The organism is Burkholderia sp. BCC1640 (genome assembly GCF_902833125.1).
GTDB lineage: Bacteria > Pseudomonadota > Gammaproteobacteria > Burkholderiales > Burkholderiaceae > Burkholderia > Burkholderia diffusa.
On the sequence record NZ_CADFEF010000040.1, the window covers coordinates 1 to 45,200 of the forward strand.

Genomic DNA, 45,200 nt, shown 5'->3' on the forward strand with positions numbered 1-45,200 from the left:
CCTGATGACCATAGCGAGTCGGTCCCACCCCTTCCCATCCCGAACAGGACCGTGAAACGACTCTACGCCGATGATAGTGCGGATTCCCGTGTGAAAGTAGGTAATCGTCAGGCTCCCTCAAGCCAGAAACCCCCGCCCGACAAGGCGGGGGTTTTTGCATTGGCGCGGCGGAAATGCGCGAGATGACAGAGAACCGTCCCTATCTTGCAAACTGCATGCTCTCCCGAGGACTCCTTTTCAGCGATCTCGAGAGTGCCTTCGCATCGGCCGCACGCGCTGCACGAACGCTAACGCCGTGGCGCATCCATCGGCAACGGTTGCCGAGCACTGTCGGTGCGCGACAGCGGTAGCATCGGCTCACCTTTCGATCCAGCAGTTCCCGATTTGCCGGCATGTCGTAAGTTCAACCAATCTGCGATGCATGTCCGGCGACGACACGCCATTCGCTACCCGATCGGCGCCACAGGCGCGTATAGGCGAACATGCCATCGAATGCGTTGCCGTCGAAACGACCGGCAAGCTTCGCCTTCGTCGTGGTGAGGATCATCCCGCCGACCGTCTTTGCCTGAGTCTCCTGGATATCGAGTGTGTCGAGGCGCAGCAGTTTCGCGCGATGCGCGGACAGATCGTCATCTTTCGAAATGACCAGCCCGCTCGGGATGGTGAAGACGAGGTCGTCATCCAGCAACGTGTCGAGTGTGTCGACGTCGTTGGCGAGCATCGCCGCTCGCAGTGCGGCTTCATACGGTTCGATGACTGCACGAACGGCATCCATATCGGGGCCTCGCAACGGTTCGATGGGTCCGCATTTCATACGCGACCGGCAATCGGGTTGCGGCGGCTCTCGCATTCCGGCACCAAGGCTATTCGACAGAGGCTCCTCCGATTTCGACAGCGCCTGACGTCGCACCATCATCACCAAGCAGATGCCGATCGACGCGACGATATTGACCGCAGGATAGAACGCGACCGTGACATTCCACGCGCTTAGCGCCAGCAGCGCCAATGCGTACTTGAGCACGCACAGCGCGAAATACGTGAGGCTCTCGCTCCACGGATCGCGAAGCGTCTTGCGTACGGTCGGTCCCAGGCCGGCAAGCTTGATCAGCGTGACCAGACAGATCGACATCGTAGGGTCCTCGGTCAGCATCCAGAGCGGAATAGCCGATAGCGCTGCGCACAGGAAGAGCCAATCGAGGCGGGTCCAGCCGGCCTCACCTCGAAACAGGCTCGCGACGAAAGTCAGAAAGCAGGTCAGTGCGATCGCCGCCGTGCACCATGCAGACGGTCCGGCACCCGCAACGAACTGGCCGCTGGCCGCGATCACCGTGACGACCGACCAGATGAGCCATGTGAACAGGTGCGGCCGAACGGTGCGCCGGTAGATCGCGAGCGCGTATGGAATGGCTGCCAACAGGGACACGGCAGATCCCACGACACCCAGCACTGAAGCGGCACCCTGATCGACAGTCACCATCAACGCGGTCTTGTTCGCATGGGCGGTCAGTATGTGGTCAGGCAGCGCAACGCGCAACTTCGCGCCGGCGTGCGTCGCCGTCGATTCTGCGCCGTGTCGTTGCCGAAGCGGGAAGCGATTGAATGCCAACAAATTGCAGCGCGATTGCGTGCTCGCAGCCGAATCGACTGCGTGGCCGTCGAATGCGTGGGGATCGCCTCTTGAAGCAAAAGAGAACGGTTCTTCCAGAACTTCCTTTGACGGCCAACAGCTCGAGCAACCGCACGACTGCTGAATTTCACTGCGATCATGCCCGTCGGACTTGCCCTTTAGCGCGCTCGCACCGAGCGTGACGCACACCCGCGCCGCAATTCAATGCTCCGCCTGCGCCGCATTGACATCCCGCCGAAATGCGCCCGGGCTCGTCCCGGTCCATTTCCGGAACGCGCGATGAAACGCGCTGGGCTCGGTAAAACCGAGTTCCGCCGCGATTTCCGCGACGCTGAGCGTGTGCCCGCGCAGCAGCGACTGGGCCAGCGCACCGCGCAGCTCGTCCTTGATCGACGCGAAGCTCTGCCCCTCGCTGCGCAACCGTCGCCGCAGCGTCGCGGGCGTCGTGCCGAGGCGCACGGCCAGCGTGTCGAAGTCCGGCCACTCGGCGGCCGGTTGCGCCTTCAGGTGCGCACGTGTCTTTGCCACCCAGCCGGTGTCGTGCCGATAGCGCACGAGCAGGTTGCCGGGCGCGCCGCGCAGGAAGGTTTTCAGCGCCTGCGCGGAGCGGATCGTCGGCAGCGCGAGGTACGCGGCGTTGAACGCGAGCCGGCTGTCCGGGCGGTCGAAATGCACGGGCACGCCAAAGAACTGGTGGTAGTCGCTGCGCTGGTCGGGGCTCGGGCACGCGAAATCGATGCGCTGCAGCGGAATGCGTCGGCCGATCAGCCAGCAGGCGACGCCGAGCAGGATCAGCCAGAACGTCCGGTACGCGAACGCAGAATACGGTGCGCCCGCCTGCGTGAGGACAATCTGCGCCTGACCGTCGGCGACCACGAGCTCGCCGCGCGGTTCGTCGAGCACCACGCGCAGGAACTGCAGCGCTCGCCGCAGCGCCTTCTCGAGCGTACCCGCGTGCAGCACGGCGTGGCACAGCAGCGTGAAGCTGCCGCGCCGCATCGGGCGGGCCGCGAGTCCGAAGAATTCGTCGTCGATTGCGTTGGCGATCGCCAGCCACAGGCGACCGTACTGCTGTGGCGTGACGGGCTCGCGCACAGTGGCCGGCAGGCCGGCCAAGCGCAGCACGGGCTCGGTCGGAATCCGCAGCCGGCGCAGGCTCTCGAGCGCATCCTCGACGAAATCCGGCGAGATCATCTGCGGCCCCATTTTTCATGCCCTCCAGACATGGCAAAAGCGATCACGATTCTAGATTCTGTTTGTCATTGATTGCAATGTGACGGCTGTCTACTATCGTCGATATACCCCCCGGCTCGCCGGCGGGCATAACGAACAGGAGACACGCATGCGTGATGGAGCAACCGCCCGGGTGGTGCCGGCCTACGCCGACGCCGTGGCCGGCTTCCGTATCGAGACCGCCGCCGCACATCTGCACGGCGACCTGGAGCAGGGCCTGAACGCCTGCGTCGAATGCTGCGACCGGCATGCGGCGGCGGACGCGAATGCGATCGCACTCGACTGGATCGACGCCGGCGGCCAGCATCGCAGTTTCACGTTCGCACAGATGCAGGCATTGTCGGCGCGGGTCGCGAACCTGCTGGTCGAGCAGGGCGTGAAGCCGGGCGACGTGGTGGCCGGCCTGTTGCCGCGTACGCCCGAACTCGTCGCGACGATCCTCGGCACGTGGCGCGCGGGCGCCGTCTATCAGCCGCTCTTCACCGCGTTCGGGCCGAAGGCGATCGAGCACCGGCTGCGCATGAGCGATGCACGGCTGGTCGTCACCAACATCGCGAATCGCGCGAAGCTCGACGAGATCGTCGATTGCCCGCGGGTCGCGACGGTGCGCGAGTCGGGCGACGCGCTGCCGGCGCACGACATCGATTTCCGCGCGGCGCTCGACGCGCAGTCCGACGTATTCGAACCGGTGCCGCGAAAGGGCGCCGACCTGTTCATGATGATGTCGACGTCGGGCACGACGGGTTTGCCGAAGGGCGTGCCGGTGCCGTTGCGCGCGCTGCTCGCGTTCGGCGCGTACATGCGCGACGCGGTGGATCTTCGCGCCGGCGACCGCTTCTGGAACATCGCCGATCCGGGCTGGGCATATGGCCTCTATTACGCGATCACGGGCCCGCTGCTGCTCGGCCATGCAACGACGCTGTACGAGGGCGGTTTCACGGTCGACAGTACCTACGACGTGATCGAAAGGCTCGGCATCACGAGCCTCGCTGGTTCGCCGACGGCGTTCCGGATGCTGATGGCGGCCGGCACAGAAGCGGCCGCGCGCCTGAAAGGGCAACTGCGCGTCGTCAGCAGCGCGGGCGAACCGCTGAATCCGGAAGTCGTGCGCTGGTTCCACGCAGCGCTCGGCGCGCCGATCTACGACCACTACGGCCAGACCGAACTCGGGATGGTCGTGAACAATCATCACGGGCTCGCGCACGTCGTCCATGCCGGCTCGGCGGGTTTTGCGATGCCCGGCTATCGCGTCGCGGTGCTCGACGAAGCCGGCCGCGAACTTGGCCCCGGCGAGCCCGGCATTCTCGCGATCGACATCGCGCACTCGCCGCTGCTGTGGTTCTACGGTTACTGGCAGCAGGACACGCCGGCGATCGCGGGCGGCTATTACCGGACCGGCGACAACGTCGAGCTCGAGCCGGACGGTACCGTGAGCTTCATCGGCCGCGCGGACGATGTGATCACATCGTCCGGTTACCGGATCGGTCCGTTCGACGTGGAAAGCGCGCTGATCGAGCATCCGGCTGTCAGCGAGGCCGCGGTGATCGGCGTGCCGGACCCGGAGCGCACCGAGATCGTCAAGGCGTTCGTCGTGCTGTCGAAAGGCTTCGACGGTACACCGGCGCTGGCCGAAGAACTGAGCCAGCACGTGAAGCGGCGGCTGTCGGCACACGCCTATCCTCGCGCGATCGACTTCGTCGACGCACTGCCGAAAACCCCGAGCGGCAAGATCCAGCGCTTCGTGCTGCGCAAGCTGGAAGCCGAGAAGACTGCTCACTCCTGAATACTGACTACGGACTGCGAATGAATATCAAGGATCGCGTTTTTCTGATTACGGGCGCCGGTTCGGGCCTCGGCGCGGCGGTGGCGCGCATGGTGGTCGCCGAAGGCGGCAAGGCCGTGCTGCTGGACGTCAATGAAGACGCCGGCACGAGCCTCGCGCACGAACTCGGCGCGGCCGCACGCTTCGTGAAGACCGACGTGACGAGCGAAGCCGACGGGCAGGCCGCCGTTGCCGCTGCGCGCGACGCGTTCGGCCGCATCGATGCGCTCGTGAACTGCGCGGGCGTCGCGCCGGGCGAGAAGGTCGTCGGCCGCGAAGGCCCGCATTCGCTCGACCGTTTCGCACGTGCGGTGTCGATCAATCTGGTCGGCACGTTCAACATGATTCGGCTGGCCGCCGACGTAATGTCGAAGCAGGACGCCGACACGGAAGGCGAGCGCGGCGTGATCGTCAACACCGCGTCGGTCGCGGCGTTCGACGGACAGATCGGGCAGGCTGCGTATGCGGCATCGAAGAGCGGCGTGGTGGGCATGACGTTGCCGATCGCGCGCGAACTCGCGCGGTTCGGCATTCGCGTGGTGACGATCGCGCCGGGCATCTTCGCGACGCCGATGATGGCCGGCATGCCGCAGGACGTGCAGGACGCGCTCGGCAAGAGCGTACCGTTCCCGCCGCGGCTCGGCCGCCCCGACGAATTCGCGGCGCTGGTGCGCCACATCGCCGAGAATACGATGCTGAACGGCGAAGTCATCCGTCTCGATGGCGCGCTGCGCATGGCACCGCGCTGATACTGGAGGAATGCAATCATGACGACACAGGATCCGATCGTAATCGTCGGCGCGGCGCGCACGCCGATGGGTGGTTTTCAGGGCGCCCTGGCCGCGGCCAGCGCGAGCGAGCTCGGCGCGGTGGCGATTCGCGCGGCGCTCGAACGCGCGAACGTGCCCGCCGAGCGCATCGATGAAATCGTGTTTGGCTGCGTGCTGCCGGCCGGCCAGGGGCAGGCGCCGGCGCGGCAGGCCGCGCTGAAGGCGGGCTTGCCGCTGGCGGTGGGCGCGACCACGGTCAACAAGATGTGCGGCTCAGGGATGAAGGCCGCGATGTTCGTGCACGACCTGCTGCTGGCGGGATCGGCGGACGTGGCGGTCGCGGGCGGGATGGAGAGCATGACGAATGCGCCGTACCTGCTGCCGAAGGCGCGCGCGGGGATGCGCATGGGGCATGGCCAGGTACTCGACCACATGTTCCTCGACGGGCTCGAGGACGCGTACGACAAGGGCCGGCTGATGGGCACGTTCGCGGAGGATTGCGCGCAGGCCTACCAGTTCACGCGCGAGGAGCAGGATGCATTCGCGATCGCATCGCTGACGCGCGCGCAGCGCGCGATTGCGGAAGGACGCTTCGTGTCGGAGATTGCGCCGGTGACCGTGAAGGCCGGCAAGACGGAAGCCGTCGTGTCGATCGACGAGCAACCGGGCAACGCGAAGCTCGACAAGATTCCGACGCTCAAGCCGGCGTTCCGCGAAGGCGGCACGGTGACGGCGGCCAATTCGTCGTCGATTTCGGACGGCGCGGCCGCGCTCGTGATGATGCGTCGCTCGGAAGCGGACCGGCTCGGCCTCGCGCCGAAGGCGGTGATCGTCGGGCATTCGACCTACGCGAACAAGCCGGGCCTGTTCGCGACGGCACCGATCGGCGCGATCCGCAAGCTGTCGGAGAAAACCGGCTGGAACCTGCGCGACGTCGACCTGTTCGAGATCAACGAAGCCTTCGCTGTGGTGGCGATGGCCGCGATGCGCGATCTCGACCTGCCGCACGACAAGGTCAACGTGCACGGCGGCGCGTGTGCGCTCGGCCATCCGATCGGCGCATCGGGCGCACGCGTGATGGTGACGCTGCTGGCCGCGCTCGAAGCGTATGGGCTGAAGCGCGGCGTCGCGTCGCTGTGCATCGGCGGCGGCGAGGCGACGGCGATCGCGATCGAGCGGGTCGCGTAACGCGAACGCATCGACGCATTACGCGCGAGACGGCACGCCTGCCGTCTCGCGACGCGGGCGGCGGGCATCGTGCCCGTCGCCCGTTTTGCTTTCAGGGGCGCGCGCGATCGCGTTACGCGTTCGCCTCCGGCGACACCGCACCGCACGCGCGGATCACGAGCTGTACGACCTGCTCGGTCCTCTCGGCGAACGCCTTCTGCGTGAACGCACGCTTGCCGCTCAGCGCGCGGATCTGCGCATCGAAATCCGCATAGTGCTGCGTGGTCGCCCAGATCAGGTACATCAACGCATGTGCATCGATCGGCGCGAGCAGCCCGCGCGCGATCCAGCCTTCGATCACTTTCACGCGCGTGTCGAACCAGGGCTTCACGCGTTCCGACAGGATGTCCTGCATGTGCGCGGCACCGTGGATGATCTCGTTGGCCCAGACCTTCGAGCCGAGCGGGCGCCGTCGCGACAGATCCATCTTCGCGCGCACGTAGCCGCCGATCGCCTCGACCGGATCGTCGCCGGCCTCGAACGACCCGGCCGCGCGGTGCCAGTCTTCGAACAGGTCGTCGAGCACGCGACGGTATAGCGCAAGCTTCGTCGGGAAGTAGTAATGCAGGTTCGCCTTCGGCAAGCCCGCACGTTCGGCGATCATCGCCGTGCTCGCTCCGTCGAGCCCGCGCTCCGCGAATACGGCTTCCGCACAGGCCAGCAGATGCGCTTCGTTGGACTCGCGGATGTGCGCCTTGCGTCGCCGCAAAGGCGTGTTCGTTTCGTCGTCGCCGGTGGCTTCGGCGGCCGCTTCGTCATGTCTCATCGTTACCCTCGCGCGGCTTGCATGCCGCGTTGCGCTTCATTCTAGCCGCTGGTTCGCATCGAACGCACGTGCCCGTGCGCATTGGCGCGCGCGATGTTGCAATGCGGTGGCACGTTTCTCGCTCGCTCGATTCACGCAAGAAAGACATTGCGCTGGGCATTTTGATCGTCTAAAACCTGTCCAATCGGACAGGATTTGATGATCGACGGAATGCAGTGCCGACCATCCGCCGATCGATCGGACGAATCACGCGAACGATGCACATCTGCACCTCGCCGGTGCGGGTTTGCCCCGACGGCAGCAATGACCGACCCCACAGGAGCGATACGAATGAACGCGGTATCGGAAACAGTGAAGCGGGCAGCATTCGACACGTCGATCAAGGTCGACGGCAGGCGGTTGTGGGACAGCCTGATGGAGGTGGCGAAGATCGGCGCGACGCCGAAGGGCGGCGTCTGCCGCCTCGCGCTGACCGATCTCGACAAGGCCGGACGCGACTTGATCGTCAGCTGGGCGAAAGCCGCCGGCTGCACGGTGACGGTCGATACGATGGGCAATGTGTTCATGCGCCGCGCGGGCCGCGTGGCCGACGCGGCGCCGGTCGTCACCGGCTCGCACGCGGATTCGCAGCCGACGGGCGGCCGCTTCGACGGCATCTACGGCGTGCTCGGGGGCCTCGAGGTGATTCGCAGTCTGAACGATCACGGCATCGAGACGGAACATCCGGTCGAGGTCGTGATCTGGACCAACGAGGAAGGCTCGCGCTTCGCGCCGGCGATGGTCGCGTCGGGCGTGTTCGCGGGCGTGTTCCCGCTCGAGTACGGGCTGTCGCGCAAGGACGTCGACGGCAAGACGATCGGCGAGGAACTCGCGCGCATCGGCTACGCGGGCGACGTACCCTGCGGCGGCCGCAAGCTGCATGCGGCGTTCGAGCTGCATATCGAGCAGGGGCCGATTCTCGAGGCGGAGTGCAAGACGATCGGCGTCGTGACGGACGCGCAGGGGCAGCGCTGGTACGAGATCACGTTCACCGGCCAGGAAGCGCACGCGGGGCCGACGCCGATGCCGCGCCGCCGCGACGCGCTGCTCGGTGCATCGCGCGTGGTCGATCTCGTGAACCGGATCGGCCTCGATCACGCGCCGTTCGGCTGCGCGACGGTCGGGATGATGCAGGTTCACCCGAACTCGCGCAATGTGATTCCGGGCCGCGTGTTCTTCACCGTCGATTTCCGTCATCCGGACGACGCCGTGCTCACGGAGATGGACGCTGCGCTGCGCGACGGCGTCGCGCGCATCGCGGGCGAGATCGGGCTCGACACCGCGCTTGAGCAGATTTTCTACTACAAGCCCGTCGCGTTCGATCCGGCCTGCGTGGCGGCCGTGCGCGACGCGGCCGATCGCTTCGGCTACTCGCATCGCGACATCGTGTCGGGCGCGGGGCACGACGCTTGCTATCTGGCGCAGGTCGCGCCGACGTCGATGGTGTTCGTACCCTGCGTCGACGGCATCAGTCACAACGAGATCGAGGACGCGACGCCTGCGTGGATCGAGGCCGGCGCGAACGTGCTGCTGCACGCGATGTTGTCGCGCGCATGCGAGCCGGCTTCATGACGGATCGGATCTAGCGCAGCCGGCAGGCTGATCGTCGCCTGACCGTGGCATTCCCAAGCAGGACCGCCCCGACTGTGCATTCGCAGCCGGCGGGGACGGCTTTGTCTCCACCAGTCGAAGGAACGCGTATGACCTCCAAGCCAACCGGCGATATCGCCGCGCATCGCCTGTCGTCCACGCAACTCTCGTGCGAATTCGCCGATATCGCGCCGCTGCTCGATCCGACTGCCGCCGCGGCCGCCGCCAGCCGCTGCCACTACTGCTACGACGCGCCGTGCGTGCAGGCCTGCCCGACGCAGATCGACATCCCGAGCTTCATCCGCAAGATCGGCAACGGCAACCTGAAGGGCGCCGCGACCGACATCCTGTCCGCGAATCCGCTCGGCGGGATGTGCGCACGCGTGTGCCCGACCGAGATCCTGTGCGAAGGCGCGTGCGTGCGCAATCACCAGGATGCGCAGCCGGTCGCGATCGGCGCGCTGCAGCGGCACGCGACCGACTGGGCGATGGCGAGCGGCGCGGTGCGCTTCACACGTGCGCCCGATACGGGGCGGCATGTCGCGGTGGTCGGCGCGGGGCCGGCCGGGCTCGCCTGTGCGCACCGGCTCGCGCTCGCCGGGCATCGCGTCACGCTGTTCGATGCGCGGCCGAAGGCGGGCGGCTTGAACGAATACGGGATCGCCGCGTACAAGACCGTCGACGATTTCGCGCAACGCGAAGTTGAATGGCTGTTGTCGGTCGGCGGCATTGCGGTGGAAACGGGTGTCGCGCTCGGCCGCGACGTGACGCTCGACGCGTTGCGCGAGCGGCATGACGCGGTGTTTCTCGCGATGGGCCTGGGCGGCGTGCGCACGCTCGCGATCGACGGCGAGCAATTGACCGGCGTGATGAACGCGGTCGACTTCATCGAGCAGGTGCGGCAGGCCGACGCGCTGGAGAACGTGCCGGTCGGGCGGCGCGTGGTCGTGATCGGCGGCGGCAACACGGCGATCGACGCGTCCGTGCAGAGCCGCAAGCTCGGTGCGGAGCGCGTGACGATGGTGTACCGGCGCGGCGTGGACGCGATGAGCGCGACCTGGGCCGAACGCGAGTTCGCGCAAAAGAGCGGCGTCACGCTCGTCACGCACGCGAAGCCGGTGCGCATCTCGGGCGCGGACGGGCACGTGACGGCTGTCGAATTCGAGGCCGCGTCGGGCGAGCGTTTCACCGTCGACGCGGACATGGTGCTGAAGGCGATCGGTCAGACGCTGGCGCCGGACGGTGTCGCGGCCGCGCTGCTGACGACGGACGGCACGCGCATCGCGGTCGACGCGGACGGACGCACGGCGTTGCCCGACGTGTGGGCCGGCGGCGATTGCGCGGCGACGGACGGCATCGACCTCACGGTGCAGGCCGTGCAGGACGGCAAGCGCGCGGCGGCGGCGATCGACGCGGCGCTCGCGCAGCGCGCCGCCAAGGCCGCGTGAGCACGGCATACGCAACGGCATCGCGCGTATTCCGTGCATGGCGCGCGCCACGCGAACCACGATAAACGCCCCATTTTCACGGAGCCGAACATGGCCGACCTTCGCTGCACCATCGCAGGCATCACTTCGCCGAATCCGTTCTGGCTGGCCTCCGCGCCGCCGACCGACAAGGCGTACAACGTCAATCGCGCGTTCGAGGCGGGCTGGGGCGGCGTCGTCTGGAAGACGCTCGGGCTCGATCCACACGTCGTCAACGTCAGCTCGCGCTACGGCGCGGTGCAGTGGAACGGCCAACGCATCGCCGGCCTGAACAACATCGAGCTGATCACTGACCGGCCGCTCGACGTGAACCTGAAAGAGATCGCGCAGGTGAAGCGCGACTGGCCCGACCGCGCGCTGATCGTGTCGCTGATGGTGCCGTGCAACGAGCGCGACTGGAAATGGATCCTGCCGCTCGTCGAGGATACGGGCGCCGATGCGGTCGAGCTGAACTTCGGCTGCCCGCACGGGATGAGCGAGCGCGGGATGGGCGCGGCCGTCGGGCAGGTGCCGGAATACGTCGAGATGGTCACGCGCTGGGTCAAGGAAGGCACGAAGCTGCCGTGCCTCGTGAAGCTCACGCCGAACATCAGCGACATCCGGATGGGCTCGCGCGCCGCCTACAAGGGCGGCGCGGACGGCGTGTCGCTGATCAACACGATCAACTCGATCGTCGCGGTGGATCTCGACCAGATGGCGCCGATGCCGACCGTCGACGGCAAGGGCACGCACGGCGGCTACTGCGGCCCGGCGGTCAAACCGATCGCGCTGAACATGGTCGCGGAGATCGCGCGCGACCCGGAAACGCCGAACCTGCCGATCTCCGGCATCGGCGGGATTTCGTCGTGGCGCGACGCGGCCGAGTTCATGGTGCTCGGCGCCGGCAGCGTGCAGGTGTGCACCGCCGCGATGCATTACGGATTCCGTATCGTGTCGGATCTTGCCGACGGGCTGTCGAACTGGATGGACGAGAAGGGCTACGCGACGCTCGACGACGTGCGCGGCCGCGCGGTGCCGAACGTGACCGACTGGAAATACCTGAACCTGAAGTACGACATCAAGGCACGCATCAACCAGGACCGCTGCATCCAGTGCGGGCTGTGCCATATCGCGTGCGAGGACACGTCGCACCAGGCGATCACGGCCGAGAAGGACGGCGTGCGTCACTTCGAAGTGGTGGATGCGGAGTGCGTCGGGTGCAATCTTTGCATGCATGTGTGTCCGGTCGAGCAGTGCATCACGATGGAGCGGGTCGACGCGGGCGACTATGCGAACTGGACCACGCATCCGAACAACCCGGCGCGTGCCGACGCGGGTGCGAGCCCGGCGGAGCCCGCGAAGCACGCGAAGGCGGCCTGACTGGCGGCCGGCGGTGCGGTATCGTCCGCGCTGCTGCTTGTGTCCTGTTCTGCCGGCATCGTGCGATGCCGGCGCTGACGTTTACGTGGAGCGCGTCCGATGAAACCAGCAGCGATTCCCGCCGATCCCGACAGCGCCGCGGCGCCGGCCGGCAGCCTGTACAACGACGATCTCGCGCCGACGACGGCGTCGCAGCGCACGTGGCGCTGGTATCACTTCGCGGCGCTGTGGGTCGGGATGGTGATGAACATCGCGTCGTACATGCTCGCGGCCGGGCTGATCCAGGAAGGCATGTCGCCGTGGCAGGCCGTGCTGACCGTTCTGTTCGGCAACCTGATCGTGCTCGTGCCGATGCTGCTGATCGGCCATGCGGGCGCGAAACATGGGATTCCGTATGCGGTGCTCGTGCGCGCGTCGTTCGGCACGCAGGGCGCGAAGCTGCCCGCACTGCTGCGCGCGATCGTCGCGTGCGGCTGGTACGGCATCCAGACCTGGCTCGGCGGCAGCGCGATCTACACGCTGCTGAACATCCTGACCGGCAACGCATTGCACGGCGCCGCGTTGCCGCTCGTCGGCATTTCGTTCGGGCAGCTCGAGTGTTTTCTCGTGTTCTGGGCGCTGCAGCTGTACTTCATCTGGCACGGCACCGATTCGATCCGCTGGCTCGAGAGCTGGTCCGCGCCGATCAAGGTCGTGATGTGCATCGCGCTCGTGTGGTGGGCGACGTCGCAGGCGGGCGGCTTCGGCACGATGCTGTCGGCGCCGTCGCAGTTCGTCGCGGGCGGCAAGAAGGCGGGACTCTTCTGGGCGACGTTCTGGCCGGGCCTGACCGCGATGGTCGGCTTCTGGGCGACGCTCGCGCTGAACATTCCCGACTTCACGCGCTTTGCGCATTCGCAGCGCGACCAGGTGATCGGACAGTCGATCGGGCTGCCGTTGCCGATGGCGCTGCTGTCGGTGGTGTCGGTCGTGGTGACGTCGGCCACCGTCGTGATCTACGGCAACGCGATCTGGGATCCGATCGACCTGACGAGCCGGATGACCGGCATCGGCGTCGGCATCGCGCTCGTGATCCTCACGCTCGACACGATGTGCTGCAACCTCGCGGCGAACCTGGTCGGTCCTGCTTACGATTTCTCGAGCCTGTGGCCGAAGGCGATCTCGTACCGCACGGGCGGGATGATCACCGCGACGCTCGCGATCGTGATGATGCCGTGGAAGATCCTCGCGACGACGGACGGCTACATCTTCACCTGGCTCGTCGGCTACTCGGCGTTGCTTGGGCCGGTCGCGGGCATCCTGATGGTCGACTACTTCCTGATTCGCGGCACGCGGCTCGATACGCGCGCGCTGTTCGACGAGCGCGGCGACTTCAGCTACGCACGCGGCTGGAACCCGGCCGCGCTGGCGGCGCTCGCGATCGGCGTGCTGCCGAACCTCCCCGGCTTCCTGCATACCGCGTTCCCGGCGTCGTTCCCGAACGTGCCGGCGTTCTTCAACACGCTTTACACGTATGCGTGGTTCGTCGGCCTCGTGCTGGCGTCGGGCGTGTACGGCACGTGGATGAAGTGGCGCGCCGGACAGCGCGCGCAGATCGCGAGCGCGTGATGCGCGAACGCATGCGGCACCCGACAGTCAACGAGGAGGCAACCAAATGGCAATCCTGATTCGCGGCGGCACCGTGGTCGATGCGGACCGCACCTATCGCGCGGACGTACTGTGTGCCGACCCGCAGGACGGCGGCACGATCCTGCAGATCGCGGAGACGATCGACGCGCCGGCCGGCGCGACGGTGGTCGATGCGCACGACCAGTACGTGATGCCGGGCGGCATCGATCCGCATACGCACATGGAACTGCCGTTCATGGGCACGACGGCGAGCGACGATTTCTATTCGGGTACGGCGGCCGGGCTGTCGGGCGGCACGACCAGCATCATCGACTTCGTGATCCCGAGCCCGAAGCAGCCGCTGATGGACGCGTTCCACGAGTGGCGCGGCTGGGCCGAGAAGGCCGCGGCCGACTATGGCTTTCACGTGGCCGTCACGTGGTGGGACGAATCGGTGCACCGCGACATGGGCACGCTCGTGCGCGAGCATGGCGTGTCGAGCTTCAAGCACTTCATGGCGTACAAGAACGCGATCATGGCCGACGACGAGGTCCTCGTGAACAGCTTCTCGCGTTCGCTCGAACTCGGCGCGCTGCCGACCGTGCACGCGGAGAACGGCGAGCTCGTGTTCCAGTTGCAGAAGGCGCTGCTCGCACGCGGGATGACCGGGCCGGAGGCGCATCCGCTGTCGCGTCCGCCCGAGGTCGAGGGCGAGGCCGCGAACCGCGCGATTCGCATCGCGCAAGTGCTCGGCGTGCCCGTGTATATCGTGCACGTGTCGGCGAAGGACGCGGTCGATGCGATCACGCGCGCGCGCAGCGAAGGGCTGCGCGTGTTCGGCGAGGTGTTGCCGGGCCACCTGGTGATCGACGAGTCGGTGTATCGCGATCCGGACTGGACGCGTGCGGCCGCGCACGTGATGAGCCCGCCGTTCCGGTCGGCCGAGCATCGCGAGGCGCTGTGGCGCGGGCTGCAAGCGGGGCAGCTGCATACGACGGCGACCGATCATTGCGTGTTCTGCGCGTCGCAGAAGGCGATGGGCCGCGAGGACTTCACGAAGATCCCGAACGGCTGCGGCGGCGTCGAGGATCGCATGTCGGTGCTGTGGCATCACGGCGTCAATCATGGCCGCATCACGCCGAACGAATTCGTGCGGATCACATCGACGAACGCCGCGCAGATCTTCAACCTGTATCCGCGCAAGGGGGCCGTGCAGGTCGGCGCCGACGCCGATCTGGTCGTATGGGATCCCGCCGCGACGAAGACGATCTCGGTGAAGACCCATCACCAGCAGGTCGACTTCAACGTGTTCGAAGGGATGACCGTGCAGGGCGTCGCGACCCATACGCTCACGCGCGGCGCGCTCGCATGGGCCGACGGCGAGCTGCGAGCGGTGCGTGGCGCGGGCCGCTATCTGAAACGGCCGCCCGCGGCTGGCTACTACGAGGCTGCGCGCATCGCGAACCGGCTGCGCGAGCCGCATCCGGTCGAACGCGCGGGCTGAGCGACATACGTCGTCCATTGCGCGGGGCGTGTCCGTTCGAACGGCACGCCCCGCGCGCGTTCATGCGGCTGGTCACGTGCATCGCCGGCCCTGTCTCTTCTCGACCTCTCGTCAATTCTTTCAATATATGGGATCGACCGAACATCGTCGTATCCATCCGATTTCAAGGTGCATAGAAGAACTGAGCAAATTGACGACGCGAACGAAACAGCACGGAGCATGCCATTTTGTTTGCGTTGTCGTCATGCATGACGGCGAGTAATATCCACCGACGGCGTTACACGGGCGTGCCGGGCCGGGCCGCCTGCCGAGCATTCCAATAAACATAGAGAGAAAGGAGTACGAGGTGGATATTCTGCGCAGTCTCCTGGGCATGCTGTTCCTGTTGCTGGTCGCTTATCTGCTGTCGAACAACCGGCGCGCGGTGAGCGGCCGGACCTTGATCGCCGCGCTGCTCACGCAGTTCGCGATCGGCGCGCTGGTGTTGTTCGTGCCGTCGGGCCGCGCGGCGCTGGCGGCGGCCGCGAACGGCGTCAATCGCGTGCTCGACATGGGCAATCACGGCATCGCTTTCGTGTTCGGCGGGCTGGTCGACGCCCGGATGTTCCAGCTTTTCGGCGACGGCGGGTTCGTGTTCGGCCTGCGCGTGCTGCCGATGATCATCTTCGTCACCGCGCTGATCGCGGTGCTCTACTACGTCGGCGTGATGAAGTGGATCGTCGCGATCCTCGGCGCGGGGCTCGCGAAAGTGCTCGGCGTGAGCCGCATCGAGGCGTGCTCGGCCGTCGCGACGATCTTTCTCGGGCAGAGCGAGATGCCCGCGCTCGTGAAGCCGTTCGTGCGGCACATGACGGGTGCCGAGATCTTCACGGTGATGGCGAGCGGCATGGCGTCGGTCGCGGGCTCGGTGCTGGTCGGCTACGCCGGCCTCGGCGTGAAGATGGAGTACCTGCTCGCCGCATCGTTCATGGCGGTGCCGGGCGGGCTGCTGTTCGGCAAGCTGCTGTTTCCGACCGTCGAGCCGAGTCGCGTCGTGGTCGACGGGCTCGATTTCGACGACAAGCGGGCCGCCAACGTGATCGAGGCGGCGGCATCCGGCGCATCGGTGGGCCTGCGGATCGCGATCAACGTCGGCGCGATGCTGATCGCGTTCGTGGGGCTCATCGCGCTGATGAACCTCATCGTCGGCGGCGTGGCCGCGTTCGCGGGCTTTCCGCAGGTGACGCTGCTGGGCATCATCGGCCACTTGTTTGCGCCGCTGGCGTGGATCATCGGCGTGCCGTGGCACGATGCGGCGCTGGCCGGCAACTTCATCGGCGAGAAACTGATCTTCAACGAGTTCGTCGCGTACGGCGACTTGTCGCCGTATCTGAAGGGCGGCGAGCACGTCGCGGCGGCCGGCCTGCAGGTGCTCGACCCGAAGACGCTCGCGATCGTGTCGTTCGCGCTGTGCGGCTTCGCGAACTTCTCGTCGATCGCCATTCTCGCGGGCGGCTTCAGCGCGGTCGCGCCCGAGCGCCGCTCGGAAGTCGCGCGGCACGGCTTGCGTGCGCTGACGGCCGCGACGCTGTCGAACCTGATGAGCGCGGCGATCGCCGGCCTGTTCTTTTCGCTGCACTGAGCAATCGAGGAGACGCAACGATGTTTCTGCCGCAGGAGTTCATTCGCCGCAAGCGCGACCGGCAGCCGCTCGATCGCGACGAGATTGCCGCGTTCGTGCGCGGCGTGACCGATGGCAGCGTGACCGAGGGCCAGGTGGCGGCGTTCGCGATGGCCGTGTACTTCAACGACCTGAGCGTCGATGAGCGCGTCGCGCTGACGATCGCGCAGCGCGACTCGGGCGACGTGCTCGACTGGCGCGCGCTCGATCTCGGCGGGCCGGTGATCGACAAGCATTCGACGGGCGGCGTCGGCGATGTCGTGTCGCTGATGCTCGGGCCGATGGTGGCCGCATGCGGCGGCTACGTGCCGATGATCTCGGGGCGCGGGCTCGGCCACACGGGCGGCACGCTCGACAAGCTCAGTGCGATCCCCGGCTACGACGTGACACCGGACACGGACACGTTTCGCCGCACGGTGCGCGACGTCGGCGTCGCGATCATCGGGCAGACCGCGCGGCTCGCGCCGGCGGACAAGCGCATTTATGCGATTCGCGACGTGACGGCGACGGTCGAGTCGGTCGCGATGATCACCGCGTCGATCCTGTCGAAGAAGCTCGCGGCGGGGCTCGACGGGCTCGTGATGGACGTCAAGGTCGGCTCCGGCGCGTTCATGCCGACCGCCGAGAAATCGGCCGAGCTGGCACGCAGCATCGTCGACGTCGGCAACGGCGCCGGCATGAAGACCACCGCGATCCTGACCGACATGAACCAGTCGCTCGCGCCGTGCGCGGGCAATGCGCTCGAAGTCGCGTGTGCGATCGATTACCTGACGGGCCAGTCGCGACCGGCGCGCCTGCATGACGTGACGATGGCGCTGTCGGCGCAGTTGCTCGTCACCGGCGGATTGGCGCGCGATGTCGCGCAGGCGCGCACGATGTTGCAGCAGGCGCTCGGCTCGGGCGCGGCGGCGGAACGCTTCGCGAGAATGGTGGCGGCGCTCGGCGGCCCGGTGGACCTGATCGAAGCACCCGCGCGTCATCTTGCGCGGGCGGATGTGATCGTGCCGGTTCCGGCGCCCGCGAGCGGTGTGGTGCAGCGGGTCGATTGCCGCGCGCTCGGGCTCGCGGTCGTCGCGCTCGGCGGCGGCCGCACGCGCGCGGAGGATGCGATCGACTACCGTGTCGGCCTGACGGCGCTCGCGGAGATCGGGCAGCGTGTCGAAGCCGGCCAGCCGCTCGGCTATGTGCATGCCCGCGACGACGCGGCCGCCGCACGTGCGGGGGACGAGGTGCGGCAAAGCTACGTGCTGGACGAGGCGGGCGAAACGGGCGAGGCGCCGCCGACCATTTACGGGCAGATCGGCTGACCGTGCGCCGATGCCGGCGCGGCGGAACGTGCGGGTATCGGCGCCCGCTTCACATGACGGGTGTATCGTGCCGGCCGGGATGTGTCGTGTCGAGGCATCCCCGCACACGACTGGAGGCACCATCGAGATGGAGCGAGACGAACTGATCGAACAAGCCAGGGCGGCGCGCGAACGCGCGTATGCGCCGTATTCGCGCTTCAAGGTCGGCGCTGCGCTGCAGGCGCGCGACGGAACGGTTTTTCACGGCTGCAACGTCGAGAACGCGTCGTACGGACTGTGCAATTGCGCGGAACGCACGGCGATGTTCGCGGCGATCGCCGCCGGTTATCGTCCGGGCGACTTCACGCGGCTCGCGGTGATCGGCGATACCGACGGCCCGATCGCGCCGTGCGGCGCGTGCCGTCAGGTGATCATCGAGATCGGCCGGCCCGATATCGAAGTGATCCTGGCCAACCTGAAAGGGGCCGTCGAGATTACGACGGCCCGCGCGTTGCTGCCCGGCGCGTTCAGCCTGTAGCGGAGCACGCCGCGGCACGCATCACGCGCCGTCGCGCGCGTCGCGGATCGGGATCACGGTGCGCGCGCCGCACTGGCGCAGCAGGTCGCGCAGTTCGTTGATGACCGGAAACACCTCGTGATTCCAGTCGGCGCCCTGCCGGTCGTGCGCTTCCTGCTCGCGCTCGACGATCCAGCGATCCTCGCGGAAGATCCGCTCGGTGAACCAGACGAGCAGAGGCCACGCGAGATCGAGCGCGAACGGGATGCCAGGCTTGTGGATCGACAGCAGTCCGAACGTGCGATTGGTTCGCTGCTCCGCATCGAGCGGCACATAGACGATCCACAGGTCCATCACGAGCGTGCCTTCGCTCGAGCGGATCTGCAGCGTCTGGTACGGGTAGCCGGTGCGCACCGTCATCACGCTTTTGTCGGCCTGGTCGCCGGGCTTCTTGCTCGAGCCGAACACGAGCGCCTCGCCGACCGGCTGCTTGCCTTCCATGCGCGCGAACGTGTAATCGACCTCGACCCAGTCGTCGCCGCGACGCCGGCCGAGTGCGCGCGCCCGCATCTGCCCCATCTGCTTGCGATGCAGGAACTGATGGTTCATGTCCATCAGGTTCTCGTGCATGAACGAGTAGTGGCACTTGACCTCGCGGCCGAAGCGGCGCGTCTTGAATGCACGGTCGTCCGCCGATTCGAGCGCGGGAAACGGGCGTTCGTCGGCGAGCGTCGCATCGCCGGGGAACACGAAGATCACCCCGTGCGCCTCGCGGCACGGATAGGCGCGCACGCCGTTGGGCAAACGCTCGCGGCCGAGGTAGGGCACGTCGACGCAGCGGCCGCTGTCGCACGCGTAGGTCCAGCCGTGGTAACAGCAGCGCAGCGTTTCGCCGCTCACGACGCCCGCATGCAGCGGCACCTGGCGGTGCGCGCAACGATCTTCGAGCGCGTACACGGCGCCGGATTCGGTCCGCACGAGCACGATCGGATCGCCGGCGAAGCGCACGCCGAGCGTCTTGCCGCGCTTCAGTTCGCGCGACCACGCGAGCGGATACCAGTGATCGGGATGGATGGGCACGCGGCGCAGGTCGCGCACGACCGCGCCGGTGGACGGTTCTTCAAGGGTGCCGCTGTCAGACAAAGGCACTGCGCGCATGCGTGACGCCTCCTGGCTGGACGGAAGGTCCGGACGCCGCAACACGCGGCGTGGCTTGGGAGAAGTCTACGCGAAGTTGCACCGCATGGCGGACGCGATGCGGGTTTGCACCGGCACGGCGGGTGCGGTTTGTTTGATGCGGCGCAATCCGCGGCACGGGCGGCGCGCGCGGCATGCGAGGCCGCCCGGCCTCGGCCGCGCAACGGGCCGCAGCCCGTCACGCGGCCGGTTGCCGGTCACGAGCGTGCGTCGCGCCACAGCACCGGGTCGGCGCGGTACAGCGCCGGGAAGTAGTGTTTCAGCCCGGCGACCTTCGGCAGGTCGTTGAACGCGATGTACGGCGCGTCGGGATGCAGTTCGAGGTAGTTCTGGTGATAGGCCTCGGCCGGGTAGAACCCCTTGTAGGCCTCGATACGCGTGACGACCGGCGCCGGAAACGCGTGCGCGGTGCCGAGCTGCGCGATGTACGCGGTCGCGACCGCGCGTTGCTGCGCGGTGGTCGGGAAGATCGCCGACCGGTACTGCGATCCTTCGTCGGGGCCTTGCCGGTTGAGCTGGGTCGGATCGTGCGCGACCGAGAAGAACACCTGCAGCAGCCGTCCGTAGGTGATCTGCGTCGGGTCGTAGACGATGCGTACCGATTCCGCGTGCCCCGTCAGCCCGGACCCGACGAGTGCGTAGTGCGCGGTTTCGGACGCGCCGCCAGCATAACCGGCCGTGACCTGCTTCACGCCCTTCACGTGCTCGAACACGCCCTGCACGCCCCAGAAACAGCCGCCGGCAAGCACGGCCGTCTCGTCGTGCGATGCGCCGGGCGTTTCGTCGAGGGTCGGCGCGGGCACGGTGCGCATCGGTTCGGCGGAGTTGACGATGCGCTGGTAGCCGAACACGGCGGCGGCCGCGACGGCGAGGGCGCCGATGCGGCGCAGCATCGCTGTGCGCCGTCGTGGCGTGGCGGCGCGGGTGGGTGTCGGGTTCATCGTTGGCTCCTTCGGAATGCGTTGGGGAAGACGGCGGTCGGGTGTCGCATTGGTGCGCGCTCAACCGAACGTGAATGCGTACGCATCGACGCCCGGATCGAGAAATTCGATCGCGAACGTGCGATCGGCGATCGCGCCGGGCTGACGGACGAGCTGGTACAGGCGCTGGCCGGTGACCGTGCCGTAGCCCTGCGCATCGACGTCGGCGCCGTGTGCGGCACCGGGCGCCGCGCCGTCGAGCGTCACGCGAAAGCGCACCGGCTTGCCGTCCGCACCCGGGCCGAGCACGAGGTGCAGGTCGCGCGCATGGAAGCGGTAGACGATCCGGCCGGACGGCGCGGCGAGCGACGCGCGCTCGGCGCCGACCTGCCAGGTGCCCGCGAAGCCCCAGTCGTTCAGGTCGGGGTGCGCGGGCGCGTCGTAGCGGTGTGCCGTGTCGCGCACCACGCCGCCCGGCGACGTGAAGTCGTCCGCGCGCGCATAGCCGACATAGGTTTCGGGCGAGCGGACATCGGCGCTGTCGGCCGCCGCGAGCGCGCCTTTCGCGGGCGCGCCGGCGAGCCCGAGCGGCACGTTCAGCGCTTCCGGGTGGCCGGCTTCGGCGAGCAGCGACTGGATCGCGCGTTCCGATTGCGCGTATTCGCCTTCGCCGAAGTGATGGCGGCGCACGCGTCCCTGCGCGTCGACGAAGTAGTGCGCGGGCCAGTATTCGTTGCTGAACGCGCGCCAGATCGTGTAGTGGTTGTCGATCGCGACAGGGAAGTCGATGCCGAGGTCGTGCACGGCCTTCTTCACGTTGCCGATGTCGCGCTCGAACGCGAACTCCGGTGCGTGCACGCCGATTACGACGAGACCGTACGGCGCGTACTTGCGTGCCCAGGCCGTCGTGTACGGCAGCGTGCGCAGGCAGTTGATGCACGAATAGGTCCAGAAGTCGACGAGCACGACCTTGCCGCGCAGGCCGGCCGCGGTCAGCGGCGGCGAATTCAGCCACTGCACGGCGCCGTCGAGCGACGGCAGCGTGCCTTCGACGGGCAGCGCGGCCGGCGCCTGCGGCGCGGGCGTGACCTCGGCCGCGCGCATCATCGCGCCGCCGGGCTGCGCGGCATCGGCCGTGGCGGCCATCATCGCGCCGTCCGAACCGTTCGCGGTGCGGTCTGCCGGGCCGTCCGCCGGCGAGCCCGTCGCGGTCATCGCCGCCGGCGCGCCGTTCGAGCGCCCGCCGAGCCGGTCGACGAGCTTCGCCTCGAGGCCGCCCGTCGTGACGGTCGACAGCTGCGCGAGCGCCCCCGTATCGAGGCCGAGCGCGATCGCGGCGACGCCCGCCAGCAGCGCGGCGCCGATCCCGCGCTTGATCCATTCGCCCGCGCCGAGCGAGCGCTTCATCGCGGCGAACACCTTGCCGCCGATCACGAGCGCCACGCCGAGCGACGTCGCCGCGCCGGCCGCGTACGCCACGAGCAGCAGCGTGGTGCCGACGCTCGCGCCGCGCAGCGCGGCGCCGGTCAGCACCAGCCCGAGGATCGGGCCGGCGCACGGCGCCCACAGCAGACCGGTGGCGACGCCGAGCACCAGCGACGGCAGCGGGCCGGCCGGGCGGCCGTCGCGCTGCGCGAGGCCGGTGAGGCGGTTGCCTGCGGCGACGAGCGGGCGCGTCAGGTGTTCGGCGAGGCGCGGCATCAGCAGCGTCAGGCCGAATACCGCGAGCAGCACGATGGCGGCCCAGCGGCCGGCTTGGTTGGCCTGCGCGACCCAGCCACCGCCGACGGCGGCGAGCGTGGCAACGACGGCGAACGTCAGCGCCATGCCAGCCAGCAGCGGCAGGCCGGTGCGCACGAACGGCTGGTCGGCGCGCGCGAAGACGAATGGCAGCACGGGCAGGATGCACGGGCTCAGGATCGTGAGCACGCCGCCGAGATAGGCGAGGACGATGAGCAGCATGATGCGTTCTCCAGTCGGTCGGGAGTGGGGCCGGATCAGGCGGCGGCCGGGTGGAAGGCGAGTGCGAGCCCGTTCATGCAGTAGCGCAGGCCGGTGGGCGGCGGGCCGTCGTCGAACACGTGGCCGAGATGGCCGCCGCAGCGGCGGCAGTGCACTTCGGTGCGGACCATCCCGAACGACGTGTCGGCGTCGGTCGCGACCGCGTGGTCGAGCGGCTTCCAGAAGCTCGGCCAGCCCGTGTGGCTGTCGAACTTGGTGGCCGACGAGAACAGCGCGAGGCCGCAGCCCGCGCACGCGAACGTGCCGGGGCGGTGCTCGTCGTTCAGCGGGCTGCTGTACGGCCGCTCGGTGCCGGCGTCGCGCAGGATCGCGTACTGGGCGGGCGTGAGCCGGCGATGCCATTCGGCGTCGCTGAGGGTGACCTCGTATGGCGCGGCCATCTTCGGCGCAGCCGTCGACGCGGCGAATGCGCGGCCGACCAGTGCGCGGCGGCCGGCCGACGACAGCGCCGCGAGCGTGGCGAGGCCGGTGGCGCCGGCGAACAGCAGCAGATGTCTGCGGGTGGGCATGATGGGCTCCTGGAAGCAGGTCCTGAAAACATGCGCCTATCGTAGACAGCGGCCGGTGTCGAAGTCCTCACGGAAAGTTAAAGGAATTGTGATTACTTTCCGGGTGTTCCGGTCAGTTCCGCAGAAACCCGTCAGAGCCCCGTCTGACAAGGGTTTTCGGGAAATTGGTGGTCCGCCCACTTCCGCGGAAATCCCGCACGAGCCGCAACTTTTTAGTGTCTTTTTAGTGTTCGTGGCGTGGGGTAGGCTCTGCTTAGGATGCGCGAGCCGACCTGATGACGCAAGCAAAGGAGGGTGATCATGGGTGCACTGACGGTCAGGCAAATCGAAGCTGCGAGGGCGACTGGAAAGCGGTATTTCCTGTCGGATGGGCGTGGACTGTTCCTGCGCGTCGGTCCGGCCGGCGGGAAGACCTGGTTTGTTCGCGTCAGCATCAATGGCAGGCAGTTCGACAAGCCGCTCGGCAAGGCGTGGGCACGCTCGACGACGGACGCGCAGTTGTCCCTCGAGGATGCACGCGTCGCAGCGGCGACGATTCGTTCACAAGCGCGTGACGGTGTGGACTATCTCGAAGTGAAGAAGCGTGAACGCCAGGCCAAGGTTGAAAAAGCGGCGATGGCGGACCTCACGTTCGGCGACTTATTCGATGCGTGGTTCGCGACCATCAACAAGAAGCGTGGCAAGAAAGGCCGAAAGGATGGCGGAAAGTCGCTTCGAGGGGCGATGGAAAAACATGTGCTGCCGTCTCTCCGTGCACACAGGATCGCAGGCGTGTTTGCGTCGAACGTTCTGCCGCTGCCTACCGCGATTTCCGATGTGGGACACAACCGCCAAGCGGTCGAGATGTTGATAACGATCAAGCAAATGATTCGATGGGGTGAACGTAACCAGCCGTGGAAGCGCTTGCTTATCGATTGTGATGTGCTCGCGCTTGCGAAAGAGGATGTCGTTTCAGGTGATTACGACCCGGTGCGCGGCAATGAGCGCAACCGGACGCTCACGGACGACGAAATCCGGTTACTCGGTGAACTGATTCCGGCCGCGCGGCTTCCACGTTCTATTGTGTCGGCGGTATGGGTGATGCTCGCGTGTGGAACACGCGTCGGCGAAACGCTCCTGACGCGTTGGACCGACCTTGACTTCAAAGCACGGACATGGACGATTCCAAAGGAACAGACGAAGTCGAGCGCGGCGATCACGATTCAACTGTCCGATTTCGTTCTCGCACAGTTTGCAGCGCAGCAGATCGTGCGCGCCGGCATACCCGAAGGCGATGCACGCTGCGAATACGTGTTTCCGTCGGAAAATGGCAAGCTGCCCCACGTCAGTATTCATACGGCCTGCGGGGCGATCCGTGACCGGCAACGCCCAAAGGATGCACCGACAGAAGGCCGTACAAGGGCAACCGATGCGCTCACTGTCCCGGGAGGCCAATGGAAATGTCATGACCTGCGCCGGACGTGCGGGACCATGATGCAGTCGCTCGGTATCCCGGAAAGCATCGTGCATCGATGCCTGAACCACGCGCGCAACGATCCGCTTGATCGGATTTATCTGCAGTTCGACTACGATGTGCAGATGCGCGACGCATGGCGGCGATGGGGCGCCCGTCTGTCAGAATTGCTTGGCACGAGTACGGAAAACGTACGGTTTCTGTTCGCGCCGTAATTTGGGAGCGTTTCCCTGCAGAGAGAAGAGGGAATACGTAACCTTAACAATAAGAATTATCAGGGTTACATTGACCTGCTCCCCGCGTGTGGAAAACTCTGCAACTGCGGGGGTTACCTGGTGGGTCTCTGCGAGCGATGGTTGTAGTCTGCTACCTTGGTGCACATCATTACTTCGAAGAAAACGAATAGCGGAAATTTCGGACTTGTCCCCGCTCGTCCGAACTGATCCGACTGCATCCATAAGTCATTGAATTTTAATGACTATTCCGCGTCGCGTGGTGCCTCGGTTAGCGCATTGGCGCTTGCCTACGCGTGCCTAAACTTGTCGCATCGGCGTAGGTTTATGTGATGTAGCGCAGAAAACCTACGCCGAGTATGCTTCTCTCGAGAAAACCTACGCCGAGGGAAGAATGCGGTTCGATGCACGTGTCGCGGCCAAGCTGCCGAGTGGCGAGCACCTGACCTTTGAGGGGTTTCCGGGGTTACGCCTCCAGGCGTCGACGAGCCGCAAGTCGTGGACGTATCGTTACAAGTCGCCGGTCGACGGCCACATGCGACAGGTAAAGCTCGGCGAATGGCCGGCGATGGCGTTTGCCGCCGCAATCGCAGCGTGGGAAAAGAGTCGTGTCGAACGCGATTCTGGCACTGAGCTTTCAGCGCTTCGCCGAAAGCGAGATAAAGCGATTGCTCGCCCGTCACCGGCCGACTACTCAGTCGGACAGGTGTGTCGCGACTATCTCGAAGGGTATGTAGAAGTAAATCGGAAGACCAAGGGAGCGGTTGAGGTCGCACGTATATTCAAGGCGATGTTGGGGCCTATTGCAGATGTGAGCGCAGCGGCTATCACACGCGCCCAGGCATTCGACTTACTCGACTCGTATCGGTCAACGCCTATGCTTGCGGCGCGCCTTCGTATGGAGCTTGGCTGTGCCTGGCACTACGCGCTTGATGCCGGGCGCCTTCCCGAAAATACGCCGAACTGGTGGCGGGAAGTGCTGCGGGGGCGATTGAAGAGCAAAGGGCGCAAGGTCGAGGGGAAATACACGGGGACACAGAAGCGGGTGCTCTCGCCGGACGAACTCGGCACATTGATCCGATGGATGCCGAACTTCAGTTTGACTGTCGCTGATGCGTTGACGCTCTATCTTTGGACCGGTACGCGGGGCGGCGAAATTGTCGCTATGGAGCGTACCGAGATAACAGAGGAAGACGACGGTTTCTGGTGGACCATTCCGAAGGAAAAGACTAAGGGATTGCATAACGAGAGAGCGACAGATCTACGCGTGCCGCTCATAGGGCGTGCTGAGGTCGTTGTGCGACGACGTCTCGATCAGGCCAAGGGAGCCTTTCTGTTTGAATCGTCGCGCGGATCATCGATGGACCAAACCGTGGTCCAGCACGGCGTCTACTATCATCAGCCATATTGCAAGATCGCGCCGAAGCATGAGCGGCTGCGTTTACCCGTCACGCATTGGTCAGCTCATGACCTTCGACGCACAACGCGGACGTTGCTTGCGACGCTGGGATGCCCAAATGATATCGCCGAGGTCGTCCTCGGGCATGTACAGCCTGGAATCATCGGCATCTATAACCGTCATACCTATGACAAGGAACGGCGCGAATGGCTCACGCAGCTATCACATCGTCTCGAAGCGATCGCGGCGACGTATCCTGCGAAGAAGCAAATCGCCGGTGCTGCTTGATCGAACTTCATTGAGCTTCAAATAAGAAAGATCGACCGCAGAGGACAGCTCGGTAAGGATTTTTGATTCAACTTCTTTTGGGAAAGGATTGCTTTGGAACTTCGAGGAAATCCGTCTTCCGATCGGTGCACCGCCAAACGGAATGTTGTTCCTAGTAGTGCGCTTGCCCCGTTCGGCAAATTCCTACTAAATTCGAATGTACGTGTTCGATCGCAAGTACGAAGTGCTCTCGAAATTTCATTGACTCCCCGGTTGTTCATGTTCGCAATGCCTCTCTGCGGAAAAGGAGTCGACGGGAACAGATGAAAGGTGAAGTCGAGATGAAGATCTGTTTCTCTTTGAAGGAAGTAGTCGCGGCGCTCTCGCTATCACCGGCGACTGTACAGAAACTCGTACGCGAGAATGCCTTCCCTAAGCCGCGATTACTATCAGGCCGGAGGGTAGGATGGCTCACACATGAAGTTCAGAAGTGGGCTGACGCTCGTCCGGTTGCCGACCTGCTGCCGCCTGAGAATTCCGGTGTTAGGAAGCGGCCAGCTCCTTAAGCCGATCGCCTGGCTGCGTGAGCCATTCTGTGCCAGCCCTCACCTCCATCAGTGGTGCTGGCCTTCGCCTCAAGGCTTCTCATCGGTCGAGTCACTGATATTGCTTTGGCTGGGTACAAACATGAAAAAATGGAGGTCTCGTCTGCACGATAGCCGTTGATTTGCTAGGCTCCGGCGTTCCACATCGCGATGGTTCCTTGGTGGTCGAGCATGTATATAGCGTAATCGGTGATCGGTTTGACGGCCGCCTGAAATTCCATCTCGGCAAGGTTTGGGGGCCACGCGATGACAACTGAATACCTTGGCTCAATGCTTGTGCTTGATGCGGGCGGCAACATCATTCTGGATTCTGCCAACGACGTGCCGCGTCAAGACAATTTCTCGGATCGCAAGTACTTCACCGTGCATCGTGACAACCCAAGCGTAGGACTCTATATCAGCAACCCGTTTGCGTTGCACTGCGTGGCGGATCGCTCAGCATCGCGCTCACGCGAAGAGTTTCAAACCCAGACGGCTCGTTTGCCTGAATCGCGCTCATTGCGATCAACCTCGAGTATTTCCGTCAGCTGTTTGCCGGTCTGTCGCTCGGGCAGTATGGCTCGATGTCGCTGATCGGAAATGACGACATCATTGAGATGCGTCATCCATACTACGTGCGCATCATCGGCCGCAACATTAGTAAAGCTGCGACTTACCAGTTGAATGTGAACCCGGTCCCGACGTGTGGGCGGCGGCAGGTGCCGGGCATTGACACGCGTGGCATCGCTAGCGCAAACGGCAGTCGCTATCCACTGCCAAGCCACGCGCGCCGCCGAGTTGCTGGAAGAAGCGTTCGCCCGCTACGGACTGCCGGACATCGTGAACACCGATCAGGGTAGCCAGTTCACGGCGGGCGCGTTCACCGAGGCGATGCTGAGCCGGGGCGTGCGGCTGTCGATGGACGGCAAGGGAAGCTGGCGCGACAACGTGTTCGTCGAGCGAGTCTGGCGCAGCATCAAGTACGAGGAGGTCCATCTGAAGGCATACGAGTCGGTCAGCCATGCCCGGCATTCCATCGGCGATTACATTGACCTGTACAACCGGAAACGGCCCCATTCAAGCCTGGCTGATCAAACGCCGGATGAAGCATACTTCGCGACGCTGCCTGCGATTAAATCGGCAGCATGACTGCCGCGGATGTTCCACTTAAAAATCTCAGAAACCTGTCCGAACGAGCGAGGCCACCATCTCGATGGGATGCGCAGCAACGTCCGGCGTACAGGATCCCGAATTTGATCCAGGAGACGGAAACACCACCTCCAGTGTTTCAAATTACAGAAGTCCGCCGCTCATTTGAACCATGAAACGATCATCATAGCTGCAGCTAGTGAATTCAATGCTGCTTGCAGCAGGTTTCCGGCATTCAATCTTCGGCGTTGCTCTCGTAAGTGAACGTCATCGTCACGTTCGGCTGCCCTTATGCTTTTGTAAATCGGGAGCTTGACGAGTTTTGATATGAGTCCACCTGCCAGCCATAGCGCGAGTCCTGCGCTGATCCAGCGATTTCCAAATCCATAAAAGTAGTAATAGGGAATAGCGCCGATCAGCGGGACGTTCAGGGCAATGATCATGAACGGCGATTTGGTTGAGTGTCGTACCAGGGATCCTACGAAGTCTTTGAAGGTCGCTGCGTCCATGTCGTTCATGACATGCCGAAGCACGCCAGCAATGAAAATCAAGAGCGTCGCGTTCACGACCATGGACGCTAGTAGCAGGACCTCAGCCAGCGCTTGGTTCATTTTTGATCCTCTAAGCGGATAGTTCGAACGGGGCGCTCGCCGAGCAGGCCACGTATCGGGTTGATCAGCGCGATTCGGTGGCGCGGTAGAAAAGCGTGCATGCAGTGTACCGCCTGGATGGCCTGTTGCTCGACCGATTTCCGGCATGAAGCGCATCGTGGGTCGGCTGGCAGCTTCGACTACCGCCTCTGCATCGTTGCGATCGTTCTTACTTGTCTTGACGAACGGTACAGCATATTGCGGACTGATTTGCCGAACTTCGGTCCGATCGACTGCAAACACCTCGCCCAGTGATGGGCAGTCGTGCATGCTTCCATGACAACCATTTTGGAGTTCAATGTGCGCGCGGTTTCGGAGAAGAAGCTCCGTGAGACCTTCGATCGATGCACGACACGGCCTCAACAATCCGCGCCGTGGAGCTGGAAGGTCTGCTTTGCAAGATCGATGCCGAGAACGTCGATTTCCATGATGAACTTCCGCACGTCTGGGTGAGTGCGTCAGTGTCCCCCGAAGGGAGGCGCCGGGTCCATACATGCACTAAAAGGACGATTACCCCTCGCGGCAAAGGCCACTCACCCTGGATTCGAAGGCACGGCAAATAGCCATCTGAAATGGCCGACTGTCGAGTTGCCCGTGCCCCTCGACCGCATTTTCGATGTTGACGCCGTGATCGTTACTCATACTCATCTCGATCGCTGGAATGATGCGGCCAAGTCCCTGATCCCAAAAAGGGTCTTCCGGTATTTGTGCAGCATGATCAAGATGCCGACATCGTGAAGGCTTCGGGATTCACGGATGTCCGCGTGCTCACGGACAACACGTCGTTCAGCGGACTCACGCCCATTAAGACACCCGGTCAGCACGGGTCGGACGAAGCGATTCACGCTATTGGCGATCTGCTGGGTCAGGCGAGTGCTGTTGTCTTCAAGCATCCCGCAGAAAAGACGCTGTATCTGGCGGGAGACACTGTCTGCAATCAATACGTTGAAAGCTGCCTGTGAACCTATCAGCCCGATGCCATCATCCAGATGGTGACCTCACTCGTTCGGATAGGTTTCTGAGATTTTTAAGTGGAACGTCCGAGGCAGTCATGCTGCCGACTTAATCGCAGGCAGCATCGCGAAGTATGCCTCATCCGGCGTCTGATCCGCCAGGCTCGAATGGGGCCGTTTCCGATGGTACAACTCGATGTAATCACCGATGGAGCGCCGGGCATGGCTGACCGACTCGTAGGCCTTCAGGTAGCCCGCGCTTGGCATTGCCGTGTGCTCGAACGCCATACATGTGCCCGTGCGTCCAGTTTCTATGCGCGCGATACGGATCCATCGGGGTCTATCGAGCGGGTTATTGCACTGGCATCAACTTGCATCACATCGGTGGATTCGCCCAACCGGCCGGCCGCGGTGTCGCAGAGCCGTCGGTCACGGTCGCCAGCAGGTCCACGTCCTGCGGCGAGAAGATGCAGTACGTGGCGACGCCCTCGGGCGCGTAGCCGAGCGCCTCGCCCGCGCTCACGCGTGTCCCGTGCCACGCGTCGCAGTCAGGCCGTGGGCCGAACCGGTGCGAATACGCGAAGCGTGCGCCCGTTTCGCCGAGATCCTTCGTCTGATAGCAGATGCGGCGCGTGGCGCGCGCCAGAGCCGAAATGATCGCGCTCGTGTAGGCGCCGTGCAGGTCGATCACCGCATCGTAGCGGTGCCTCCGCCGTGCGCCTATCGACGCCGAGATCGCCTTCAGGTTGCCGCGATTGCGCAGCTTCTTGAAACGGCGCAGCGGCGCGCAGAGCACGTGGCTCACGCCCAGGTGCCAGCGCACGACCTCCGCGCACGACTCGCCCACTGCCCAATCGACCGTCACGCCCGGAAAAGCACGATGGAGGTCCGCGACGACTGGCGACGTCACTTTCACGATCAAAATGCGCTTCATTGCAATCATAATTTTTGCGGGCTGTGTCACATAATGGATACATTGAACTCGCCGTCCGCGAGGTCAGAACGCCGCCGATGATGTTGTCGCTCGCTGGGCCGGGCGAGCGCAGGGCGATTCCGACCCCGACGGGACCGTTTGACGTCGGGACAGGTTTCGCGCGTTAGTGTAGCTGGCACGATGTTGTTGGCCCCATCGGTCGGCTCTGGCCCGGTTTAACGAGTTCGTGTCTACGCGAAGCTGCGTTCTTCCAGCGCGAAGTTCAGTGTTTGCGGCGTCCACGCAGTCAAAATGATCGCTAGCACACTGATTTCACCGTCAGCGAGGTGTCCGTCCGCTGACGCGACGGCTAGGCACATCTCGATGATCCTCACCCGCAGATCGGGATCGTGGATTTCCGCGAGCAGCGTCTCGAGCGTAGCTTGATTGAGATGGCCGGACATCGTGCTCGACGAAACATGGCCGACCTCCCGGTTCTCACATACGGTCTGGATAATTTGTGCAAATTCGGTCGACTCGATCCCGAGTCTGCAATTGATCTCGAGCTCCTCTAGAAGCCGTTCATCGCTGGGATCGATGTGTCCGTCCGCAATTAGCACCAGCGCAACGATGCGTACGGCCGTCTGGGCGCTGTCGCGGGGGCGGGTTCTCATTCTGTCGTTCCTTTGCGGAATCATTCCGCGTAGTTGAAGAATTGACAGTTTCGAGGGTCTGGACGATCGGAAAAATTAGTTAATTTTGTACGAAAGCTTCGTGAAAACTGAAGTGATACGGTTGGCTTCGAGAAGGATTCGAGCCCAAGCCTTGATGGCGAACCCCACGCGGAAACAAGGCGGACCAGAAGTGACTGGTAGCGTTACAGGGCCAGCTGCAGCGACAACCTCCGCTCATCGATGTCCGTGGGGAATGGAGCGGGCGAAAGGCGGAACGAGCGCGGAAGTTGGACGTGCATCCCTCGTAAGATGCGTCGCTTGGAGTGACTTGGCGTTGTCCAAATTCTCCTGTCACGCCCGAATCCCTGAGGTTCTTGGTAATCAGGAACTAAGCGCCGCAGGCCTCTTGCTGCAGGTTTGAATCGTGGCTCGCGAACAGCGCTGTGTTGCGCCACATACGTTCGATGAGCGCATCGCCCACTGCAAGGATCGCTCAGACATATCCTAGCGGGCTCATCTTCCACGGCGCGGTCTACCAGTCTAGAAACAATTCGTCGAGACCGCTTGGGAGAAGTGCCAGTGGAGTGGGCCACGCCTCTGGTTAGCCAGGCGCGAGCAGCACTCGAGTCACCAAGCCTTCTCCGTGTTCGTCGTTGTCGAAATGGCTGGTTGCCCGATACGGCGCTATTGGGGCGTTGACATAGGCCTTCGCGATGTCGCGCCTGGTGACGACTCTAGTGCGCGGCAAGTGACCCCATTATTCTTCCAAAGTTTCCCCACTTGCGGACAATGCCGCCCCGTGACGTGGCAATTTACCTTCGCAAACGGTGAAAACTTTATTTTGATCTACGGGTGCCGGGGTTGCGGCAGCGAGCTGTTGCACGATGAGCGTCGGAGCGGAATTGCTAAAAGATTCCGAATTGTGGGATATGTGCATCATGCTGAATGCAAGTTGGAAGTTGTTGAGGGCAGGAGATTATTGAAAATTCGGCATAAATAAAGGGTAAACGTTAGTCTATCTGGGATGGGGGTTGCGGTTTGATGGATTTGACAAATCCCGCATGACGGGACTAAAGTCAACTTCACTTCATTCAAACCGTCGAGCGGCCGCATGAACATCCCACAGTTGGACACCGATACCGGAACACGAAGCGGCGCGAGCGTCGTGCTCGAGACGGCGCGCGACGCCGGCGTCGACGTCTGTTTCGCCAATCCCGGCACCACCGAGATGCCGTTCGTCGGCGCGCTCGACACCGTGGCGGGCGTGCGCTCGATCCTCGGGCTGTTCGAGGGCGTTTGCACGGGCGCCGCGGACGGCTACGGCCGCATGGCCGGCAAACCGGCGATGACGCTGCTGCATCTCGGGCCCGGCCACGCGAACGGCGTCGCCAACCTGCACAACGCGCGCCGCGCCCGCACGCCGATCCTGAACATCGTCGGCGATCACACCCGCGACCACCTGAAGTACGACGCGCCGCTCACGTCCGATATCGAGTCACTCGCGCGCCCGGTGTCGGTGTGGTACCGCAGCGTGGCGCGCGACATGGATCTCGCAACCGATACGGCCGACGCGATCTCTGCCGCGATGGGCGCGCAGCGCGGCGTCGCGACGCTCGTGCTGCCGGTCGATCTGCAGTCGGCGAAGGTGCACGACGCGGCGTCGCCCGCCGTCGTTCGCCCGGCCGCGGTGTCGTTCGATCGCGCACGGGTCGAGCGGGTCGCCGATCTGCTGCTCAGTGTCCATCGCGCGGTGCTGTTGATGGGCGGCCGCGCGCTGTCGGCGCGCGGGCAGCGCGCGGCGGCGCGCATCGCGGCGGCGACCGGCGCGACCTGCTTCAGCGAAACCTTCCCGGCGCACGCGGAGCGCGGCGGCGGCCTGCCGGACATCGACCGCCTGCCTTATTTCCCCGAGCCGGCGCTGGCCGCGCTGGCCGACCGGCGCGTGGTGCTGGCGGGCGCGCTCGCACCCGTCACCTACTTCGGCTACGAAGGCATTCCGGGCGAACTCGCGCGTCCCGAGGACATCGTCACACTGGCCGAACCGGGCGACGCGGCGGACGAAGCACTGGAAGCGCTGGCCGATCGTATCGGCGCACCGGGCAACGCAGGCGGCGTGCGGGTCGAGCGTTGGGATGTGGAGGAAGGGCCGTTGACACCGCAGGCCGTCGGCCGCGTGCTGGCGAATGCATTGCCCGACGACGCGATCGTGTCGATCGAGGGCGGCACGTGCGGTTATCCGTTCGTGACCGCGTCGGCGCGCGCGCGCCGTCACACGATCCTCACGAATACGGGCGGCGCGATCGGCCAGGGCTTGCCGGTGGCGCTCGGCGCCGCGGTCGCGTGCCCGGAACGCCGCGTATTCGCGCTGCAGTCCGACGGCAGCGCGCAGTACACGATCCAGGCGCTGTGGACGATGGCGCGCGAGCGTTTGCCGATCGTCATGCTGATCGCATCGAACCGGCGCTACGGCATCCTGCAGACCGAACTCGCGCGCAGCGGCCTGCCGGCCGACACGCCGCATGCCAGCCGCCTGACGCTGCTGGACGATCCGCCGATCGACTGGCTCGCGCTGTCGCGCGGCTACGGCGTGCCAGCCGAGCGCGCGAGCACCGTGCAAGCGTTGTCGCAAGCGCTCGATGCCGCGCTCGCCCACGCCGACGGGCCGAGGCTCATCGAAATGTGCCTGTCCTGATCGCGCAACCCGCTGTTCCCTTCAATCCCGACTCTCACCTTTCATCGCTATGGATCTGCAACTCCACGGAAAAGCCGCGTTCATCACCGGCGGCAGCATGGGCATCGGCAAGGCGGTCGCGCTCGAGCTGGCCCGCGAAGGCGTCAACGTCACGATTGCCGCGCGACGCATGGAACACCTCGAAGCGGCCGCCGCCGAGATTCGCGCGGCGCTCGCGCCGCTGGGCAACGCGGCCGGGGCCATTCTGCCCGTCACGGTGGACACGACCGACATGGCGTCCGTCGAAGCGGCGATGGCCGCGAGCGTCGAGCGCTTCGGCCGGCTCGACATCCTGCTGAACGGCGCCGCGCATCCGGGCGGCCTCGTGCGGGCGGAGCTAGAACACGCCGACCCGCAGGGGCTGCTGCAGGACATCGATATCAAGGTGGTCGGCTACCTGCGTTGCGCGAAGGCGGCCGCGCCCTACATGCGGCGCCACGGCTTCGGCCGGATCGTCAATATCGGCGGCCTGACGGGCCGCGGCAGCAAGCAGCTGTCCGGCATGCGCAACGTGGCGATCGTGCACCTGACCAAGACGCTGTCCGACCAGCTCGGCCCGTTCGGCATCACGGTCAACACGATTCACCCGGGCGTCGTCGAGACGCCGCACATCCACGAACTCTACGAGAAAGAGGCGCAGAAGCAGGGGCTCACGGCCGCGGAGGTCGAGGCGAACTACGTGAAGGTCACGCCGATCCGGCGCGTGCTGCAGCCGGAAGAAATGGGGTGGATCGTCGCGTTTCTCGCGTCGCCGAAATCCGCCTCGATCACCGGCGAGTCGATCGGCTGCGACGGTGGGCTCACGCGCGGCATTTTTCTCTGACACAAGGAGCATTTCATGACCGCAACCGTACTGGTCGCCACGGCCGGGCAAGGAATCCTGCGCTCGAACGACGACGGCAAGACCTGGCATCGCCTCGGGCTCGCCGAACCGATCGAGTTCGACGGCATCGTGCGCGCGCTCGCGGTGGACCCCGCGACACCGTCGCGCGTCTATGCCGGCGCCGATTCGGGGCTGTCCATCAGCGAGGACGGCGGCGCGCACTGGTTTCGGCCCGACAACCTGCTGAACGGGCAGACGGTCTGGTCCATCGCGATCGATCCGGCGAACCCGGCGGTGCTCTATGCGGGCACCGGCGCACCGTCGCGCGCCGCGCTGTACAAGTCGAGCGACGCGGGCGTGACTTGGGAGAGAACGGCCCCCGAGTTCCCCGAGTTCTGCTCGGGCGTCAATCGCCCGAGGCTGCTGACGATCTGCGTGGATCCGGACGACACCCGCAACGTCTGGTACGGCGTGGAGGAGGGCGGCGCATGGCGCAGCCGCGATGCCGGCGCGAGCTGGACGCGCGTGGACGGCCCCGGCACGGCAATCCGCAACAGCGACATTCATGCGATCGCCGTGCTGTCCGCCACGCCGGACCGGCCGAAGACCACGGTACTGCTGACGGTGAACGCGGTGCACGTGAGCGACGACGACGGCCAGACGTGGGGCAGCAAGCTGTCGCGCGATCGCTTCGACGGGCTGTACTACACGCGTACGGTCGTGCAGCTGCCGACGCCGGAAGGCGACCTGCTGATGGCGATCGGCGACGGCACGCCGGGCACCCGCAGCCGCATCTACCGCTCAACCGATCGCGGCTACGCGTGGCACGAGACGGATCTGCAGACGCCGCCGAATTCCACGTTCTGGGCGTTCGGCGTCCATGCGGCCCGGCCGGAGCTCGTCTATGCGGGCACCAAGTACGGGCACCTGTTCTGTTCGCGCGACGGCGGCCGGAACTGGAGCAAGGAATGGCGCGATTTCAGCGAGATCACGGCCGTCGCGTGGACGCCGTTCGAAGCGCCGCTCGTCGCCCACGCGCAGTCGACCAATTGAGCGGAGCGAACGATGACACCGTCCGACATCCAGCAACACGCCGAGCGCGCGAACGCAAGCGGGCTGCCGCTGCCGACGCCGCACGTGCAGCGCACCCACCTGTCGCTGTTCGTGCGCGATCCCGTGCGCTCGAGCACCTGGTACGCCGAGGTGCTCGGCATGACGGAAACCGCGCGCGGCGAGCAGTGGGTGTTCATGTCCTTCGGCCAGAAGCACCATGACATCGCGCTGATTCGCGCGGCGTCCGACGCGGAGCTCGGCACGATCGGCCTGCAGCACTACGGCCTCGAAATCGCCGGCGGCCTGACCGAGTTGCGCCGCCTGTACGGCATGCTGATCCGCCGCCAAGTGCCGATCATCAAGATCACCGATCACAAGGTCGGGATCGGCGTGTATTTCACGGATCCGGACGGCAACCGCCTCGAGTTCTTTAGCGAAACCGTCACGGACGACGAAGAAGGCAAGCGCGTGCTGCACCGGTACAACGCGCCGAGCGATCCCGTGCAGCTCGATCCGCTGTTCGACTGAGGCGCCGTCTTTCATTCCCGCTTAACCGATATTTCATAGAGGATTCCTGATGAGAAAGATCGCAAATTTCGAAGGCTTTCATATCCGCAAGTGGTACACGCAGATCGAGGATTCGCTCGCGAACGAATCCGGCCAGCTCGCGGACGGCGAGCCGCTGCGCAAGATCGTGATCGCCGCGGCCGTCCATAACCCGTACGCGGGGCGCTTCAGCGAAAACCTCGACGAGCTCGTGCGGCCGTCGCCGGCGCTCGGCAAGGAGTTCGCGCGGCGCATCGAGGAACTCGCTGCGGGCCGCGCGATCGAGAGCTACGGCAAGGCGTGCCTGGTCGGCTCGGCCGGCGAGTACGAACACGGCAACGCGTTCCTCACGTCGATCTTCGCGGAGCCGATCCGTGCGGCGCTGGGTGGCGGCAAGTCGTGGGTGCCGTCGAGCGGCAAGCGCGGCCCGGTCAACACGGTGATCGACGTGCCGCTCGCGCACAAGGACGCGCTCTACGTGCGCTCGCACTACGACACGGTGACGTGCCTGTTCCCCGATGCGCCCAACGACGACGAAGTGCTGGTGATCTTCGCGTTCGCGACGCGCGGCCGCCTGCATGCGCGGCTCGGCGGCCTGAAGGCGAGCGAGATCGTCGGCCGCGACGGTCTGGTCTGAGCGCGGATGCGGGCCGGGGAGCACATGATGAATACGGCGTCCGTCAAGGATGGATGGGTCGACAGCGACGGGCTGCGGCTGCACTACGTGAGCTGGGGGCGCGACGATGCACCGGTCGTGGTGATGCTGCACGGCTTGCGCAGTTATGCGCGGACGTGGGAGCCCGTGGCCGACGCGCTGGTCGACCGCTACCGGGTCGTCGCGCTCGACCAGCGCGGGCGCGGCTGGAGCGACTGGGATCCGCGGCGCGACTATTACGCGGCGGCCTACGTGCGCGATCTCGACGCGCTGGTGCGCACGCTCGGCCTGCAGCGATTCGTGCTGGTCGGGCACTCGATGGGCGGCGCCAATGCGTTCGTCTACGCGGCGGCGCAACCGGAACGGCTCGCTGGCCTCGTGATCGAGGACATGGGCCCCGGCGCGTCGGCCGGTTCGCGGGGTTCGGAGCGCATCAAGCGCGAGCTGAAGGAAACGCCGGACGCGTTCGCGTCGTGGGACGACGCGCGCGCGTTCTGGCGACACCAGCGGCCGAATATCGCGGAATCCGCGCTCGATTCACGCCTCGCGCACTCGCTGAAAGAGGCGGCGCAGGGGCGGATCGTGTGGCGGCACGACGCCGACGGGATCGCGGCGGCGCGGCTGGCCGCGACGCCGGAGCAACTCGTCCATCTGTGGCCGCTGGTCCTCAACCTGCAGGTGCCGACGCTGCTGTTGCGCGGCGGCGAATCGGATTTCCTGGCCGCGGAAGTGGCGGCCGAAATGGCGGCCAGCGCCGGCATCGACTGGCTCGATATTCCGGGCGCGACGCACTACGTGCATGACGATCAGCCCGCCGCGTTCAACCACGCATTGCGCACCTGGCTCGATCGTCTCGACGATCCGGCGTGGCGGAGGGGAGGCTGACGCATGAAAGCGAACAATCCGGAACGTACATCAGTCGCGATCGTCGGCGCGGGGCCGAACGGTGTGGCGATGGCGAACCTGCTCGGCCTCTATGGCGTCGCGACGACGATCATCGAGAAGGCGCCGCAGATCGTCGAGTTTCCGCGCGCGGTCGGCATCGACGACGAAGCATTGCGGATGTTCCAGACTGCCGGGCTGGCCGACGAACTGAGCCGCGACATCATCCAGAACGTGCCGCTGCGCATGTACAAGGCGAACGGCGAATGCTTCGCCGACATCCGCCCGTCGATGCGCGAATTCGGCTGGTGGCGGCGCAACATCTTCATGCAGCAACTGGCCGAGCGCACGCTGCGCGACGGGCTGGCCCGTTATCCGCACGTGTCGCTGCGGACCAGCGAAGAAGTGGTCGGCGTCGAACAGGACGACGAACGCGTCACGTTGCAGGTGCGCCGCGCCGACGGGCAGTGCTACTTGCTCGAGGCCGACCACGTGGTGGCGGCCGACGGCGGGCGCAGCCCGATGCGCGAGCTGCTGAGTGTCAAGCTGGCGGGCACGACGCATCCGATCAAATGGGTCGTGGTCGACGTGAAGAACGCCGGGCTCGAGCAGCCGTGCACGGCGCTGAACTGCGACCCGCGCCGCCCGAACGTCTGCATTTACTTGCCGTTCAATTTCCGGCGCTGGGAGTTTCTCGTGTTTCCGCACGAGGACGAAGAGGCGATCGCGCGACCGGAATCGATCCGTGCGCTGATCGCGCCGTACGTCGACGACGTCGAGCGCATCGAGATCGTGCGCGCCCGGACCTATACGCACCATTCGCGCGTCGCCGAACGTTTCGTCGTCGGCCGCGTGGCGCTCGTCGGCGACGCCGCGCATCTGAGCCCGCCGTGGATCGGCCAGGGCCTGAACGCAGGCTTGCGCGACGTGGGCAATCTCGCGTGGAAGCTGGCGGGCGTCGTCAAAGGCGTGCTGCACCCCGGCGTGATCTCGACGTACGAATCGGAGCGGCGCGATCACGCGAGGGCGATGATCGACCTCGCGGACACGTTCGGCGCGATGCTGATGCCGACCAACCGGCTCGTCGCGTTCCTGCGCGATTGTTTCCTCGGGCTCGCACGGTATGCGCCGGGCCTGAAGGACTACATCCTGCAGATGCGCTTCAAGCCGATGCCGAGCTACACGCGGGGCGTCGTGTTGCCGGGGGCGCCGGACGACGCAGCCGGCAGGATGATCGCGCAGCCCGACGTCGAAACGGCCGACGGCGTGCGCCGCAAGCTCGATGACGTGCTTGGCCCGTGGTTCTCGATCGTCGGCTGGCAATGCGATCCGCAGGCGTGCCTGAGCGACGACGATCGCGCGTACTGGGTGTCGCTGGGCGCGACGTTCGTTCAGGTCAGCCGCTCGCGCAGCGGGACGGGCCGCGAACGGCGAATGGCCAGCGCCCACGGCAGCACGTGCGTCGAGGACGTCGACAACGCGCTGGCGGACTGGTTCGACCGGCATGCCGGCCCGCTCGTGGTGGTGCGCCCCGATCGCTACGTGGCGGCGCAGACGGATGCGGTGGGCATGGCCCGCGTGACCGCGGCCTTTCAGGCGTTCGCGCCGCGGCAACCGGAGGAAGCGCATGTTTGTTGAGCAACGCACCTATACGCTGGTGCCCGGCGGCGTCGCCGAATATCTGCGACTGTATGCGGAATGCGGACGCGCCGCGCAGGAGCAGGCGCTCGGCACGATGGTCGGCTGTTTCGCGACGGAAGTCGGGCCGCTGAACCAACTCGTCTATCTGTGGGCGTTCGATTCGCTGGACGATCGCGCGCGGCGCCGTGCCGTATTGATGGCCGACCCCGGGTTCAAGGCGTTTCGCGGCCAGGTCCGGCATCTGCTCGTCCGGCAGGAAAACCAGATTCTCCGGCAGGAAATCGGCGGCCTGTTGCGTGCGCCGAGCCAGGCCGCGTGATGCGATCGTCGCACCGTCCGCGCCCATCGTGCAGTCTCTACCGAGGTATCCGTCTTGATTCCGTTCACGCCGCTGACTTCCCGCATGGCACCTGATGCGCAACGCGATTACGCGCCGCTCCACCTGTATATCGATGGCCGGTTCCTGCAGGCCGACGGCCGGCGCACGCAGCCCGTTCTCGATCCGGGAACCGGCGCCGTGCTCGGCGAATTGCCGCATGCGACACCGGACGATATCGACGCCGCGGTGAACGCTGCGCATCGCGCATTCGCGGCATGGCGGCGCGAGTCGCCGCTCGCGCGCTCGGACATCCTGCGTCGTGCCGCAGCGCTCGTGCGCGAGTGTGCCGAAGCCATCGGCCGCCACATCACGATGGACCAGGGCAAGCCGCTGCGCGAGGCGATCGCCGAGGTCGTGTCGTCCGCCGAACAGCTCGAATGGCATGCGGAGGAGGGGCGTCGCACTTACGGCCGCGTCATTCCGGCGCGCTCCCCGGACGTCGCGCAGACGGTGCTGCGGGAACCGATTGGCGTGTGCGCGGCGTTCTCGCCGTGGAATTTCCCGTTCAGCCAGGCGATGCACAAGATCGCGGCCGCGTTGGCGTCGGGGTGCACGCTGGTGCTGAAAGGGCCCGAGGAATCGCCGAGCGCGATAGTTGCGCTCGCGCACATCTTCCACGATGCCGGGTTGCCCGCGGGCTGCCTGAATATCGTCTGGGGCGTGCCGGGCGAAGTGTCGACGCGGCTGATCGAGTCGCCGCTGGTGCGCAAGATCTCGTTCACCGGTTCGGTGCCGGTCGGCAAGCAATTGGCGGCACTTGCCGCGTCGCACATGAAGCGCATGACCATGGAGCTGGGCGGGCATGCGCCGGTGCTCGTCTGCGCGGACGCGGACATCGAACGCGCCGCGACGATGCTGGCCGCGTACAAGTTTCGCAATGCCGGGCAGGTGTGTGTATCGCCGACGCGGTTCTTCGTGCAGCTCCCGGTGTTCGAACGGTTCGTCGCCGCGTATCTCGACGCGGTCGGTACGATCCGCGTCGGCTACGGTCTGGAAGACGGGACCACGATGGGGCCGCTCGCGCATGCGCGACGCGTGTCCGAGATCGACGCATTCGTCGCCGATGCAAAGGCAAAAGGCGCGGAGATCGCCGCGGGCGGAACGCGCTTGCCGGGGCCGGGGCACTTTTTCGCGCCGACGGTCGTGCTGGACCCGGCGCGCGAGTCGCGCCTGATGAACGACGAGCCGTTCGGCCCGATCGTCGGGATCGTGCCATTCGACGAACTCGACGATGCGATCGCCGAGGCCAACCGCTTGCCGTTCGGCCTCGCGTCTTACGCGTTCACCGCTTCGGCGCGCAACGCGCACCGGATCGGCCGCACGCTCGAAGCCGGCATGGTCAACATCAATCACTTCGGGATGGGTCCGGCGGAGATCCCGTTCGGCGGCGTGAAGGACAGCGGTTTCGGCAGCGAGGGAGGCACGGAGACGTTCGACGGTTACCTGGTCACCAAATTCATCACGCAGATGAATTGACGGTGTGCGCGGCGTCGTTTGCGACGCCGCGCGAATGCTCAGGTGGCTGCGCCGATCTGGGCGGTGGCGTCGATCAGGAGCTTGCCGAGCACGTGCTCGTCGAACAGCGCGAAGTGTTCGGCGCGAAAGACCAGCGACAGGCTGCTGTTGATTTCGCCGCTGCTGGCGGTGCGAATCGGTGCGGCGATGCCGACGAAGCCTTCGTCGAGCTCGCCGCGCGAGATCCAGTATCCCGCGTCGGCGATCTGCTGGCAGGCGCGCCAGAACTGCGTCCAGTCGGACGCGAACTCGCCGAGTTCTGTGTTGTGCCGGTCGTGCAGGCGTTTCAGGCGCGCGCGCGACATCGCGGCCACGATCACTTTCGACGACGCGCCCTGGAACAGCGGCATGATGCGGCCGCGGCCGAAGCCCAGTTGCAGGTTCTCGGCGCCGCTTTCGTGCATCACGTTGATGATCTGCTCGTCGAACAGCGTCGACACGAGCGCATCGCCGCCGGTGACCTGAACCAGTTTCTGGATCACGGGTTTCGCGGCGGTGAGCGTCGGGTCCGACTGCCGCATGTTGTAGTCGAGATGGATGATGCGCGGGCCCAGCGTATAGCGGCCGTTGCTGCTGACGAGCAGGCCGACGGAGGCCAGTTCCTTCACGTAGCGGTAGCACGTGGTCCGCGAAAAGCCCATGAGCTCGGCGATCTCCTCGGCCGTCATCGACGTCGCGGACGAAGAGAAGACGTCGAGGATGGACAGCATTTTGGTGAGGCTCGACATGGCGTGATCCGGGATTCAGGCGGCTTGCGGCAATGGAACGAGAAGATCGGCAGAGGTTCGGGCAGCCGGGCTGCGGCACGAATGCGGCAGCGGCGACGACAGGGCCGTAGTCTAACTTAAGTCGCGCACGCGGCTACCGGATTCGCGTCAACGAAAGTGCGGGACGCAGGTCGGCAGCGGAACGGCGAATCCTGCCGCCTTCAATCGATATGGAATCCTATGTTGATGCGGCGAATCATGCCGAATCGATGCCACCTGCATGCCGGTCGGTTCGCAAGCGCATCGGCCGGAAAAATTTGATGAGGAGAAGCAGATGAAAGTGTGGTTCCGAATGTTGGCATTGTGCGGTTGCGGTGCCGTTGCACCGACGTTCGCGCAATCGAGCGTGACGCTCTACGGTTCGCTGGACACCGGCGTGACCTATACGAGCAACGTGGCGTCCGCGCCGCGCGGCGGCCGTCAGGTCGCGCTGCAGGCGGGCGTGGCGCGCAACGACGTGTGGGGCTTGACGGGCAGGGAGGATTTCGGCGGCGCCAATTTTGCTGTGTTCCGGCTCGAAAGCCAGTTCCAGACGTCGGACGGCGCGCTAACCGTGCCGGGCTCCGCGTTCAGCTCGCAAGCGTACGTCGGGCTCGGCGGCGACTGGGGCACCGTGACGCTCGGGCGCCAGTTCGATTTCGTCGGCGATCTGCTGCCGGCCTTCGCGGTCGGCGCGAACACGCCGGCCGGCCTGCTCGCATGGGGGTTGCCGGCGAATGCGTCGGCGGGCGGCGCGCTCGACAACCGCGTGTGGGGCGTTCAGGTGAACAATGCGGTGAAGTATGTGAGTCCGACCTTCGGTGGGCTGTCGTTCGGCGGCATGTGGGGATTCGGCAACGTGCCCGGCACGGTCGCGCGCAGCAGCGTGCAGAGCGCGATGTTGTCCTACACGCAGGGCGCGTTCAGCGCCGCGTTCGCTTATTTCGGCCAGCACGACGTGACTTCCGGTGGCAATCTTCGCAACTTCTCGGGCGGGGCCGGCTACAACCTCGGCCCGTTCCGCATCATCGGCATGGTGTCGGACGTACGGATCAGCGCCGCCGCACCGCTGCGGGCAACCACCTACGACGGCGGGCTGACCTATGCGCTCACGCCAGCGTTGCAGCTGGGCGGTGGTTTCCAGTACCAGCAGCGCGGCGGCGACGTCGGCTCGGCCAACCAGGTCACGCTGAGCGCCGACTATTCGCTGTCGAAGCGTACCGGCCTGTACGCGGTGTTCGCACGCGGGCACGACAGCGCCTACGGCGCCCAGATCGAAGCCGCGCTCGGCGGGGCGGCGGCAGGCTCGACGCAGACCGCGGTTCGCGTCGGCGTGCGGCATCAGTTCTGACGGTACGGGAATGCACGGGCTGCCGCGCACGCCGCGCGCCGGCCCGTGTGCCGCCACCATCAGAACCGCTGCATCATCCCGACCCGCAAGGCCAGCTGATTGCGGCCCGACGACTGCCCGGCGGTGCCGAGCACGTGCGCGAAGTCGAAGTCGGTGCCGGTGTTGCCGGTCGCATGCTGGTATGCGGCCTGGATGTAAGTCGAGGTCCGCTTGCTGAGGTCGTAGTCGAGCATCATCGACACCTGGTGCCAGCTCGGCGATGCATCGCCCGCCGCCGTCGCGACATGCGCGCGCGTGTACGTATAGGCGGCGCCGAACCAGAAGTCGGGCCGGAAGTAATACTGGCCGTTGACCTCGAAGTTGTCGAATTTCCACGCGTGCTGCGAGCCCGCCGACGGCTGGTTCGCGAAGTAGAGATTCGATTCGGGGCTGGTCACGTCGACGTGCGAATACGCGGCGGACAGCGTCAGCTTGTCGCTGAACTTGTAGGACGCGCCGGCATCGATGTTTTGCTGCGAGCGGCCGCTGAACACCGTATCGTCGCTCGACAACGCGCCGCTCGCGGTCGCGCCGCCGTGGTTAGCCTTCAGGTACGCGACGGCGGCGGAGAACGCGCCCATCTGGTACTGCACCGCGGCACTGTACACACGGTTTCTGGCGAAGCCGCCCGCTTGGTTCGCGAGGCCGTAGAGCACTTCGCCCTTGAAGCCGGCGTACGTGGGCGACACGTACTTGACGCTGTTCTGGATGCGGTAGTCCCAGTCGGCATTGTCGTTGTCGTACGGGTGGGCGCCGAAGTCGCCGAGCCAGTTTCCGGTGGCCGTGAACGTGCTCCACATGTCGAGCGTCGGATCGTACTGGCGGCCGAACGTGAGCGTGCCGAACCGGTCGGAATCGAGCCCGACGTAGGCCTGCCGGCCGAACATCCTGGACGTCACACCGAGCGCCCCCGTGCTCGCGTTGAGGCCGTTCTCGAGCTGGAACAGCGCCCTCAGCCCGCCGCCGAGGTCTTCGGTGCCTTTCAGCCCCCAGTTGCTGCCGACGGTGTCGCCGCTGACCATCTGGTAGGCCTTGCTGCCGCCCGCGTTGCTCGTGAAATTGACGCCTTCGTCGATCAACCCGTAAAGCGTCACGGTACTCTGCGCGTGTGCCGTCAGGCTGAAACCCATCGCACCGGCGGCCGATACGGTCGCAATCATCTTCTTCATCGTCGATCTCCAGGTGAGGGCCGGTAGGGCCGTGCGGTACCGTTTTCGATGGCGTGCGGGCGCGCCGGACGCTCGAAACGGTCCGTCAGTAGTTAGTAAAACGAAATATTTGAAATGAAAGAAACCGGGCGGCCTCAAATCTGAAGTGCAACACTCTCGCCATCCGGTAATGTCCGCGAATGGCAAAGAGAACGTACCAACAACTTCAACCTGAAGAACGTATGCGAATCGATTTCTGGCGTGACGAGGGCT

General features: G+C 65.5%; 36 protein-coding genes, 1 rRNA gene and 6 pseudogenes. 28 read left to right on the forward strand and 15 right to left on the reverse strand.

Features of this window, described 5'->3' with window-relative positions:
- A 5S ribosomal RNA gene (gene rrf / locus HWX25_RS29760) occupies positions 1–113 on the forward strand.
- Positions 114–403: 290 nt separating this feature from the next.
- Here rrf and HWX25_RS29765 read toward each other — a convergent pair.
- The 3 genes and pseudogenes from HWX25_RS29765 to HWX25_RS29775 form a co-directional block, all read right to left on the reverse strand.
- Positions 404–775, reverse strand: coding sequence for a nuclear transport factor 2 family protein (locus HWX25_RS29765; protein WP_175912112.1), 372 nt, complete (start codon positions 773–775; stop codon positions 404–406).
- A 114-nt stretch (positions 776–889) separates the two neighbouring features.
- A pseudogene (locus tag HWX25_RS29770) lies at positions 890–1,477 on the reverse strand (hypothetical protein); the annotation flags it as partial.
- Positions 1,478–1,828: 351 nt separating this feature from the next.
- Positions 1,829–2,833 (reverse strand): AraC family transcriptional regulator, encoded by a 1,005-nt coding sequence (locus HWX25_RS29775; protein ID WP_175912060.1) that lies wholly within the window; start codon positions 2,831–2,833, stop codon positions 1,829–1,831.
- Positions 2,834–2,969: 136 nt separating this feature from the next.
- On the opposite strand from HWX25_RS29775, the gene HWX25_RS29780 reads away from it, so the two are divergent.
- From HWX25_RS29780 to HWX25_RS29790, 3 genes are read left to right on the forward strand one after another with little or no spacing between them, the layout of a single operon-like run.
- Positions 2,970–4,643, forward strand: a complete 1,674-nt coding sequence (locus HWX25_RS29780; RefSeq protein ID WP_175912061.1) for an acyl-CoA synthetase — start codon at positions 2,970–2,972, stop codon at positions 4,641–4,643.
- A 20-nt stretch (positions 4,644–4,663) separates the two neighbouring features.
- Complete coding sequence (locus tag HWX25_RS29785; protein WP_175912063.1) at positions 4,664–5,431, forward strand: 3-hydroxyacyl-CoA dehydrogenase; 768 nt, start codon at positions 4,664–4,666, stop codon at positions 5,429–5,431.
- Positions 5,432–5,449: 18 nt separating this feature from the next.
- Positions 5,450–6,640 (forward strand): acetyl-CoA C-acetyltransferase, encoded by a 1,191-nt coding sequence (locus tag HWX25_RS29790; RefSeq protein ID WP_175912065.1) that lies wholly within the window; start codon positions 5,450–5,452, stop codon positions 6,638–6,640.
- Positions 6,641–6,752: 112 nt separating this feature from the next.
- On the opposite strand, the gene HWX25_RS29795 is transcribed toward HWX25_RS29790, so the two are convergent.
- The gene (locus HWX25_RS29795) at positions 6,753–7,445 is read right to left on the reverse strand and encodes a TetR/AcrR family transcriptional regulator (protein WP_175912067.1); all 693 of its coding nucleotides are present in this window, start codon (positions 7,443–7,445) and stop codon (positions 6,753–6,755) included.
- Between the two features lie 330 nt (positions 7,446–7,775).
- Between HWX25_RS29795 and HWX25_RS29800 the strand changes: the two genes are divergently transcribed.
- The 8 genes from HWX25_RS29800 (at position 7,776) to HWX25_RS29835 (ending at position 18,516) form a co-directional block, all read left to right on the forward strand.
- A complete protein-coding gene (locus HWX25_RS29800; protein ID WP_175912069.1) occupies positions 7,776–9,056 on the forward strand; it encodes a Zn-dependent hydrolase in 1,281 nt (426 codons plus the stop codon).
- 128 nt (positions 9,057–9,184) lie between these two features.
- The gene (locus HWX25_RS29805) at positions 9,185–10,522 is read left to right on the forward strand and encodes an NAD(P)-dependent oxidoreductase (protein WP_175912071.1); all 1,338 of its coding nucleotides are present in this window, start codon (positions 9,185–9,187) and stop codon (positions 10,520–10,522) included.
- A 90-nt stretch (positions 10,523–10,612) separates the two neighbouring features.
- Positions 10,613–11,920, forward strand: coding sequence for an NAD-dependent dihydropyrimidine dehydrogenase subunit PreA (preA, locus tag HWX25_RS29810; RefSeq protein ID WP_175912073.1), 1,308 nt, complete (start codon positions 10,613–10,615; stop codon positions 11,918–11,920).
- A gap of 99 nt (positions 11,921–12,019) precedes the next feature.
- Positions 12,020–13,528: an NCS1 family nucleobase:cation symporter-1 gene (locus HWX25_RS29815; RefSeq protein WP_175912074.1), complete on the forward strand. Its 1,509-nt coding sequence runs from the start codon at positions 12,020–12,022 to the stop codon at positions 13,526–13,528.
- A 46-nt stretch (positions 13,529–13,574) separates the two neighbouring features.
- The gene (gene hydA, locus HWX25_RS29820) at positions 13,575–15,032 is read left to right on the forward strand and encodes a dihydropyrimidinase (RefSeq protein ID WP_059534457.1); all 1,458 of its coding nucleotides are present in this window, start codon (positions 13,575–13,577) and stop codon (positions 15,030–15,032) included.
- Positions 15,033–15,378: 346 nt separating this feature from the next.
- A complete protein-coding gene (locus HWX25_RS29825) occupies positions 15,379–16,653 on the forward strand; it encodes a NupC/NupG family nucleoside CNT transporter (protein ID WP_059690276.1) in 1,275 nt (424 codons plus the stop codon).
- A gap of 20 nt (positions 16,654–16,673) precedes the next feature.
- A complete protein-coding gene (gene deoA / locus HWX25_RS29830) occupies positions 16,674–17,999 on the forward strand; it encodes a thymidine phosphorylase (RefSeq protein WP_175912076.1) in 1,326 nt (441 codons plus the stop codon).
- A 127-nt stretch (positions 18,000–18,126) separates the two neighbouring features.
- Entirely contained in the window at positions 18,127–18,516 is a 390-nt protein-coding gene (locus HWX25_RS29835) for a cytidine deaminase (RefSeq protein ID WP_059534451.1), read from the forward strand.
- 21 nt (positions 18,517–18,537) lie between these two features.
- Here HWX25_RS29835 and HWX25_RS29840 read toward each other — a convergent pair whose 3' ends face one another.
- From HWX25_RS29840 to msrB, 4 genes are all read right to left on the reverse strand, one after another.
- The gene (locus tag HWX25_RS29840; protein ID WP_059819773.1) at positions 18,538–19,653 is read right to left on the reverse strand and encodes an aromatic ring-hydroxylating dioxygenase subunit alpha; all 1,116 of its coding nucleotides are present in this window, start codon (positions 19,651–19,653) and stop codon (positions 18,538–18,540) included.
- 236 nt (positions 19,654–19,889) lie between these two features.
- Positions 19,890–20,633, reverse strand: coding sequence for a peptide-methionine (S)-S-oxide reductase MsrA (msrA, locus tag HWX25_RS29845; RefSeq protein ID WP_059534445.1), 744 nt, complete (start codon positions 20,631–20,633; stop codon positions 19,890–19,892).
- 60 nt (positions 20,634–20,693) lie between these two features.
- Complete coding sequence (locus HWX25_RS29850; protein WP_175912078.1) at positions 20,694–22,574, reverse strand: cytochrome c biogenesis protein DipZ; 1,881 nt, start codon at positions 22,572–22,574, stop codon at positions 20,694–20,696.
- Positions 22,575–22,609: 35 nt separating this feature from the next.
- Positions 22,610–23,143, reverse strand: a complete 534-nt coding sequence (gene msrB, locus HWX25_RS29855) for a peptide-methionine (R)-S-oxide reductase MsrB (protein ID WP_059534441.1) — start codon at positions 23,141–23,143, stop codon at positions 22,610–22,612.
- A gap of 300 nt (positions 23,144–23,443) precedes the next feature.
- Here msrB and HWX25_RS29860 point away from each other — a divergent pair, with 300 nt between their 5' ends.
- The 5 genes and pseudogenes from HWX25_RS29860 to HWX25_RS29880 all read left to right on the forward strand — a co-directional run.
- The gene (locus HWX25_RS29860) at positions 23,444–24,811 is read left to right on the forward strand and encodes a site-specific integrase (protein ID WP_175912080.1); all 1,368 of its coding nucleotides are present in this window, start codon (positions 23,444–23,446) and stop codon (positions 24,809–24,811) included.
- A 412-nt stretch (positions 24,812–25,223) separates the two neighbouring features.
- Positions 25,224–26,516: a tyrosine-type recombinase/integrase gene (locus tag HWX25_RS29865; RefSeq protein WP_175912082.1), complete on the forward strand. Its 1,293-nt coding sequence runs from the start codon at positions 25,224–25,226 to the stop codon at positions 26,514–26,516.
- Between the two features lie 320 nt (positions 26,517–26,836).
- Positions 26,837–27,061 carry an AlpA family phage regulatory protein gene (locus tag HWX25_RS29870; protein ID WP_175912113.1) on the forward strand — a complete coding sequence of 75 codons (225 nt, stop codon included), beginning with the start codon at positions 26,837–26,839 and terminating at the stop codon, positions 27,059–27,061.
- A gap of 279 nt (positions 27,062–27,340) precedes the next feature.
- Positions 27,341–27,759: pseudogene (locus tag HWX25_RS29875) on the forward strand (diguanylate cyclase); the annotation flags it as partial.
- Positions 27,760–27,874: 115 nt separating this feature from the next.
- Positions 27,875–28,228 (forward strand): annotated as a pseudogene (locus tag HWX25_RS29880) (integrase core domain-containing protein); the annotation flags it as partial.
- A gap of 161 nt (positions 28,229–28,389) precedes the next feature.
- Here the strand turns inward: HWX25_RS29880 and HWX25_RS29885 are convergent.
- Positions 28,390–28,839 carry a hypothetical protein gene (locus HWX25_RS29885; protein WP_175912086.1) on the reverse strand — a complete coding sequence of 150 codons (450 nt, stop codon included), beginning with the start codon at positions 28,837–28,839 and terminating at the stop codon, positions 28,390–28,392.
- 26 nt (positions 28,840–28,865) lie between these two features.
- Positions 28,866–29,306: pseudogene (locus HWX25_RS33560) on the reverse strand (transposase); the annotation flags it as partial.
- A gap of 279 nt (positions 29,307–29,585) precedes the next feature.
- On the opposite strand from HWX25_RS33560, the gene HWX25_RS29890 reads away from it, so the two are divergent.
- Entirely contained in the window at positions 29,586–29,840 is a 255-nt protein-coding gene (locus HWX25_RS29890; protein WP_175912088.1) for a hypothetical protein, read from the forward strand.
- 87 nt (positions 29,841–29,927) lie between these two features.
- Here the strand turns inward: HWX25_RS29890 and HWX25_RS29895 are convergent.
- From HWX25_RS29895 to HWX25_RS29905, 3 genes and pseudogenes are all read right to left on the reverse strand, one after another.
- Positions 29,928–30,083, reverse strand: a pseudogene (locus HWX25_RS29895) (integrase core domain-containing protein); the annotation flags it as partial.
- Between the two features lie 166 nt (positions 30,084–30,249).
- Positions 30,250–30,765: pseudogene (locus tag HWX25_RS29900) on the reverse strand (lipopolysaccharide heptosyltransferase I); the annotation flags it as partial.
- A gap of 230 nt (positions 30,766–30,995) precedes the next feature.
- Entirely contained in the window at positions 30,996–31,418 is a 423-nt protein-coding gene (locus tag HWX25_RS29905; RefSeq protein ID WP_175912094.1) for a TerB family tellurite resistance protein, read from the reverse strand.
- Positions 31,419–32,529: 1,111 nt separating this feature from the next.
- Between HWX25_RS29905 and HWX25_RS29910 the strand changes: the two genes are divergently transcribed.
- The 9 genes from HWX25_RS29910 to HWX25_RS29950 all read left to right on the forward strand — a co-directional run bounded on the left by HWX25_RS29910 (position 32,530) and on the right by HWX25_RS29950 (position 41,604).
- Positions 32,530–34,110, forward strand: a complete 1,581-nt coding sequence (locus tag HWX25_RS29910; protein WP_175912096.1) for an acetolactate synthase large subunit — start codon at positions 32,530–32,532, stop codon at positions 34,108–34,110.
- 49 nt (positions 34,111–34,159) lie between these two features.
- Positions 34,160–34,972, forward strand: coding sequence for an SDR family oxidoreductase (locus HWX25_RS29915; RefSeq protein ID WP_175912098.1), 813 nt, complete (start codon positions 34,160–34,162; stop codon positions 34,970–34,972).
- 15 nt (positions 34,973–34,987) lie between these two features.
- Positions 34,988–36,025 carry a sialidase family protein gene (locus HWX25_RS29920; protein ID WP_175912100.1) on the forward strand — a complete coding sequence of 346 codons (1,038 nt, stop codon included), beginning with the start codon at positions 34,988–34,990 and terminating at the stop codon, positions 36,023–36,025.
- Between the two features lie 12 nt (positions 36,026–36,037).
- Positions 36,038–36,553 (forward strand): VOC family protein, encoded by a 516-nt coding sequence (locus tag HWX25_RS29925; RefSeq protein ID WP_175912102.1) that lies wholly within the window; start codon positions 36,038–36,040, stop codon positions 36,551–36,553.
- A 49-nt stretch (positions 36,554–36,602) separates the two neighbouring features.
- Entirely contained in the window at positions 36,603–37,208 is a 606-nt protein-coding gene (locus HWX25_RS29930) for an amino acid synthesis family protein (RefSeq protein WP_175912104.1), read from the forward strand.
- Between the two features lie 27 nt (positions 37,209–37,235).
- On the forward strand, positions 37,236–38,111 hold the full coding sequence (locus HWX25_RS29935; RefSeq protein WP_175912105.1) for an alpha/beta hydrolase: 876 nt from the start codon (positions 37,236–37,238) through the stop codon (positions 38,109–38,111).
- A 3-nt stretch (positions 38,112–38,114) separates the two neighbouring features.
- Positions 38,115–39,746: a bifunctional 3-(3-hydroxy-phenyl)propionate/3-hydroxycinnamic acid hydroxylase gene (locus HWX25_RS29940; RefSeq protein WP_175912106.1), complete on the forward strand. Its 1,632-nt coding sequence runs from the start codon at positions 38,115–38,117 to the stop codon at positions 39,744–39,746.
- Entirely contained in the window at positions 39,736–40,068 is a 333-nt protein-coding gene (locus tag HWX25_RS29945; RefSeq protein WP_175912107.1) for an NIPSNAP family protein, read from the forward strand. The genes HWX25_RS29940 and HWX25_RS29945 overlap by 11 nt, the downstream gene beginning before the upstream one ends.
- Before the next feature lie 84 nt (positions 40,069–40,152).
- Positions 40,153–41,604: an NAD-dependent succinate-semialdehyde dehydrogenase gene (locus tag HWX25_RS29950; RefSeq protein ID WP_175912108.1), complete on the forward strand. Its 1,452-nt coding sequence runs from the start codon at positions 40,153–40,155 to the stop codon at positions 41,602–41,604.
- A gap of 38 nt (positions 41,605–41,642) precedes the next feature.
- On the opposite strand, the gene HWX25_RS29955 is transcribed toward HWX25_RS29950, so the two are convergent.
- Positions 41,643–42,371 carry an IclR family transcriptional regulator gene (locus HWX25_RS29955; RefSeq protein ID WP_175912109.1) on the reverse strand — a complete coding sequence of 243 codons (729 nt, stop codon included), beginning with the start codon at positions 42,369–42,371 and terminating at the stop codon, positions 41,643–41,645.
- A 313-nt stretch (positions 42,372–42,684) separates the two neighbouring features.
- On the opposite strand from HWX25_RS29955, the gene HWX25_RS29960 reads away from it, so the two are divergent.
- A complete protein-coding gene (locus HWX25_RS29960) occupies positions 42,685–43,740 on the forward strand; it encodes a porin (RefSeq protein WP_175912110.1) in 1,056 nt (351 codons plus the stop codon).
- A gap of 59 nt (positions 43,741–43,799) precedes the next feature.
- Here HWX25_RS29960 and HWX25_RS29965 read toward each other — a convergent pair whose 3' ends face one another.
- The gene (locus HWX25_RS29965; RefSeq protein WP_175912111.1) at positions 43,800–44,948 is read right to left on the reverse strand and encodes a porin; all 1,149 of its coding nucleotides are present in this window, start codon (positions 44,946–44,948) and stop codon (positions 43,800–43,802) included.
- Positions 44,949–45,200: the final 252 nt, after the last annotated feature.

Excerpts from the sequence above, each read along its gene's own strand:
- msrB (WP_059534441.1), bottom strand. The coding sequence starts at position 23,143 with ATGCCCACCCGCAGACATCTGCTGCTGTTCGCCGGCGCCACCGGCCTC.
- HWX25_RS29925 (WP_175912102.1), top strand. The coding sequence starts at position 36,038 with ATGACACCGTCCGACATCCAGCAACACGCCGAGCGCGCGAACGCAAGC.
- HWX25_RS29920 (WP_175912100.1), top strand. The coding sequence starts at position 34,988 with ATGACCGCAACCGTACTGGTCGCCACGGCCGGGCAAGGAATCCTGCGC.
- msrA (WP_059534445.1), bottom strand. The coding sequence starts at position 20,633 with ATGAACCCGACACCCACCCGCGCCGCCACGCCACGACGGCGCACAGCG.
- HWX25_RS29865 (WP_175912082.1), top strand. The coding sequence starts at position 25,224 with ATGCGGTTCGATGCACGTGTCGCGGCCAAGCTGCCGAGTGGCGAGCAC.
- HWX25_RS29870 (WP_175912113.1), top strand. The coding sequence starts at position 26,837 with ATGAAGATCTGTTTCTCTTTGAAGGAAGTAGTCGCGGCGCTCTCGCTA.
- HWX25_RS29790 (WP_175912065.1), top strand. The coding sequence starts at position 5,450 with ATGACGACACAGGATCCGATCGTAATCGTCGGCGCGGCGCGCACGCCG.
- HWX25_RS29965 (WP_175912111.1), bottom strand. The coding sequence starts at position 44,948 with ATGAAGAAGATGATTGCGACCGTATCGGCCGCCGGTGCGATGGGTTTC.
- deoA (WP_175912076.1), top strand. The coding sequence starts at position 16,674 with ATGTTTCTGCCGCAGGAGTTCATTCGCCGCAAGCGCGACCGGCAGCCG.
- preA (WP_175912073.1), top strand. The coding sequence starts at position 10,613 with ATGGCCGACCTTCGCTGCACCATCGCAGGCATCACTTCGCCGAATCCG.
- HWX25_RS29955 (WP_175912109.1), bottom strand. The coding sequence starts at position 42,371 with ATGTCGAGCCTCACCAAAATGCTGTCCATCCTCGACGTCTTCTCTTCG.
- HWX25_RS29765 (WP_175912112.1), bottom strand. The coding sequence starts at position 775 with ATGGATGCCGTTCGTGCAGTCATCGAACCGTATGAAGCCGCACTGCGA.
- HWX25_RS29850 (WP_175912078.1), bottom strand. The coding sequence starts at position 22,574 with ATGCTGCTCATCGTCCTCGCCTATCTCGGCGGCGTGCTCACGATCCTG.
- HWX25_RS29885 (WP_175912086.1), bottom strand. The coding sequence starts at position 28,839 with ATGAACCAAGCGCTGGCTGAGGTCCTGCTACTAGCGTCCATGGTCGTG.
- HWX25_RS29915 (WP_175912098.1), top strand. The coding sequence starts at position 34,160 with ATGGATCTGCAACTCCACGGAAAAGCCGCGTTCATCACCGGCGGCAGC.
- HWX25_RS29775 (WP_175912060.1), bottom strand. The coding sequence starts at position 2,833 with ATGGGGCCGCAGATGATCTCGCCGGATTTCGTCGAGGATGCGCTCGAG.
- HWX25_RS29905 (WP_175912094.1), bottom strand. The coding sequence starts at position 31,418 with ATGAGAACCCGCCCCCGCGACAGCGCCCAGACGGCCGTACGCATCGTT.
- HWX25_RS29940 (WP_175912106.1), top strand. The coding sequence starts at position 38,115 with ATGAAAGCGAACAATCCGGAACGTACATCAGTCGCGATCGTCGGCGCG.
- HWX25_RS29935 (WP_175912105.1), top strand. The coding sequence starts at position 37,236 with ATGAATACGGCGTCCGTCAAGGATGGATGGGTCGACAGCGACGGGCTG.
- HWX25_RS29910 (WP_175912096.1), top strand. The coding sequence starts at position 32,530 with ATGAACATCCCACAGTTGGACACCGATACCGGAACACGAAGCGGCGCG.
- HWX25_RS29800 (WP_175912069.1), top strand. The coding sequence starts at position 7,776 with ATGAACGCGGTATCGGAAACAGTGAAGCGGGCAGCATTCGACACGTCG.
- HWX25_RS29815 (WP_175912074.1), top strand. The coding sequence starts at position 12,020 with ATGAAACCAGCAGCGATTCCCGCCGATCCCGACAGCGCCGCGGCGCCG.
- HWX25_RS29780 (WP_175912061.1), top strand. The coding sequence starts at position 2,970 with ATGCGTGATGGAGCAACCGCCCGGGTGGTGCCGGCCTACGCCGACGCC.
- HWX25_RS29805 (WP_175912071.1), top strand. The coding sequence starts at position 9,185 with ATGACCTCCAAGCCAACCGGCGATATCGCCGCGCATCGCCTGTCGTCC.
- HWX25_RS29860 (WP_175912080.1), top strand. The coding sequence starts at position 23,444 with ATGGGTGCACTGACGGTCAGGCAAATCGAAGCTGCGAGGGCGACTGGA.
- HWX25_RS29960 (WP_175912110.1), top strand. The coding sequence starts at position 42,685 with ATGAAAGTGTGGTTCCGAATGTTGGCATTGTGCGGTTGCGGTGCCGTT.
- HWX25_RS29950 (WP_175912108.1), top strand. The coding sequence starts at position 40,153 with ATGGCACCTGATGCGCAACGCGATTACGCGCCGCTCCACCTGTATATC.
- HWX25_RS29930 (WP_175912104.1), top strand. The coding sequence starts at position 36,603 with ATGAGAAAGATCGCAAATTTCGAAGGCTTTCATATCCGCAAGTGGTAC.
- HWX25_RS29945 (WP_175912107.1), top strand. The coding sequence starts at position 39,736 with ATGTTTGTTGAGCAACGCACCTATACGCTGGTGCCCGGCGGCGTCGCC.
- HWX25_RS29840 (WP_059819773.1), bottom strand. The coding sequence starts at position 19,653 with ATGCGCGCAGTGCCTTTGTCTGACAGCGGCACCCTTGAAGAACCGTCC.
- HWX25_RS29785 (WP_175912063.1), top strand. The coding sequence starts at position 4,664 with ATGAATATCAAGGATCGCGTTTTTCTGATTACGGGCGCCGGTTCGGGC.
- HWX25_RS29795 (WP_175912067.1), bottom strand. The coding sequence starts at position 7,445 with ATGAGACATGACGAAGCGGCCGCCGAAGCCACCGGCGACGACGAAACG.
- HWX25_RS29835 (WP_059534451.1), top strand. The coding sequence starts at position 18,127 with ATGGAGCGAGACGAACTGATCGAACAAGCCAGGGCGGCGCGCGAACGC.
- hydA (WP_059534457.1), top strand. The coding sequence starts at position 13,575 with ATGGCAATCCTGATTCGCGGCGGCACCGTGGTCGATGCGGACCGCACC.